The 44225-nt window shown below is 70.5% G+C and carries 39 protein-coding genes and 2 pseudogenes; 27 read left to right on the forward strand and 14 right to left on the reverse strand.

All coding sequences use genetic code 11. The features are described from left to right. Window positions 1-141 precede the first annotated feature (141 nt). Window positions 142-699 (reverse strand): hypothetical protein, encoded by a 558-nt coding sequence (locus MRBLMG1_RS27090; protein ID WP_367826741.1) that lies wholly within the window; start codon window positions 697-699, stop codon window positions 142-144. A 142-nt stretch (window positions 700-841) separates the two neighbouring features. Here MRBLMG1_RS27090 and MRBLMG1_RS27095 point away from each other — a divergent pair, with 142 nt between their 5' ends. The 7 genes from MRBLMG1_RS27095 (at window position 842) to MRBLMG1_RS27125 (ending at window position 13065) form a co-directional block, all read left to right on the forward strand. Then, the gene (locus MRBLMG1_RS27095) at window positions 842-2110 is read left to right on the forward strand and encodes a serine hydrolase domain-containing protein (protein ID WP_367826742.1); all 1269 of its coding nucleotides are present in this window, start codon (window positions 842-844) and stop codon (window positions 2108-2110) included. Window positions 2111-2319: 209 nt separating this feature from the next. Beyond that, a complete protein-coding gene (locus tag MRBLMG1_RS27100; protein ID WP_367826743.1) occupies window positions 2320-3183 on the forward strand; it encodes a hypothetical protein in 864 nt (287 codons plus the stop codon). Next, the gene (locus MRBLMG1_RS27105; RefSeq protein ID WP_367826744.1) at window positions 3180-7619 is read left to right on the forward strand and encodes a caspase family protein; all 4440 of its coding nucleotides are present in this window, start codon (window positions 3180-3182) and stop codon (window positions 7617-7619) included. The genes MRBLMG1_RS27100 and MRBLMG1_RS27105 overlap by 4 nt, the downstream gene beginning before the upstream one ends. Before the next feature lie 283 nt (window positions 7620-7902). Continuing rightward, on the forward strand, window positions 7903-9090 hold the full coding sequence (locus tag MRBLMG1_RS27110; protein WP_367826745.1) for a LeuA family protein: 1188 nt from the start codon (window positions 7903-7905) through the stop codon (window positions 9088-9090). Beyond that, window positions 9087-9953, forward strand: coding sequence for a prephenate dehydratase (gene pheA, locus MRBLMG1_RS27115; protein ID WP_367826746.1), 867 nt, complete (start codon window positions 9087-9089; stop codon window positions 9951-9953). Before MRBLMG1_RS27110 ends, pheA begins: the two co-directional genes overlap by 4 nt. After that, a complete protein-coding gene (locus MRBLMG1_RS27120; protein ID WP_367826747.1) occupies window positions 9950-11884 on the forward strand; it encodes an FAD/NAD(P)-binding protein in 1935 nt (644 codons plus the stop codon). The genes pheA and MRBLMG1_RS27120 overlap by 4 nt, the downstream gene beginning before the upstream one ends. Before the next feature lie 2 nt (window positions 11885-11886). Beyond that, entirely contained in the window at window positions 11887-13065 is a 1179-nt protein-coding gene (locus MRBLMG1_RS27125; protein ID WP_367826748.1) for a pyridoxal phosphate-dependent aminotransferase, read from the forward strand. A gap of 160 nt (window positions 13066-13225) precedes the next feature. On the opposite strand, the gene MRBLMG1_RS27130 is transcribed toward MRBLMG1_RS27125, so the two are convergent. Continuing rightward, window positions 13226-13957, reverse strand: a complete 732-nt coding sequence (locus MRBLMG1_RS27130; RefSeq protein ID WP_367826749.1) for a response regulator transcription factor — start codon at window positions 13955-13957, stop codon at window positions 13226-13228. 289 nt (window positions 13958-14246) lie between these two features. On the opposite strand from MRBLMG1_RS27130, the gene dhaL reads away from it, so the two are divergent. Further along, window positions 14247-14927, forward strand: coding sequence for a dihydroxyacetone kinase subunit DhaL (gene dhaL / locus MRBLMG1_RS27135; protein WP_367826750.1), 681 nt, complete (start codon window positions 14247-14249; stop codon window positions 14925-14927). Between the two features lie 94 nt (window positions 14928-15021). On the opposite strand, the gene MRBLMG1_RS27140 is transcribed toward dhaL, so the two are convergent. Continuing rightward, window positions 15022-15936: a 3-deoxy-7-phosphoheptulonate synthase gene (locus MRBLMG1_RS27140; protein ID WP_367826751.1), complete on the reverse strand. Its 915-nt coding sequence runs from the start codon at window positions 15934-15936 to the stop codon at window positions 15022-15024. Between the two features lie 56 nt (window positions 15937-15992). Next, window positions 15993-16439, reverse strand: a complete 447-nt coding sequence (gene aroH / locus MRBLMG1_RS27145; protein ID WP_367826752.1) for a chorismate mutase — start codon at window positions 16437-16439, stop codon at window positions 15993-15995. 230 nt (window positions 16440-16669) lie between these two features. Here aroH and leuC point away from each other — a divergent pair, with 230 nt between their 5' ends. From leuC to MRBLMG1_RS27165, 4 genes are read left to right on the forward strand one after another with little or no spacing between them, the layout of a single operon-like run. Then, the gene (gene leuC, locus MRBLMG1_RS27150; RefSeq protein ID WP_367826753.1) at window positions 16670-18073 is read left to right on the forward strand and encodes a 3-isopropylmalate dehydratase large subunit; all 1404 of its coding nucleotides are present in this window, start codon (window positions 16670-16672) and stop codon (window positions 18071-18073) included. 14 nt (window positions 18074-18087) lie between these two features. Further along, on the forward strand, window positions 18088-18687 hold the full coding sequence (leuD, locus tag MRBLMG1_RS27155) for a 3-isopropylmalate dehydratase small subunit (RefSeq protein ID WP_367826754.1): 600 nt from the start codon (window positions 18088-18090) through the stop codon (window positions 18685-18687). After that, window positions 18684-19304 carry a cysteine hydrolase family protein gene (locus MRBLMG1_RS27160; protein ID WP_367826755.1) on the forward strand — a complete coding sequence of 207 codons (621 nt, stop codon included), beginning with the start codon at window positions 18684-18686 and terminating at the stop codon, window positions 19302-19304. Before leuD ends, MRBLMG1_RS27160 begins: the two co-directional genes overlap by 4 nt. 5 nt (window positions 19305-19309) lie before the next feature. Continuing rightward, window positions 19310-20314, forward strand: coding sequence for a TauD/TfdA family dioxygenase (locus MRBLMG1_RS27165; RefSeq protein WP_367826756.1), 1005 nt, complete (start codon window positions 19310-19312; stop codon window positions 20312-20314). 148 nt (window positions 20315-20462) lie between these two features. Here the strand turns inward: MRBLMG1_RS27165 and MRBLMG1_RS27170 are convergent, their stop codons facing one another. Together MRBLMG1_RS27170 and MRBLMG1_RS27175 are read right to left on the reverse strand one after the other, a co-directional pair. Next, window positions 20463-21242, reverse strand: a complete 780-nt coding sequence (locus MRBLMG1_RS27170; RefSeq protein ID WP_367826757.1) for an IclR family transcriptional regulator — start codon at window positions 21240-21242, stop codon at window positions 20463-20465. Between the two features lie 370 nt (window positions 21243-21612). After that, window positions 21613-23076 (reverse strand): MFS transporter, encoded by a 1464-nt coding sequence (locus MRBLMG1_RS27175; protein ID WP_367826758.1) that lies wholly within the window; start codon window positions 23074-23076, stop codon window positions 21613-21615. Window positions 23077-23141: 65 nt separating this feature from the next. Here MRBLMG1_RS27175 and MRBLMG1_RS27180 point away from each other — a divergent pair, with 65 nt between their 5' ends. From MRBLMG1_RS27180 to MRBLMG1_RS27235, 12 genes are all read left to right on the forward strand, one after another. Further along, on the forward strand, window positions 23142-23930 hold the full coding sequence (locus MRBLMG1_RS27180; RefSeq protein WP_367826759.1) for an ArsR/SmtB family transcription factor: 789 nt from the start codon (window positions 23142-23144) through the stop codon (window positions 23928-23930). A 328-nt stretch (window positions 23931-24258) separates the two neighbouring features. Beyond that, complete coding sequence (locus MRBLMG1_RS27185; RefSeq protein WP_367826760.1) at window positions 24259-24648, forward strand: cupin domain-containing protein; 390 nt, start codon at window positions 24259-24261, stop codon at window positions 24646-24648. Window positions 24649-24659: 11 nt separating this feature from the next. Then, a complete protein-coding gene (locus tag MRBLMG1_RS27190; RefSeq protein WP_367826761.1) occupies window positions 24660-26009 on the forward strand; it encodes a class II 3-deoxy-7-phosphoheptulonate synthase in 1350 nt (449 codons plus the stop codon). 498 nt (window positions 26010-26507) lie between these two features. Further along, complete coding sequence (locus MRBLMG1_RS27195) at window positions 26508-27245, forward strand: VOC family protein (protein WP_367826762.1); 738 nt, start codon at window positions 26508-26510, stop codon at window positions 27243-27245. Window positions 27246-27318: 73 nt separating this feature from the next. Then, window positions 27319-28323, forward strand: coding sequence for a helix-turn-helix domain-containing protein (locus tag MRBLMG1_RS27200; RefSeq protein WP_367826763.1), 1005 nt, complete (start codon window positions 27319-27321; stop codon window positions 28321-28323). A gap of 274 nt (window positions 28324-28597) precedes the next feature. After that, the gene (locus MRBLMG1_RS27205) at window positions 28598-30145 is read left to right on the forward strand and encodes a recombinase family protein (RefSeq protein ID WP_367826764.1); all 1548 of its coding nucleotides are present in this window, start codon (window positions 28598-28600) and stop codon (window positions 30143-30145) included. A 912-nt stretch (window positions 30146-31057) separates the two neighbouring features. Then, window positions 31058-31537, forward strand: a complete 480-nt coding sequence (locus MRBLMG1_RS27210; RefSeq protein WP_367826765.1) for a hypothetical protein — start codon at window positions 31058-31060, stop codon at window positions 31535-31537. 10 nt (window positions 31538-31547) lie between these two features. Continuing rightward, window positions 31548-32018, forward strand: coding sequence for a tyrosine-type recombinase/integrase (locus MRBLMG1_RS27215; protein WP_367826766.1), 471 nt, complete (start codon window positions 31548-31550; stop codon window positions 32016-32018). A gap of 431 nt (window positions 32019-32449) precedes the next feature. Beyond that, window positions 32450-32710, forward strand: coding sequence for a DUF5133 domain-containing protein (locus MRBLMG1_RS27220; protein ID WP_367826767.1), 261 nt, complete (start codon window positions 32450-32452; stop codon window positions 32708-32710). Window positions 32711-32944: 234 nt separating this feature from the next. Continuing rightward, a complete protein-coding gene (locus MRBLMG1_RS27225) occupies window positions 32945-33160 on the forward strand; it encodes a hypothetical protein (RefSeq protein WP_367826768.1) in 216 nt (71 codons plus the stop codon). A gap of 187 nt (window positions 33161-33347) precedes the next feature. Then, window positions 33348-34286 (forward strand): hypothetical protein, encoded by a 939-nt coding sequence (locus MRBLMG1_RS27230; RefSeq protein ID WP_367826779.1) that lies wholly within the window; start codon window positions 33348-33350, stop codon window positions 34284-34286. Next, complete coding sequence (locus tag MRBLMG1_RS27235) at window positions 34271-34549, forward strand: peptide ligase PGM1-related protein (protein ID WP_367826769.1); 279 nt, start codon at window positions 34271-34273, stop codon at window positions 34547-34549. Before MRBLMG1_RS27230 ends, MRBLMG1_RS27235 begins: the two co-directional genes overlap by 16 nt. A gap of 65 nt (window positions 34550-34614) precedes the next feature. On the opposite strand, the gene MRBLMG1_RS27240 is transcribed toward MRBLMG1_RS27235, so the two are convergent. The 4 genes from MRBLMG1_RS27240 to MRBLMG1_RS27255 form a co-directional block, all read right to left on the reverse strand. After that, the gene (locus MRBLMG1_RS27240; RefSeq protein ID WP_367826770.1) at window positions 34615-34983 is read right to left on the reverse strand and encodes a PRC-barrel domain-containing protein; all 369 of its coding nucleotides are present in this window, start codon (window positions 34981-34983) and stop codon (window positions 34615-34617) included. 220 nt (window positions 34984-35203) lie between these two features. Then, the gene (locus MRBLMG1_RS27245) at window positions 35204-35365 is read right to left on the reverse strand and encodes a hydrophobic protein (RefSeq protein ID WP_367826771.1); all 162 of its coding nucleotides are present in this window, start codon (window positions 35363-35365) and stop codon (window positions 35204-35206) included. Window positions 35366-35631: 266 nt separating this feature from the next. Next, the gene (locus tag MRBLMG1_RS27250; protein ID WP_367826772.1) at window positions 35632-36912 is read right to left on the reverse strand and encodes an alcohol dehydrogenase catalytic domain-containing protein; all 1281 of its coding nucleotides are present in this window, start codon (window positions 36910-36912) and stop codon (window positions 35632-35634) included. Between the two features lie 212 nt (window positions 36913-37124). Beyond that, entirely contained in the window at window positions 37125-38279 is a 1155-nt protein-coding gene (locus MRBLMG1_RS27255) for an FUSC family protein (RefSeq protein WP_367826773.1), read from the reverse strand. A gap of 224 nt (window positions 38280-38503) precedes the next feature. Here MRBLMG1_RS27255 and MRBLMG1_RS27260 point away from each other — a divergent pair. Next, window positions 38504-39615, forward strand: a pseudogene (locus tag MRBLMG1_RS27260) (glutamate--cysteine ligase). 122 nt (window positions 39616-39737) lie between these two features. Further along, window positions 39738-39878 (forward strand): hypothetical protein, encoded by a 141-nt coding sequence (locus MRBLMG1_RS27265; RefSeq protein ID WP_367826774.1) that lies wholly within the window; start codon window positions 39738-39740, stop codon window positions 39876-39878. A gap of 138 nt (window positions 39879-40016) precedes the next feature. On the opposite strand, the gene MRBLMG1_RS27270 is transcribed toward MRBLMG1_RS27265, so the two are convergent. The 4 genes from MRBLMG1_RS27270 to MRBLMG1_RS27285 form a co-directional block, all read right to left on the reverse strand. Further along, window positions 40017-41273, reverse strand: coding sequence for a cytochrome P450 (locus tag MRBLMG1_RS27270; protein WP_367826775.1), 1257 nt, complete (start codon window positions 41271-41273; stop codon window positions 40017-40019). Window positions 41274-41356: 83 nt separating this feature from the next. Further along, entirely contained in the window at window positions 41357-42946 is a 1590-nt protein-coding gene (locus tag MRBLMG1_RS27275; protein ID WP_367826776.1) for a phytoene desaturase family protein, read from the reverse strand. Continuing rightward, window positions 42939-43391, reverse strand: a complete 453-nt coding sequence (locus MRBLMG1_RS27280) for an SRPBCC family protein (protein ID WP_367826777.1) — start codon at window positions 43389-43391, stop codon at window positions 42939-42941. Before MRBLMG1_RS27280 ends, MRBLMG1_RS27275 begins: the two co-directional genes overlap by 8 nt. Window positions 43392-43498: 107 nt before the next feature. Then, complete coding sequence (locus MRBLMG1_RS27285; protein ID WP_367826778.1) at window positions 43499-43825, reverse strand: plasmid stabilization protein; 327 nt, start codon at window positions 43823-43825, stop codon at window positions 43499-43501. Between the two features lie 97 nt (window positions 43826-43922). Here MRBLMG1_RS27285 and MRBLMG1_RS27290 point away from each other — a divergent pair. Next, window positions 43923-44101 (forward strand): annotated as a pseudogene (locus MRBLMG1_RS27290) (pyrimidine dimer DNA glycosylase/endonuclease V); the annotation flags it as partial. Window positions 44102-44225 lie beyond the last annotated feature (124 nt).

The following is a 44225-nucleotide window of genomic DNA, read 5'->3' on the forward strand; positions in this document are numbered from 1 at the left end:
GCCGCACCCATCCCTCGAGCGCAGCCCGTTCCTCGTCCGACAGGATCAACTCGGCCTTCGGCCGCCCCGTACGTGTCACAGGCCAAGCTTATATATCTGAACAGAATTCCTGACTCAGAAGACTAGGCAGTGTCCGCAATGTCATTGCGGACACTGCCTAGAGCTGGTCGCCGCGGTGCCGAGGGCGTGTTCCTTGAGAAATGCGCCCGCGTGGGCTGCTGCTTCCTCTGCGGTCGCGTAGCGCGTCCCGGCGGCGACTGTGCCGGATGCTCCATCAGCGCCCTGGCCTGCCCAACCCCAGTTGCCGGAAGGTGACTGCACCAGCTCGGCAGTCCCTCCGAAGAGTGCAAGCGTGCTTTTGCCCGCTGCCGCGGGTGCTGGGCGGCTGACGGCGTCGGGCCATTTCTTACGGGCACCCTGCCGGGTGATGCCCCAGACAGCCCCCAACTGCTCATAACTCGCACCGTAAGAGCCGGCGGTTGCTGCCGCCTGCCCCGTCAGCCGCCTGACCTGGACATCCATCACCTTCCAGGCGGCCAGGACGGACAGCGCCACTTCGACAGGATTCGCTTCCCACATGCGGTCCGCCGGCAGCCCGGTCTGGCGGGAGCGAATAGCCGAGGCCAGGGGATTCAAGGCGTCGTACAGGGCCTTGTCGAGCTCTGCCTGCTCTTCTGGGGTGATCTCAGAGGCCATCATGAGACAACTGTAGTTGTCGCGCCTGTGAATGTAAACCAAAGTTTACGTACTGCGTCGACTGCACCTCCTGTCCCACCACCCACTCGTACTCCCAGCGCCTCTCCCTGATGCGGAGTCAGGGTGGATTCAGGGTTGGGCCGGGGTGATCCCCGTGGTCGCGGGCTTGCCGGGCACACAGAATCGAAGCGAACCTGATCATTGCTACGAGACGTGGAGTCGTCCCATGCGCCGTTCCTCGGCCCTTGTCGTGACCGCCGCCCTGGCGCTCGGTGTCATCGCGCCCGCCCAGGCCGCGACTGCCGAGCCGGCCCCGGAGTTGGACGGGGCGAAGCTGCACGCGGCCATCGTCCCGCGTCCGGGCGACGGCGCCGCGGGGATCGTGGCGGAGGTGCACAAGCACGGGGAGGTGTGGCGGGGAGCGGCCGGGGACGTCGTCTCCGGGCGGGACGTCTCGTCGCGCGCGCACTTCAGGATCGGCAGTGTCAGCAAGCCCATGGAGGCGGTGATCCTTCTTCAGCTGTCCGCTGAGGGCCGTGTCGACCTGGACGAGAGCGTCCAGCACTACCTCCCTGGGTTGTTGCCCGAGGACCGGTTCAAGGAGCGGATCAGTGTCCGGCAGTTGCTCGACCACACCAGCGGGCTGCCGCACGATCTGGAGGGAGCGCCGGAGTCCACCCCGGACGCGGAGATCGAGGGTCGGCTGGACTACGTGACCTTCGACGAGGTGATCGGCGAGACGCTCCGTCCTGAGGGCCGGCCGGGCCCGGGGCCGCATTTCAGCCCCGGCACGCGGCAGGAGTACAACTCCTTTGGCTACCGCATCGCGGGGAAGCTCATCGAGGAGATCACCGGACACTCGTACCAGTACGAGCTGACCACCCGCATTCTGAAGCCGCTGAAGATGCGGGACACCCGGGCCGCGGTGCCGAATCGCAGCACGGCCGTGCCGCGGCCGTATCTGCCGGGCTACCTGGCGCGGAGCAGCGGCGAGCTGGTCGACGTCAATGTGCAGGGTGGGCTGCCCGCGAGCATGACGTCGACCACGGCGGATCTGGACCGGTTCATCACCGGGCTGTTCGACGGCCGACTGCTCCGCCCGGCGCAGGCCGCCGAACTGTTCGCGATACCGAAGGGTGCCGACGGCAAGCCGCTGCCGTACGTGGACGGCTCTCACTGCAACATTGGCCCGGGTAAAGGCACGGCCTGCTTCAGCGTGGGGCTGATGTCGACACCGCTGCCCGACGGGTCACTCCTGTGGGGCAAGACGGGATCGGATCCGGGGTACCGCAGCGGTGTCTTCGCCTCGCGGGACCTCAGCTTGCGCGCGGTCTACGCGGTGGGTACCTCCGGCCCCATCGACGGCGTCCCCGCGGTGGCCCAACGGCTGGCCCTCGCCGCTTTCGGCAGCTAACGGTCTCCCTTGGATGATCGCGGATCATCCAAGCGTGGTGGTGCGGTATCACCCGGGATGGGCCTCGCCGCAGTCCGGCCCTGCCAACCGCCCGCGTCCGCCGTAACACGCGGCCAGGCATGGGGAGGATCCAGGGTTCGACTTCCTCATCTGAGGGACGTATGAGGCGCTACAGTCGGAGCTTTCGACAGGGGACCGGGGGAGGGGACATGGCCGCGGTGGTCGTGGTGCACGGGATCGGCAAGCAGTTCTTAGGGGCGCGGTCGCTTCATGGGGGTGTCGCCGCAGCGCTGCTTGACGGGTTGAGTCTGGCCGGCGGGCAGGAGTTGGGGCCTGAGGACGTCGGGGTGGCGTTCTACGGACATCTGTTTCGCACGCGGGGTGCGGTCAAGGGCGAGCCCGCGTACACCTACCGGGATGTCTCTGATCCCGATGAGGTCGCGCTGCTGTACGCGTGGTGGCGGGAAGCGGCACGGCTGGAGCCGGACCGGGTGCCGCCGCCCGAGGCGGAGGGGATGAAAGCCGCCACGCCGAGGACCGTGCAGCGGGCGTTGTACGCGCTCAGCCGTTCGAGGTTCCTGGCCAGGACGACCGAGCGGTTCCTGATCGGCGTGCTGAAACAGGTGCGTCTCTACCTCGGCGACGCAGAGATTCGCGGGCGCGTGCAGGAGGAGGTCGCCGCGGCGATCGGACCCGACACCCGTGTGGTGGTGGGCCATTCGCTCGGGTCGGTCGCCGCCTACGAGACGCTGGCGGCGTGGGAAGACGGCCCGTCGCTCGACTTCGTCACCATCGGGTCGCCCTTGGGCATTCCGCACCTGGTGTTCGACCGGTTGCAGCCGACCCCGAGCAAGGGGCATGGGCACCGGCCCGGTTGTGTCCGGCACTGGACCAACGTGTGCGACCGCGGGGACGTGGTCGCCCTGGTCAAACGGCTGGCGCCCTCCTTCGGCGACGTGGACGACGTCCTCGTCGCCAACGGATGGCAAGCCCACGCCATCGAGCACCACCTCACCGCGGTCGAAACGGGACGGGCCATCGCGCGCGGGCTGCACAGCCCCGGTTCGGCATGACCAGCAGCACGACTGAGGGCCCGCTCGACGGCCCAAACGACGGCCCCAACGACGGCCCACTCGACGGCCTAACCGAAGGCCCGCCTGACGGCCCGCCCGACGGCCTGACCGAATGCCCGCCCGACGGCGTTGCGTCCCGCTGGGTCGTCGTAGCCGGCACCGGGAACTACGAACACCAGGAGCCACTGCCGTGCGTGGGCGAGGACCTGGATCTCGTCAGCGGTCTCTTCGGCGAGCTCGGATACGGTACGGCTGTTCCCGTGCTGGATCTCTCGACGGCCGAACTGCGCGAGGCGCTGACGCGGTGGGCGGTCCACGCCACGGATGAGGACGGGGCGCTCGTACTGTATTTCAGCGGGCACGGCGACGTGGGCACCGACAACCGCCACTACCTGCTGTGCCGTGACAGCCAGGCCGGCCTTCTGCGGGGAACGGCGCTGTCCACCGAGGACCTGGTCGGGATCGTCACCGAGTGCGGGCTGCGGCGGCTGCTGCTCATCATCGACACCTGTTACGCGGGACAGGGCGGCGTCGACGTCGTGCGTGGCCTCGCCGCCGGGCTGCTCGCCTCCCGAGAGGTGGACGAGCGGCAGCTCACCGCGTTCTCCGTCATCGCCGCCGCCCGGCCGCAGGAGATGGCGCGTGACGGGGCGTTCGCGCGCGCTCTGGCCGAAGCCGTCCGCGACCCGACCCTGGGCGGGCAGCGTCAGCCGAAGCTCTACATCGAGCAGGTCGTCGACCACGTCAACGCTTCGCTGTCGGTGATCAGTCCCTTCCAGCACGCCACATGGGGCACCTTGCCCGGCGGCGAGGGCTATCCCTTCATCCCCAATCCCCGCTATGTCGCGGACGCACCCGGCGAGGGTGTCCTCGACCTGGCCGAACAGCGGACGGCGCTGACCCCGGAAGGACGCCTGCGGCGCGAGGAGCTGCTGAACCACTTCGTGCCGCGGGGCCGGGGTGTGGAACGCGCGAGCGACCCGGGCTCGTTCTTCACCGGCCGGCGCGCCGCGCTCGAAGCGCTCTCCGGCTGGGCGGCGGGCGGCACTCGGGACTTCGGACGAGCCGTGGTGGTCACCGGTGGGCCTGGCACGGGGAAGTCCTCCCTCCTGGGCCGCCTCCTGCTGACGGTCGGCACCGCCGGCAGCGCGCCGATGGGGGCGGGCGAGCCGGTCGCCTCCCGACCGGTGGACGCCGCGATCCACGCCCGGCACAAGACCCTGGCCGAGGTGGCGCTCGGGATCGCCGAGGCGGCAGGCCTGTCCACCGCCGTCCCCGCCGAACCCGCCCAACTCGTCCAAGCGTTGGAGCGGCGCACCGAGCCGCTGGTGCTCGTCGTCGACGCGTTGGACGAGGCCGGCACATCCGGCTCCGTCCACGAGGCGAAGCGCATCGCGACCCTGCTCCTCGCACCCCTCGCGAAGCTGCCGTGCGTGTGGTTGGCCGTCGGTACGCGACGGCAGGTGGTGGACGACCTGGGGCCCGGCTTCGCGCCGCTCGACCTCGACGAACCGCAGTGGACGGACCACGACGACGTCACCGCGTACGCGGCCCAGCTCCTCCAGGCACCGGACGGTCCCGGCAGCGTCGGCCGGTACACCGCGCTGGAGGCCGATCCCGTCGCGCGTGCCATCGCCCGACAGGCCGGCTACAACTACCTCTTCACCCGGCTGGCGGCCCGTACGCTCGCCCGGCGCGACGAGTCCCTCGATACGGAACGGCCCGACTGGGCAGGTCAGTTGCCGGGTCCGCAGTCCTCCGCGTTCTTCTGGGCGCTCGCCGAGACCACCGGCGGCGACAACGAGCGGGCCCGAGCGCTCCTGCTTCCCCTCGCACTCGCCGAGGGATCGGGTCTGCCCGCCGGCTCGGTCTGGCCCGCGGTCGCGGGCGCCCTGTCCGACACCCCGGTCACCGCGGACGACGTCCGCTGGATCTTGGAAGTGGCCGACGCCCATGTCGTAGAGGTCCTCGACCGGGACCTGCGATCGGTTTACCGGCTCTACCACGAGTCCTTCGCCGAGGAGCTGCGCGAGCGCCCGGACCCGTCCGCCGACCAACGCGCCATGGTCGGAGCGCTGATCGGCCTGGTCCCCGCCGACCCCGACACCGGCATGCGCGACTGGCACGCCGCCGACCCCTACATCCGCACGCACCTCGCCACCCACGCGGCGGCCTGCGGACTGCTCGACGACCTCGTGCTTGACCCCGGCTACCTGATGGCCGCGGAACCCACCGTGCTGCTGACCGCCCTGGAAGCGGTCACCGCCCCCGCCGCCCGCGCCGCCGCGGCCACGTTCCAGCGCTGTGCGCCGCTGCTCGCGGCCGAACCCGATCCGGCACGCCAGGCGGCCCAGCTGCGCATGGTGGCCCTCCAGGAGGGGGCGACCGACCTGGCCGACGCGGTCACCCACGACGTACCAGGGCTGCCCTGGGAAACGCTGTGGGCGGACACCGCCCCGGGGCAGTACCGCTCGCTCGGCTCCTTCACCCCGGCCCCGCACAGCCTGGCCGTGCTCCACCCGAACGGGCGACCTGTCATCGTCACCGTGCAGCGGGACATAGGGGTCCAGTGGTGGGACGGCAGCACCGGTGAACGCCTCGGCCGGCTGTCCGGCGTCCCCGGCGACGTCGAAGCGGTGGCCGCCTGCCAGGAGAGCGGCGCGCCCTGGATCGTCGTCAGGTACACGGAGCGGGACCGGCCCTTCCTCGCGTTGTGGGACCTGGAGTCGGGCTCCCGACTCGGCCCGCCGGTGGCCGCCTCGATCCCGGTGGCCTCGCTGCCCCATGCCTGCGTGCGGGTACGCGACACCTGCATCGCCGCGGTGCCCGAAGGGAACACCGTCCGGCTGGTGGACCTGTGTACCGGCCGCCACGTGAAGCGGCTCCACGGGGCGCCGCCACCCCGCGAGGACGGGACGACGTGGACGGCGATCGGCGCACGGGACGGTCGGGTCACCGTCTCCGCCGCGAGCGGGGGCCAACGTTACGACACCTCGGCATTGCGGCCGCGCTTGGCACAGATGAGTATCTGGTCCTTCGACCCGAACAGCAGCCGGCCCGTGAAACAGACGTGGTCGGGGCGCCTGCGGGGGAATCAGGTGCTGGGCCTTGCGGTCGCGGACGGCCGGGTCGAGGTGGCCACGACCAACGGTTTCCGTTTCACCAAACGGCTCTACGACGACCGGAGCCGCAGCCGCGCTGCGATGCGCGAATGGGTCTTTGACGGCCCTTTCGACTCGCTCCTCCTGGTGTGCAGCAGCACCGACACGATGGCGCTCCGGATCAACGAAGGCCGATACGAGGTACTCGGCCCGGACTTCGAGCCCCGCTCGATCCAGATCGCCGCGGGGGCGACGCGCACGTGGACGGCGGCGAACAGTCCGGAGGGAAATATGGTGCTCGCGTCCGCCGACACGAGCAACTCGCTGAAACTGTGGCGGATGGGCGCCTCCGTCGATCCGGAGAGCCCGGGCGACGAGATCTCCCCGGCTCACCGCTGCGCAGTGGCCGAGCTCGAAGGCGGCACCGTACTGATCACCGCGAAACTGAGTTCCCCCTACGGCTCCAAGGACATCCGCGCCGTCGATCCGGTCTCGGGCAGAAGCAAGCCCCTGCCACTGCCGGCCGACCGTCCCGTCTTGGGCCTGGTCCCGGCACCAGGCGGCCCGGGACTTCCTCCCGTCCTCTACCAGCTATACCGCGCGAAACGGGAACCCAAGGCCTGGGTACTGGCGGCGGACGGCACGCGTTCCCTCCTGCTGCCCGAAGCGAGCGTCGGTGCCAGGATCCAGGTCGGTCGGCTGGAAGGGCGGCCGGTGGTCTTCAGCTCGGAAGCCAAGCAGGTGCATGTCTGGGACCTCGCCGGGAAACTCCTCCACACTCTGCCGAATGACCGCCACGAGCACGTGCGGCACCTAGAAGCGGAAGACGGAAGACTCTTCCTCCTCGTGCGGGACTTCAGGAGGCTGCGTGTGATCGACCTCCCGAGCGGCACGTCCCAGGCGTGGAACGCGTCCTCCCCGCTCCGGCTCGACGAGTCGGCCGACCTGGGCAGCTGGGAGGGCATCCCGGCCATCGCCTACCTCACCCGGTCCAGACCGGCCGCTTCGGCCTCGCGCACGCTCAGCGTCGAAGTGCGGGACCTCACCGCGCCACAACGCGAGCCGCTCTTCCGATGGGCCGTCCCCGCCGGCTGCGCCCTGTCGGACGTCCGCCTCCTACCCGGCACCACACGCGACGCCCTCCTCCTGACCACCCAGGACCACCGCCTGCTCCTCGTCGACCCGGCCACCCCCGAACACGCCCTCGACATCCCCGTCGGCAGCGACATCCTCTCCCTCGCCCCCGTCGACGACCGCGTCCTCGCCGCCGTCACCCCCAGCGGCGTCATCGCCCTCCGCCTCCCCCCGGCCGCGTCTCCGAACCACCTGGGGTGAGCGGCGGGACATCCCCGGGGACCCCCTGGTACCCCCGTGTCCCCCGGTGCGACTTCGCGATCACATCGGGTCCGGTGCGGGCATCGGCCCCGGGAGGAGGGCGCGTGCGGGGACACGGCCGTTGGTGGACCCGTGCTCCACCAAAGGCGCGGAGGCGATGCCGAGTGGGTGGTGGGGCTTTCGGTGTTCCTCCATCAGCGGATGACGGGGGGTCGGCCGTTCCCGAGGATCGGTGGTTGTTCGGCTGAGGAGGCCGAGTGCATCCCAGGCCCTTGGGGGAGAAGTGAACGAGTACGCAGCACCCCGTCGTATTTCCGTCTTCGACACCACGCTCCGCGACGGTGAACAAGCGCCGGGTAACGCGATGAACCCGGAGCAGAAGCTCGAACTGGCCCAGCTGATCGCGGGGTTGGGGGTGGACACCATCGAGGCGGGCTTTCCCGCCTCGTCGCCCAGTGACTTCGAGGCGACCCGGCTGATCGCGCGGCACCTGACCGGAACCAAGTTCGCCACGTTCTCGCGGACGACGCGCCGGGACGTCGAGATCGCCGTCGAGGCCGGCGGCGTCGACAACCACCAGGTGCAGATGGTGGCCACCGGCAGCCAGATCCACCTGTCCCACAAGCGGGGCATCACCCGGCACGCGGCGGTCCGGGAGGTGGTGGACACGGTGAGGTTCGCCGTGTCCCTGGGCGTCACCGACATCGCCGTCGGCATCGAGGACGCCAGCCGCGGCGAGGACGACCTGCTGCGCGCGCTGACCGAGGCGGCCGTGGACGCGGGAGCGACCTGCATCATCCTGGCCGACACGACGGGATGCCACACTCCCGACGAGTTCGGCACCCTGATCGGCAAGATCCGCCGATGGGCCCCGCAGCCCATCAAGGTCTCCACCCACTGCCACAACGACTTCGGCCTGGCGACGGCCAACACGCTGGCCGGCCTCGCGGCCGGGGCGGACGAGATCCAGGTCGCGCTCGGCGGCATCGGCGAGCGGGCCGGCAACACCTCGCTGGAGGAGGTCGCCGCCGTCCTCGCGTACAAGACCGGCCTGCTCGGGATGACCACCGGTGTCCGGCTGGACGCCATGTACGCGGCGTACAACCGGCTGCGCGAGATCATCCGCCTGGAGGAGCCCCGCAACAAGCCGATCTTCGGCAAGTACGTCTTCGGCACCGCCGCCGGGATCCACCAGCAGGGCATGCTGAGCGACCCGAGCACCTACGAGTACGTCGAGCCCGCGCGCTTCGGCCGTGAACGCTCGCTGCTCATCGGGCGCCACTCCGGGCGGACCGTGCTGCGCCACCTCATCGAGCAGCTCGACGTGGACGTCGACGAGGCCGAACTCGACGAGCTGTACCGCGTCCACATAGCCGAGCGGGAGCAGGGCGACTGCGAGGACCTGTCGGTCGTACGCGAGCGTCTCGCCGGGGAGCTCGGCACGCGCCTGGCGGTGGCAGCGGCGCGATGAAGTACGCCTATCTGGGCCCGGAGGGCACCTTCACGGAGTCCGCCGTCCGGCGGCTCGCGCCCTCCGCCCGGCACACTGTCCCCTTCCCCACCGTCCCGGCGGCGGTGGAGGCCCTGCGGTCCGGCAGGTTCGCCAGGGCGGTGGTCCCGCTGGAGAACTCCGTCAGCGGCGTGGTTCCGCCCACGCTCGGGGAACTCGTCGCGCACGCCGGGCAGCTCAGAATCGATGCCCAGGTGACGATCGGGGTCACCTTCGCCTTGATGGCGGCCGAGGGAACGAGGCTGTCCGACGTACGGCGGGTGGTGAGCCATCCGCACGCGCACGGCCAGTGCCGGCAGTGGGTGGACCGGTACCTGCCGCACGCGGAGACGGTCGTCGCCGACTCCACAGCGGCGGCCGCCGCGGCACTGGCGGCGGGCGGGGCGGCCACCGACGCCGCGATCGCCGCCCCCGAGACCGCCGCACGCTACGGGCTGACCGTGCTGGCCCACGACATCGGCACGCGCCGCGACGCCATGACACGTTTCGTGTCACTGCGCCCCAGCGGCCCCGACGGGCCGCCCACCGGACAGGACCGCACCGCGCTGCTGATCACCTCCGACCGCTCGGATCCCGGCGTGCTCACCGGCGTGCTCGGCGAGCTGAGCCGGCGGCAGGTGTCCATCGCCTGGATCCAGTCCTGGCCCCGGCAGACCGCGCGGGGGCGCTACCACTTCCTGGTCGAGGTCGACCGGCACATCGCGCATCCGGGAATGGCGGAGGCCGTCGAGGCCATGCGCCAGGGTGTCGACTCGCTGAGCCTGCTGGGGAGTTATCCGTACATCGTCGACCGTGAGGTCAAGGGGGAGAAGGCAGCCGCATGAGTGCGACGCGCATCGCTGTGATCGGCAGCGGGCCCAGAGGAATGATGGTGCTCGAACGGCTCGCGGCCCGTCTCGGGGAACACCCGGGCCCCCTGGACGTCCGCATCTTCCTGGTCGACGCGGTGGAGCCGGGGGCCGGACAGGTCTATCGGACCGACCAGCCCGACTGGTTCCTGATGAACACCGTGGCGGGCCAGTGCTCCGCGTACTCGGGCCTGCCGGACGGCGGCCCGGCACGAGCCGGGGCCGGCCCGTCGTTCGGCGAGTGGTGGGAGTCCGTCGGGGACTACCCCGGCCCGGACAGTTACGCGCCACGCGGGCAGTACGGGAGGTACCTGCGCTCGGTGCTCGATGCCGTGACGGAGACCCTGCCGGCCGGTGTCCGGCTGCGGAGCATCAAGGAACGCGTCGAGGAGGTCGTACGACTCGACGGTCGGTACCGGATCGCCCTGTCGGGCGGCGAGCGGCTGGACGTCGACCGGGTCGTTCTGGCGACCGGGCACTCCAGGCACCAGCTCACCGGCAGGGAGGGCGACCTCGCCGACCTCGCCCGGCAGCACCCGGAACTCCGCTACATCCAGGGCGAGTCGGCCGCCGACATGCCCCTGCACGAGATCGCCCCGGGCTCCGGCGTCGGCGTCATCGGTCTCGGTCTGTCCTTCTACGACGTGATGGCGGCGCTCACCATCGGCCGAGGCGGTCGGTTCGCCCCGGCCGAGGACGGCACGCTCGTCTACCACCCCAGCGGCCAGGAGCCGGTGATCGTGGCCGGATCCCGCAGCGGAATGCCACTGCCGGCCCGCGGCCGGAACCAGAAACCGCCCCAGTACTCCTACCGCCCGGTGCTGTTCACCCCGGCGCGCATCCGGTCCCACCAGCCGCGCGGCCCGCTCGACTTCACCCGGCACGTCCTCCCGTGGCTGACGGCCGAGATCGAGCTCGTGTACTACGGCACGGCCTTGCGGCGCGCCTTCGGCGGCGAGGCCGCCGACCGGTTCGTCGCCGCGGTGGAGCTCGCCGCCGAGCAGGGCGTGCCCTCCGTGGAGGCCATCGCCGCACGTCTGGGACCGCCGGGCGTGCCGCCGATCGACATCGACGCGCTCGCCCGGCCGTTCGCGGACCGTGCCTTCGCGGGCCCGGAGGACTTCGGTCGCGCGCTGCGCGAGGAGATCGAGCGGGATCTCGCGCGCGCCGAAGCGGGCAACGTCGACTCGCCGCTCAAGGCCGCGCTCGACGTCATGCGCGACACCCGCTGGGTCCTTCGCGAGCTGATCGACTTCTCCGGGCTGACCGGGCGCTCGCAGAAGGAGGACTTCCTCGGCTGGTACGTGCCCAGGGCCTCGTTCCTCGCGGCAGGGCCGCCGATGGAGCGCCTCCAGCAGGTCCTCGCCCTGCTCGACTGCGGGCTGCTGCGCATCGTCGGGCCGCGGACCCGCTTCGACAGCGATCCGGCCGAGGGCGTGTACGTGGTGTCCTCGGCCCAGGTCCCCGGCTCCGCCGTTCCGGTGACGACGGTGGTCGACGCGCGGATTCCCAGCCCCGACCTGCGCAGCGACCTCAGCCCGCTCACCACGAGGCTGCGTGAGTCCGGCGCGTGGACGAGCTACGTCAACCACAGCGGCGGCGCCGGTTACGACACCGGCGGCGTCGCCGTGACCAAGAGTCCGTTCCACCCCGTGGCCGCTGACGGCGGAATCGACGAGGACATGTACGTGCTCGGCATCCCCACCGAGCACACCAGGTGGTTCATGCAGGTCGGCAGCAGCAGGCCGGGCATGTGGAGCGACTTCGTCCATGACGCCGACGCGATAGCGGCGCACGCGCTGCGCCCCGTGTCCCGGGTCGAGGTGTCCCGGGCGCAGACGCCCGAGTTGGTCGGCTCGGGCGCGGAGAAGGCAGGCGAGCGATCGCCGGAGAGGAAGGTGGGTTGAGCATGCGTGTCGCACAGCGGTTCTCCCATGTGGAGCGGTCCGCGACCGTCGCCCTGCTGGAGACGGTCCAGCGACTCCGTCGGGAGGGGGTCGAGGTGCTCGACCTCAGCGGCGGCGAACCGGACTTCCCCACCCCGGCGCCGGTGGTCGAGGAGGCCGTGTCGGCGCTGCGGGTCGGAGACACCCACTACACCCCGAGCCGGGGCGTTCCCGAGCTGCTGCGGGCCGTGGCGGACAAGCTGGCCGTCGAGAACGGCGTCCAGGTGGATCCGGCCACCGGCGTCATCGTCACCCCCTCGGCCAAGCAGGCGCTGTTCACCGCGCTGATGACCGTGCTCGACCCGGGTGACGAGGTCATCGTGCCCACGCCTGCCTGGGTCAGCTATCCGGCGATGGCAGGTCTGCTCGGCGCCCGCGCGGTGGCGGCCGAACTCCGTGCGGAGGACGGGTTCAGGCTGTCGCGGCAGGTCCTTGAGGACCTGGTGACGGACCGGACCCGGGCCCTGGTCGTCAACACGCCGGCCAACCCGACGGGGCACGTACTCGATCGCGAGGAGGCCGAGGAGATCGTCGCGTTCGCGGTCGAGCACGACCTCGTCCTCGTCGTCGACGAGATCTACGAGAAGATCGTCTACGACGGCCGCGTCCACCTCAGCCTGGCGAGCCTGCCCGGCGCGGCGGAGCGGACGCTCACGGTCAACGGCTTCTCCAAGGCGTACGCGATGACGGGCTGGCGGCTCGGCTATCTGGCAGGGCCCGAACCGCTGATCTCGCAGGCGCTCAAGGTCCAGGAGCACACGGTGAGCTGCGCCGCGTCGTTCGTGCAGCGCGGGGGAGTGGCGGCGCTGACCCGGACGGCCGACGACGTCGCGGCGATGCTGAAGGAGTACACGGTGCGCCGGGACATGACGGTCTCGGCCCTGGCCGCGCTACCCGGCGTCACCTGCGCCCACCCCGAGGGCGCGTTCTACGCGTTCGCCGACATACGCGGGACGGGGCTGTCGTCGGCCGCTTTCGCGCAGCGGCTGCTCGACGAGGCCGCGGTCACCGTGGCCCCGGGCTCGGCCTTCGGCGCGGGCGGCGAGGGCTACGTCCGGCTGTCGTTCGCGGCGTCCCGCGAGGTCCTGCAAGGTGCGGGGGAGCGGCTGTCTCGGCTGGCCACCCAGTGGGCGGGGAACTGACGGGAACCGACACGGACGCCGGGAGGCCGGCAGCCCCGAGTGGGGCTGCCGGCCTCCCGGCACGTCTGCCGTGGCCCGGTCCGTGGGCGTGGTCGGCACTCTTCCGCTGGGTACGCGGGGTACGCGGGGTACGGGGAGTGCACGGGGTATGCCGCGGACTTCAGGCCACTTCGGCGGGCCGGGCCGGGGCGACGGGCAAGGATTCCCCCTCCGTGGTGCAGGACCGCTGGAACAGCAGTACCGCCTCCAGCCGGTTGCGGGCGCCGAGCTTGGTCAGCGCGTGGGAGATGTGACTCTTGACGGTGGCGGGCGAGACCCGGAGGCGGACAGCGGTCTCGGCCGTCGACATGCCCTCCGTGAGGTTGCGCAGCACCTCCTGCTCGCGCGAGGTGAGGGTGTGCAGGAGATCCTTGGAACCGGCGGAGGTGGGGGCCGGTGCCGCTCCGGTGGGACGGGCGTACAGGGTGCGCAGTTCGGGCGAGAGCACGGTGTGGCCGGAAGCCACCGCACGGATGGCCGTGGCGAGCTTGGCGACGTTGATGTTCTTCACGAGACAGCCGGTGGCGCCGGCCGCGAAGAAGGCGTCGAGGCGCCGCTGGGTCCAGCCGGTGCCGACGACCAGCACCCTCACCTGGCGCAGGTCCAGTTGGCGGATCAGGCCGGTGGCGTCCTCCCGGGGGGCGACCGCGAGGACGGCGACGTCGACGCGGTCGAGCGGCCACTGCCGCAGCGGCTGCTGGTTGTTCACGCTGCCCACCACGTCGAGGTGCGCCGAGGCGCCGAGGACGCGGGTCAGGACGTGACGGGAGATCGGGTCGTGATCCGCGACCAGCACGCGAGCTGTGTCGTCTTCGGCGTGCTCCGCGCCGAAGAGATCACGTTCCAGAGACATGAGGTGCGCCCTTCGTCAGATTGTTCGATGCCTGCCGAAGAAGCCTAAAATCGAGAACGCTGTTCAGCAATGATGAACAGCGTTATGGCTAATTTTGAACGCTCCGCACGCGACTCCGGGCACGGATGGGCGAAAACCCTCCATTTCCAAGGTGATCGCCTTGATCCTTCCTTGGTCTGGCGTTTGTTGACGCCCGACAGAGTCCCCACCTACGGTCGAGAGCCGGGGGCCGCCCGCCATCGCCGTCGGGTGCAGGGCTTCCGTGTGCCGCCGCAGCGGAGGGGGAAGCATGCAGGACGATGCGCTGGCCAGGGCGTGGCTCCGAGGGTTCGCACGGGCCGTCGAAGAGGGCGAGGAAAGGCTCACCGCTCTCGATTCCGCGATCGGGGACGGAGACCACGGCATCAACATGCGCCGGGGCGCGTCCCACGTCCGCCGCATGCTGCTGCGGGACCAGGCGCCGGGCACCGCGTGCGAACTCCTCGACGAGGCCGGGCTGTTGCTCCGTGACCACGTAGGAGGATCCGCGGGGGTGCTGTACGGCAGCGCCTTCCAGGCGATGGGCGGTGCGCTCCACGGCGACCGGGCCGGTGTGGCCCGACTCGGCGACGCGCTGCAGGCGGGACTCGACGCCGTCGTCAGACTGGGAGCGGCGGTCGCGGGCGACAAGACCATGGTCGACGCCTACGCCCCCGCCGTGACGGCGTTCCGCGCGGTATGCGCGCGGGGCGGCGACCTCGGCGAGGCCGCGACGGCCGCCGCCGCGGCCGCCAAGACGGGCGCCCGGTCCACCATCCCGATGCAGGCGCGCAAGGGCCGCGCCTCGTACCTCGGCTATCGCAGCGTCGGCCACCTGGACCCCGGTGCCGCCTCCACGGAGATGCTCTTCAGATCACTCGCCACGGAGGTGACGGCCGGCCCGGAACCGGAGTACTCCTATGTACGGATCGCGTGCATGCCCGGAGTGTGAACGCGGGTCCGCCCTCCCCGGCCGTGACGCGGCCCCGCGATCCGGGACCCGACGAGGCCCCGCCTCCCCGGTCCTCGACGCGGCCTCCTCCGTCTCACACCCCGGCGTCCCGCCGAGGAGGCCCCCACGCGCCCACCACGGTGAACGCCTGCTGGGCGTTCAGCCGCGGATCGCACGGCGAGGTCGCGCGCTCGGCCACCCGGTCCACGTCACCGAACCCCCAAGCGCATTCCGTCACCGGGTCCGGGGTGGTCAGCAGGCGCAACCCCGCGGCCACTCCGCCGGCCTCGACGACGGCCCGCTGGAAGGCCACGACCTCCTCGATCACCATCGACACCAACTGGGAGCGGTGGCCCGAGAGAGCGGTGAACGTGTTCCCGCCCATCGGGTCGCACAGCCACGCCGACGGATGGCCGGCCCGTCGCACCGCGCTCACGAGACGGGGCAGCTCCGACGCGACACGGGAGACGCCCATCCGAGAGACGAGCGTGAGGCGGCCGGGCGTCCGACCGGGATCCAGCACGCGACACAGGCGTACCAATGCGTCGGGAGTGGTGTCGGGTCCGACCTCGCAGGCGATCGGGTTCGCGACCCGGGCCAGTAGCCGGGCCCGGACCCCGTCCGGCCGGAGGGCATGTGCGCCGAGCCACGGCAGGTGCGTGGACGTCAGCAGGGGCCGACCCGTCGGTGTGCGCCGCAGGAAGGGCAGCTCGTCGTCGGGCACCAGAACCTCGTGGCTCGTCCACACGCGATCCCCGTCGGGCAGGGGGCCGCGGTTCGCCCGCTCCCGGCCGATCCGTAGCACCGGTCCGCCGCCGTTGACCCTCATGATCCCGGCCAGCGCGTCGAGGAGCCCCGTCTCGCGGGCGACGGCCCCAGGGTCGTCCCCGATGCGGGTCTTCTCGACGGGACCCCCGGCTTGGAGCACCTGGTACTCGCCGGCGGCGGCACTGGCCAGCAACCGCCGGAGGACCTCGGTCCCCTCCCGGGTGACCCGATCAGGCGGCACGGCCGGTTCCCCCCGTACCGTCGCCGCGTCCACCGGAGAATCGGGCGAGGGCACGGTCAGACCTCCGCCGACCCGGCGGAGGGCGCGGCCGCGACCAGGTCGGGGCGCAGCGAGGCCGCGCCGTGCAGGTAGACGTGCGCGGCCGCGGCCCGCGGCCGGGCGGAATGGGTGTGGATCAGCACGCGTACCGCGCGCGGACTGCCGCCCGGCACGTCGATCTCGCTCGCACACATCAGCGGCACGTCCACGAACCCCATCTCCCGGGCGGCGCGGGCCGGATACGCGGCGGTGAGGTCCGGGCTGGCGGTGAACCAGATGCTGATCAGGTCGGCCGGGTCGAGCGCGTTGCGCGTGACGAGTTCTCGGAGCAGCTCCGTCGTGGCCCGCACGATCTCGTGCGGATCGTTCGACGCCGCCTGGGTGGCACCGCGCAGAGCCAGCACCCGGGACGCGGGTGGCGCTGCCGTCGGGCCCACGGGCTCGACGTCGGGGTGTCCGTTCACTTCACGATGTCCGTTCACTTCTTCTCCGGAGATGCCGACGGGCGGATCGAACAGGCGCGGGACGCGGTGTCATCCTGATCGGACCCGTGCGCCCCCGTCATCCACCGACGGAGGACCCGACCGGCCGCCGCGGCCCGCGTGCGCGGAAGGAGGAGCGCCGTGCACCGGCGAAGGAGGCCTCCACCATCGGCCGATGCCCGGGCACGGCACGTGCCGGGAGCATGGCGGCCATGGGTTCAACGCTTGCGCAAAAGGTCTGGGCCGACCACACGGTCCTCAAGGGCGAAGCAGGGGGAGACGACCTGCTCTACGTCGATCTCCACCTGCTCCACGAGGTGAACACACCGGCGGCGTTCGACGGCCTGCGGGCGGCCGGACGCACCGTGCGGCGCCCCGAGCTGACGGTGAGCACCGAGGACCACAACGTGCCCACCACCTCCCCCCTCGACGGTTTCGACGACCCCGCGGGCCGCCGGCAGTCCGTCCAGCTCCGGGACAACTCCGACGCCTTCGGGATCCCGATGTACCGGCGAGGAGATGCGGAGCACGGCATCGTGCACGTCGTCGGTCCGGAGCAGGGCCTGGTCCGGCCCGGTATGACGGCCGTGTGCTGCGACTCGCACACCACCACCCTGGGCGCCTTCGGAGCCATCGCGTTCGGCATCGGCACCAGCCAGGTGGAGCACGTACTCGCCACGCAGACGCTGTGGACGCGTCGGCCCAAGGACATGGCCGTCAACGTCACGGGCGCGCTCCCGGCGGGCACGACGGCGAAGGACCTGGTGATGGCGCTGATCGCGGCCATCGGCACCGGCGGCGGCCAGGGGCACATCATCGAGTACCGGGGTCCGGCCGTCGAGGCGCTGTCGATGGAAGGGCGCATGACCCTGTGCAACATGTCGGTGGAGGCCGGGTCCAAGGCGGGGCTCGTCGCCCCCGACGAGACGACCTTCGCCTATCTGCGCACCCGTCCCGGAATGCCCCGGGGAGCGGAGTGGGACGCCGAGGTCGCGTACTGGACATCCCTGCGCACCGACCCGGACGCGCGGTTCGACAAGGAGGTGACCCTCGACGCCTCGGCGATCCGGCCGTACGTCTCCTGGGGAACCAATCCGTCACAGAGCCTGCCCCTCGACGGCCGCGTGCCGAGCCCGGCCGACTTCGACACCGCCACGCAGCGCGCCGCGGCCGAACGCGCCCTCGACTACATGGACCTGAAGCCCGGCAGCCGCCTGACCGACATCGGCATCGACACCGTGTTCGTGGGCTCCTGCACCAACGGCCGCATCGAGGACCTGCGCGCCGCGGCCGACGTGCTGCGTGGCCGCCAGGTCGCCGACGGGGTGCGCATGCTCGTCGTACCCGGCTCCGCCGCGGTGCACCGGCAGGCCGTGGACGAGGGGCTCGACCAGGTCTTCACCGGTGCCGGCGCGGACTTCCGCCCCATCGCCGGCTGCTCCATGTGCTGCGGTCTCAACGAGGACCGGCTGCGGTCCGGACAGCGCGCCGTGTCGACCAGCAACCGCAACTTCGAGGGCCGGCAGGGCAAGGGGTCGCGCACGCACATCGCCTCCCCGGCGGTGGCCGCGGCCAGCGCCGTCGCCGGCCGGATCACCGCCCCCACCGACCTGTGAGGCCACGCACCGCAATGGAACAGTTCACCGTGCACGTCGGTACGGCCCTGCCGCTCCGCCGCAGCAATGTCGACACCGACCAGATCATCCCCGCCCGCTTCGTCCCCTACTTCAGCCCGACCGGCCAGGGCAACGGCCTGTTCGGGGACTGGCGGGACGACCCGGCGTTCCCCTCGAACCTGCCCCAGTACCAGGGCGCGACCGTCCTCGTGGCGGGCAACGAGTTCGCCACCGGCTCCTCCCGGGAGTCCGCCGTCTGGGCTCTGCAGAAGTCCGGGATCCGGGTCGTGATCGCCGCGAGCTTCGGTGACATCTTCCGCGAGAACGCCCTCATGCGCGGCCTGCTGCCCGTCGTGCTGCCCCCGGACGCCGTGGAGCGGCTGTGGGAGCTGACCGAGGCGGACCCGACCACGCCGGTCACCGTGGACCTCGAGCAGCGCCAGGTCCGGTTCGCCGACCGGACCGAGACCTTCGAGATCCACGAAGGTGCTCGCGACCGGCTGCTGCGCGGCGCGGACACCATCAGCGACACCCTGCGCCACGAGGCGGAGATCAGCGCGCACGAGCGACGGCGCCGCCCGCTCCTGCCCACGACGACGAGGAGCGGCCGATGACCCGGCGCCCTGCCCTGCTGGTGCTCGACCTCATCAACGAGATCGCCCACCCCGACGGGAAGTACAACGACGTCTGCCTCGACCAGATCGAGAGCAGAGGCGTCCTCGGCCACGCCCGCCGCGCCATCGACCACGCCCGTGAACGAGGCATACCGGTCGTCTACGTGGTCGTCGGCTTCTCGCCGGGGCTCCCGGACTGGTCGCCGGTGTCGCCGCTGTTCACCGAGGCGGCCGACGGCGACCGGCTGATCCTGGGGACCTGGGGCACCGAGGTGCACGACTCCCTCAAGCCCGAGGCCCATGACCCGGTCATCGCCAAGCGCCGGATCAACCCGTTCCTCGGGACGCACCTCGAACTGACCCTGCGTTCCCTCGGCGTGGACACGCTGCTGCTGACCGGGGTGACCACCGACCTCGTCATCCTGTCCACCGCCCGCGAGGCCCACGACCTGGACTTCCACGTGGAGGTCCTGGAGGACGCCACCGCCACGTCGAGTCCGGAACTGCACGAGGCGGCGCTCACCCTGCTGCGCCGCACCGCCGAAGTCACCACGGTGGACGCGGCGTTGGGGCGGGTCCGGGCCGCCGACGACAACGTGACCGAAGAGAAGGAGTGACACCGATGCAGCCGTTCTACCTCATGACCGACCGGGAGAAGGACGAACTGTACGGGGTTCTCGAGACCATCGACACCAACCCGTACGACGACTACCACGCCTTCTCCGCCGCCGTACGGCGGGCGACGGCGGGCAACGTCCCCGACTCGCTGCTCCAGGCCGCCGAGCAGATCCGGACGGAGCGGGCGGCGGGCGTCTCCGACACGCACGTGCTCCGCAACTGCCCCGTGGACAAGGACCTTCCCGAGCTCGGGCACGACGACCCGCAGGCGGACAAGTACGCCCACAAGCTGACCTTCGTCGGCGAGGGCTTCCTCGAGCTCGTGGCGCAGCTGACCCGCACCCCGGTGATGGCGTACGCGACCCGCTTCAACGGCGACTTCTTCACCGACGTGTACTCCATCAGCAAGTACCACGGGAAGCAGACCGGATACAGCGACGGCGAGCTCGTCTACCACAACGACCGCACCGCCCACCCCGTGCGCGCCGACTACATCAGCCTGCTGGGCATGCGCTGCCCGGTGCAGGAATACACCTGCACGAGCCTCGTCGAGGCCCGCACACTGCGCGCCGGACTCTCCGAGGACACCCTTCGCGTCCTGGGAGAGGCGCACTTCGTCACCCCCTTCGACGTGGTTTCCCGGGACAACAACAGCAGCCTGACCCTCTCGGAGAAGCACGCGATCTTCCAGGGCGACTACGGCATCCGCTACCTGGACACGCACACCACGGTCGCGCCGGACGCTCCGGGCGAGGCCAAGGACGCCCTGATCGAGCTGAAGAACGCGCTCACCCGCGCGGAGAAGAAGCGGCACCGCATCCTCGAGGGCGACCTGCTGGTCTTCGCCAACCAGAACGGGCTGCACAGCCGCGAGCTGATCGAGGTCAACGACCCCGAACGGTCGCGCTCGCGCTGGCTCCTGAAGACGTACACCCTGCGCAGCCAGGCCGTCGCGGACGGCTTCGCGGACCGCTGGGTGGAGGGTGTGGCCGGCCGGGTCGGCGACTGACCACCGGGCGGACCGCAGGATCCGAGGGGCAGGTGCGCGGGAGGTGTTCCCGCGCACCTGCCCCTCGCGTGTACGGGGCCGCTGTCAGCCGGTCAGCCGGTCAGTAGGCTGGTACGTCGATAGGCCAGTCGGCCAGTCGGCCAGTGGGTCAGTCGGTCACGCGCCAGGCGACGCCCCGGCCCGCCCCGAGCTCGCGGGAGAGCAGGGTCGCCACATCGCGTACGGCGATGGCGTGACGCTGCCGGTTCGCTTTGGACAGGAGCCGCTCGACGGGGCCGAGGATGCCGATCGCGCCCGCCGGTTCGCCGGAGCGGTCGAACACCGGCGAGGCGATGCAGGCCTCGCCGAGGGTGCTCTCCTGGTCCTCCAGCGCGTAACCGGTCTGCCGGATCGCCTCCAACTGGTCTGCCAGCACCACCGGGTCCACCACGCTGTGCCCGGTCAGCCGGGCGAGATCGCCGTCCAGCAGTTCGCGCTGTCGTTGCGACGGAAGGAAGGACACGAGCGACTTGCCGAGTGCGGAGGTGTTCCACGGAACGCTGGCGCCGACGTCCGGGATCTGCACCCCGCTGCGGGGCCGGAAGGCGTGGTGCACGACGAGTACGTGCCGGTCGTCGTCGAGCACCGCCACCCACACCGCCTCGCTGGTGCGCTCGGCCAGGGTGTTCGCCCACGCGACCGAGTGGGACCGCAGTTCCTGCGTCTCCAGATACGAGTTGCCGAGGCGAAGCAGTGCCATCCCCAGGAGGTACTTGCTCGTCCCCTTCTCCTGCCTGACCAGCCCTTCGGCCTCCAGGGTCTGCAGCAGGGCGTGCACGGTCGGCTTGGAGACTCCGATCCGCTCGGCGAGCTCGGTGACACCCAGGCGGGGACCGTGTGTCGCCAGTTCCCTCAGGATGCGTGCGGCACGCTGAACGGACTGCACCATGCTTCAACTCGCAATCAGTATGGCGGAACGCCGTTCAGAATAGTGTCGCGCCGTGACGCACCTGCTGACCGATCGACGGGCGAAGTTTACGCCCTGAAGGCGCGGAAGGGGAGATTACGGCCGAGGGATGATCAACCGCGGAGTACCAACCGCGGACTGCCGGACGGAGTGCTCGGGCCGGGGCCTCGACCGGCAGACGCGGGCGGACGGCGATGCGGGCGGCGAAGCGCGTGGCGCGCCCCTCCACCGCGGACGAGTGCGCGGACGGCGCTGCGGGCGGCGCGCCCCTCGGCCGCCGGACCATGGCCGGAAGCTTCGGAGCCCGCCGCCCGCGGCGACCGGAAGGGCTGTCGATCGGATGTCGGCGACGTCACCCGGCCCGGACGGCGTCGGCACGGCGCCCGGTGACCGCGGCCAGCACGGATGCCGACAGGAACGCCACCGCGGCGATGACCGCCGACACGTGCAGCCCGCCGATCATCCCGTCCGTCGTGCCGACGAGCGTGCCGAAGAGGGCGACGCCCATCGCGCTGCCCACCTGACGGGACACGTTGAACACCGCCGACGCGGTGCCGGCCTTCTCCGCGGGGCTCGCCTCCATGACGGCCACGGTCGCCGCCACCACGGTGACCGGTGTCGCGAGGCCCGTCGCCATGAGCGCGAAGAGGAGTACGGGGTACGGGGTGTCGGGGCCGGCCGCCAACCAGCCCAGGAAACCGACGCTCCCGAGCAGCAGCGCCCCCGCCATCGGGACGTACGGACCGAAGCGGGCGGTCAGGCGGCTCGACAGCGGCGCCGCGAGGAAGCCCATGCAGACCGACGGCAGCAGGGCGAACCCGGTGCTCAGCGCGCTGAGTTCACGCTCCTGCTGGAAGTACAGCGTGGCGACGAAGAGCAGCCCGTAGTAACCGAAGCTGAGCAGCAGGCCGATGATGTTCGTGGCCGTGAGCCTGACCTCGCGGAAGAGCGACGGCGGCAGCAGCGGCCGCCTGCCCTCCGGCCTCACCGCCGCGTGCGCCTCCAGGCGCAGTTCGACGAAGACGAAGGCCGTCAGGCACACGACGCCACCCGCGAACATCGCCAGCACCTCAGGCGACGACCAGCCCGCGGACCCCGCCTCGTTGAGCGCACCGGCCACGCCGAGCAGCCCGAGCACCCCCAGCAGCAGACCGGCCGGATCCATCCGGCCGGGCCGGTCCTTGCGGCCCGGGGCCGGCACGTGGCGCAGGGTGAGCAGCACCGCCACCGCGGCCACGGGCAGGTTCACCCAGAACACCGCGCGCCAGTCGAACCCCGCGACCAGCATCCCGCCGACCGCGGGTCCGGCGCCGAAGGCGACCGCGGACACGAGCCCCCAGTAGCCGACCGCCCGGGCACGCTGGGCCCGGTCGGGGTAGGCCGCCTGCAACAGGGCGAACGACGCGGGAACCAGCAGAGCGGCCCCGGCACCCTGGGCCAGCCGGGCGGCGATGAGGACGCCCGCCGAGGGCGCCAGCGCGCAGCCCACGGACGCGGCGGCGAAGACCCCCAGTCCGGAGAGGAACAGCGTCCGGTGTCCGAAGCGGTCACCGAGCCCGCCGCCGACCAGGAGCAGCCCGGCGAAGAAGGCGCTGTACCCGTCGACGATCCACTGCAGGTCCGACGCGCCGGCGTCGAGCGAGTCCTGGATGGCGGGCACGGCCACGTTCACGACCGTGACGTCGAGCATCACCAGGAAGTAGCCGAGGCTCAGCGCGATGAGCGGCGGAAGGGAAAGGGAAGGGCGCTCGGCCGGCGGTCCGGCGGGCGCACCGGGTGCGAGCGCGGGGGAGGGCGAGGGATCAGTGGACGTCATGCGATCCAGTCTCGGGTCGCAACATTTAGTCGCCCGTCAAAGTGTGATCGGACTACGCTTGCCGCATGGCAAGGACGACGACCGGTCGACGCCGGAACCAGGACCAGGTACACCACCAGCCCGACATCGCCCGGGCCGCCCATCTGATCGCCGACCCCTCCCGCGCCCGCATGCTGAAGGCGCTCAGCGACGGCCGCGCCCTGGCCGCCGGACTGCTCGCCACCGAGGCGGGGGTGAGCGCCGCGACGGCGAGCGTCCACCTGGGCAAGCTCGTGGAGGCGCGGCTGGTCGTCATGGAAAGCGCCGGCCGGTGCCGCTACTACCGCTTGGCCAACCCCGACGTCAGCGTCGCCCTGGAGGCGCTGGCCGTCATCGCACCGCCCCTTCCGGTCACGTCGCTGCGCGAGAGCAGCACCGCCGGCGCCCTGCGCCGCTCCCGCACCTGCTACGACCACCTCGCCGGCCGACTCGGCGTGAGCCTCCTGGAGTGCCTGCTCAGGGACGGCCTGCTCGCCGGGCACGACGGCAGCCACCGCCCCGAGAAGGCGGTGCGCGACGGCGTGTCCGGATACGGGCACGACATCGACTACCACCTCACGGGCACCGGCCGGGACACCCTGGCCCGGTTCGGAGTCGACCTCGACCGGCTGCCGGCCCGCCGCCCCCCGATCCGGTACTGCGTGGACTGGAGCGAGCAGCGACACCACCTCGCGGGCGCGGTCGGCGCCGCGCTCACCGCGCGGCTCTTCGAGCTCCGCTGGCTGCGCTACGGCTCCAGCCCCCGCGTCGTCCACGTCACCGAGGACGGCACCGACGGCCTGGCCCGCACCTTCGGCCTGCGGCCCGCGGACTGACGGGCACGCCGACTGACCGGCACATCGCGACCGCCGGGACATGGACCGCCCCGGAAATGGACCGCCCCGGGAAATGGACCGCCCCGGACATGGGCCGACCGTCAGATCCACCGACCGGGAACGGGCACCGCCCCGGAACGTGGACCGCCCCGGAACGTGGTTCTCGACCGATCGGTGTACTCCTCCGGAGGAGCGGACCCCGGAGCTTCCTCTGATGAGCGATGACGTGCGGCCTCCTTGCGCCGAGCCTGGGTCGGGCCGAAGAACCACCGCACGACGCCGGCCCGCGGAACACGCACACCGGCAGAACCAGAGGGAGAACACCGACGTGCCCACTACGCCGAACCGCACGGACCGCAGAGTCACGGTGCTGCGCGACCTGCTGTCCCCCGAGGCGCTGGACTCCGTCGAGTGGCGGCGCTGGCACGAGCCGGGCCGTACCGGCACGGCGATCCACGCCCTGTACGAGACCGACGACGACCGCCCGGCGACGGCCCAGCTCATCCGGTTCGATCCCGGAGCCCATGGAGACCTCCACGAGCACCTGGGGTACGAGCTGATGTTCGTCCTTCAGGGGGAGTTGGTCAACGACAACGGCGACCGGTACGGAGTCGGCGACCTCGTCATCGAGGAGCCGGGTAGCGTCCACCGCATCAGCACGGAGACCGGGTGCACCCTGCTCGGCATCCGTGAGGCCCCGGTCGTACCGACGAACTGAAGAGGACCGGCGTGAACCTCCACAGGCCCAGCGGATCCTGGCAGTCCCTGCCCGCGGCACAGCAGCCCGAGTACCCCGACCCGGACGCCTTGCGTGAGGTCATCGCCGACCTCCGGTCGTATCCCCCGCTCGTCTTCGCCGGCGAGGCCGACCAGCTGCGCGCCCGCATGGCGGCCGTCGCCAAGGGGGAGGCGTTCCTCCTCCAAGGCGGCGACTGCGCGGAAGCCTTCGACGCCGTGTCGGCCGACGACATCCGCGACAAGCTCAAGACCCTCCTCCAGATGGGCGTCGTGCTCACCTACGCGGCCTCGGTGCCGGTGGTGAAGGTCGGCCGGATCGCCGGCCAGTACTCCAAGCCACGCTCCAGCCCGACCGAGACCCGCGACGGGGTGACCTTGCCCAGCTACCGGGGCGACTCGGTCAACGGCCAGGCCTTCACCGAGGCGGCCCGGACGCCCGATCCGGAGCGCCTGAAGCGGATGTACCACGCCTCCGCCTCGACGCTGAACCTGGTGCGCGCCTTCACCACCGGCGGCTACGCCGACCTGCGCCAGGTCCACGCCTGGAACCAGGACTTCGTGAAGTCGTCCCCCTCGGGCCGGCGCTACGAGGCGCTCGCCCGCGAGATCGACAACGCGCTGACCTTCATGCAGGCCTGCGGTGCCGACCCGGAAGAGTTCAGGACGGTCGAGTTCTTCTCCTCCCACGAGGCACTGCTGCTCGACTACGAGTCCGCCCTCACCCGCGTGGACTCCCGCACCGGGCGCCTGTACGACGTGTCGGCCCACATGGTCTGGATCGGTGAACGCACACGCCAACTGGACGGCGCACATGTGGAGTTCGCCTCGAAGATCAGCAACCCGATCGGGGTGAAGCTCGGCCCGACCACCACGGCCGACGAGGCACTGACCCTGCTCGACCGCCTCGACCCGGACCGCGAGCCGGGCCGGCTGACCTTCGTCGTCCGCTTGGGCGCCGACAAGGTCCGCGACAAACTCCCCGAGCTGGTCGAGAAGGTCACCGCATCGGGTGCGGTCGTCGCCTGGGTCACCGACCCGATGCACGGCAACACCTACGAGGCCGCCTCCGGCCACAAGACACGCCGCTTCGACGACGTCCTCGACGAGGTCAAGGGCTTCTTCGAGGTCCACAACGAGCTCGGCACCCACCCGGGCGGCATCCACGTCGAACTCACCGGCGACGACGTCACCGAGTGCGTCGGCGGCGGCGACGAGATCCTCGTCGACCACCTCCACCAGCGCTACGAGACGGCCTGCGACCCGCGCCTCAACCGCAGCCAGTCCCTTGACCTCGCCTTCCTCGTCGCCCAGATGTACCGGGAACACGCACGAGGCTTCTGAACCCCGCGTGGCCGCACCGACGCGACATCGGTGCGGCCACGCGCGCGCGTATCGACGACGGTATCGACGACGGCACGGGCGCCGTACGGCGACCTGACCGTTTCCCCATGGCCTGCCGCGAGTACGCGAGCCAGTGCCGAGTACGGACGTGAGCGCCGGTGCGGTGCACGCGGCCGCCTCGATGTCGTTGCTTCAGCAGATGCCGTACGGCGAGCGAGGCACCATGGCGGAGACGCCACGACGCACCGGTCCAGCGGCTTCACCGACACCCAGTGGCTACAAGTCGGCCTCGGCACTTTCACGTCCATCAGCCAGATCACCCTCGGCTGGGAGGCCGTTACGCCAAGGCCTTCCGGATCGAGGTGTCGAACGACGCACCCGGCTCGGTCCGGCGCACGGGCACACGCGGCTGCCGCAGCCGCAGCGGCGATAGAGGCCTCATGACCTCCCCTGATTTCCTACGGCGCGTACGGGACCGGTCTGATTAGGATCTTCGGCATGGCAACAAGACTCGTGCAGATCAACATGAAGGCCCAGGACGACGCGGCGCTCGGACAGTTCTGGGCAGACGCGCTCGGGTGGGGTGTCGACAGCGAGGGGCCCGGTGTGACCAACCTCGAACCCGTCGGCTTCTCCTACCCCGACCCGGCGGCCGTCTGCATCGACATCGTGGCCGGCCCGGAACCGAAAACGGTGAAGAACCGGGTGCACCTCGATCTGGCCACCACCTCGACCACCCATCAGGCGGAGCTGGTCGCGCGCTTGAAGGACCTGGGTGCCACGCTCGCCGACGTGGGGCAGGGTGACGCCCCCTGGACGGTCATGGCCGATCCGGAGGGCAACGAGTTCTGCGTCCTGGAGCCCCGCCCGATCTACCAGGACACCGGGCCGATCGCCGCGGTGGTGGTCGACTGCGCCGACCCCCGAGCGATGGCCCGGTTCTGGGGTGAGGCGATGGACTGGACGCGGCACGAGGTCACCGACGACCACGCGACCATGCGATCCGCCCAAGGCGTCGGCCCGTACCTCGAGTTCATCCGCACCCCCGACACGAAGACCGTGTGGAACCGCGTCCACCTCGACGTCAGGCCCTACCCCGGCGACGACCTGGCAGCAGAAGCAGACCGACTGCGCGCCCTGGGCGCCACCGACCCCGGCATCGACCAGTCCGAGATCCCGTGGACGGTCCTGGCCGACCCGGAAGGCAACGAGTTCTGCATTCTCACTCCTCGCTGACCTCGATCCTGGCGCGGAGCGTTCGTTCCTTGACACGAGTGGCCGGAACGACGTGGCCCGTACACTTCCGGACGTGACCACTGTTGCCCTGGCCATCACCGACGGCATGCTGCATCTCGAACTGTCCTTGGCGATAGAGGTATTCGGCGCCGACCTCACCCACATAGTCGACCCCTGGTACGACTTCGCGCTCTGCGGTCCGAGCGCCGTCCAGGTCGGCCGATTCAGGGTGGACCCCGACCACGGGCTCGACTACCTCCGGCGAGCCGACACGGTGATCGTCCCCGGCTGGGCCGACGTCGACCAGGACCCGCCGGTCGAGCTGGTCGACGCCGTACGGGCGGCCCACGAGGCGGGGGCCCGCGTGGCCTCCCTGTGCACGGGGGCCTTCGTCCTCGCGGCCGCCGGCCTCCTGGACGGCCGACGTGCGACCACGCACTGGGCGCACACCGACGAGCTGAGCAGACGCCACCCCCAGGTCACCGTGGATCCCGACATCCTCTACGTCGACAACGGCAGCGTGCTCACCTCCGCGGGCAAGGCCGCCGCCATGGACCTCTGCCTCCACCTGGTGCGCCTCGACCACGGCTCGGCCATCGCCAACACCATCGCCCGTCGCCTGGTCGTCCCTCCGCACCGCGAAGGAGGCCAGGCCCAGTTCGTCACCACCCCCGTGCCCGCCCCCGGCAACCATCCGCTGGCCGACCTGTTCCCCTGGGTCCTGCAGCGCCTCGACCGAGCCCTCACCGTGGAGGACCTGGCCCGTCAGGCCGGCATGAGCTCCCGCCACCTCGCCCGCCACTTCAAGTCGGTCACCGGCACCACCCCTCTCCAGTGGCTGCTCACCCAACGCATCCGTCACGCGCAGGAACTCCTCGAAACCAGCGACGACACCGTCGACACCATCGCCACATCCACCGGCATGGGCACCGCCACCACCCTGCGCCGCCACTTCGCCCGCACCGTCGGCGTGCCCCCGGACGCCTACCGCCGCACCTTCCGCCCTCGAACCCGGCCCGCCCTCCCGGCGTCGGCGAACAGTCGGTCGCTCCCGCCGAGGACGACGGGGGCGAGGTGATTCCGGCGGTCGTCCCTCACGACTGACCTCCCGCAGCGATGAACTCCGTCAGTGCCGGGGCGAGCAGCTGGGGGTCGTGTGGTCCGGGTTCGCGGCCCCGCCGGCGAGGGTCGCGCACAGGTAGCTCACCCACGACGACACCAACATCTCTAATCCCAACCGTCACGTGCGGTTGAGTTTCCTGAGCTGATCGGGGCGATCAAGATCGTCCTGGGTGTAGCCGCCGAATCTCCTTACGCTCCGGCGAAACGGGAGAAAGATGCGCGGTACCACCATGAACGAAGTCGAGCGGCCGTACGACGGCTGCGGAAAGTGCCTGCTCGGAGTCCGCCGGCTGTCGCGGGTCAAGGCTGCCACGACCTCGCCCGAGCGGCAGCGGGAAGATGTGCTGACGGCTGCCGCGGCCGTCGGCGGTCACGTCATCGACTGGGCGGACGACTGGGAGGTGTCCGGTGCCACCGACCCGATGACCCGCCCGAAGCTCGGTCCGTGGCTCCGCGATGAGCGAGGCAAGTACGACGGGCTCGTCGTCGCAGCCGTCGACCGGCTCGGCCGCAACGTGGTCGACTGCTTGAACACCGTCTACAAGATGCGCGACGAAGGCAAGCTCCTCGTCTCCTACGGACACGAGGGCGTGTGGAACCTCGACGACCCGAACGACGAGAACCGCTTCACGATGGAGGCCTGGGGCGCGCAGATGGAGTTGCGTGCCATCCAGCGGCGCAACCGTGACGCCACCAAGAAGGTACGCGCGGCCGGCCGGCCCAAGGGCAAGCCTTCCTACGGCTTCCGGTATGTCCGCACCGTGCCCAACGGCCGGGTCGAGCGTGTGGAGCTGCATCCTCACGCGGCCGAGGTCCTGCGAACCGTCGCCAGCCGCATCCTGGCCGACCCTGAGAACGTGTCGTCCAGCAGCGAGGCCGCTCGCCTCAACCGGCTCGGGGAGCTGGCGCCGGTCGACCACCTCGCCGTCATGTACGGCAAGCCGGCGGGTGGCCGACCCTGGTATCCCACGAGTCTGCGCAACATGCTGCTGTCCGAGGCGGCCATGGGCTACCTCGTCCACCAGGGCAAGCCTGTCATCGACCGGTCAGGGAAACCGGTGCGTCTGTGCGCGGGGCTGTGGAACCGCACCACGCACAACGCAGTGAAGGAGGTCCTCCGCGCTCGTGACACCCCGTTCCGGGGCCGCAAGTCCAACCGGTCGTACCTTCTGACGGAAGTGGCCGTGTGCGGCCAGTGCCACAACCGTCTCTCCACCCAGACATCCGCCGATGCCCCACCTCGCTACGCCTGCACCGCCCGGAACAAGGGCTGGAAGAACGCACAGCACTGCCGCCCGGCTCCCAACATGCGTGTCGCCAACTTGGACGCCCTGGTCGAGGCATGGCTCCTGGAGAAGTTCGGGCACGGCGCGATCATGGAGACGGTCTACGACTCCGGCAACGGCGTCGCCGACCGCATCGCCGAGGTCGAGGCCAGCCGACAGCGGCTGCGCAGCGACCGCGAGGCCGGCCTCTACGACACTCCCGACGATGCTCAGTGGTATCGCGAGCGATACAGCGAGCTCTCCCGCGAGTTCCGGGAGCTGGAGAACGAACCCCAGCGCCCGCCCGGCATGGTTCAGTGCCCCACCGGAGAGACCGTGGCGGACCGGTGGACGAACGCTCCCGACGTCCAGGCCCGCAAAGAGATACTCCTGGACTTCCGTGTCAGGGTGACCGTATACCCCGCCTCGGCTCCTGTCCGATGGGTCCCCGGACTCCTGCACGGCCCGGACCGAGATCCACAGCAACACGGCGACCGGACACCCAAGCTCTGAGGACTCCGATACCAGAGGATCACGGCGCCGCCAAGACGGGCCCGTTGGTGCCCGCTCGGCCTGAAAGCCAGGCGAACTCCAGGAGCAACTCATGGCACATGCCACACCTTCTCCCTCAGGCTCTCTCATGGCGCCTGCAGGCCTGGGGCCATGGGACGGTAGTCGGACCGGCTGGGCCGTCGTCATGAACGACGGCCCAGCCGCCGAGGACTTGGCGACGCATCTGGGGGAAAGGTCGCGGCTCAGCCCCGGGCCGGTGCAGCGGGCTTCGAAGTTCTGCTGGACACGGATTCCATTGAGGTGGAGCTGTGCGAACCCGTACCGAAGAGGGGGCTGAAGCCGACCGGCACACTTCCGCTGCGGCTCGCTCACGCCAGGAACCTCGGGGCGTTCGAGCTAGCCTCGACCCACTGGGAGGTTGGCAAGGGGGTGCGCAGGTTGATGGAGGAGGGATCGGATCGACCCCTGCCGGCGCGTTTCGTCCTGAACATTGCCACCAGGGTGATCACTACGCGGTCGGGCACGATGATCAGGTATGTGCAACCGCAGCTCGCGCTTCAATGCGGTGATCGTGGCTGGCATGATCGCGGCGCTGGGGAGCGGGCAGGGGCACCTGACGGGTACCCCTACTCTTCGAACGGTAGTGGGGCGGAGACCGGATCGGCCGTGTCGGGCGTGGTGAGCCAGGCTCCGCCCCCCACCGCTCAGGGGACGAGTACGAGGCGGACCGGGTCTCCGATCTTCAAGTCCAAGATCTGACTATTTGGCGTCGCCGCAGGTCAGGGGCATCATGCGCCCCCCTCAGGTCAGCAAACGGTCAGCATGCGTCCGCATGCTGTCCCGGCTTGCTGACCTTCGACCCGCAGCAGGCGCCTGAGCATGATTCTTGGGCTGGATCGGATGGTTCGCGACATGGCCCGACAGCTCGCCCGAGGCATGGGTTCCTTCCTCAAGGACTGCGACTGCACCAAGCCCACCCGCTGCCCTCACCCGTACTCGATCCGTTTCCGCGACGCGCTCGGCAAGCAGCGCGAGGAGTCCGGATACGACACGCAGGACGATGCGATCGAGCGTCTCACGCAGTTGTATGCGGAGAAGAAGGCCACGGCGCCGTCGGTGGCGGCCGCCCGCCGTGAGCTGGGCCAGCTGACGGTCGAGGAGTACGCGAAGCAGTGGCGGCCCCGGCAGCGCAGGATGACGGACTACTCCACGGGGGAGCACGTCGACAGCTCGATCAACGTCCACATCGTCCCGCGCCTGGGAGCGCGGAAGCTGAACTCGGTCACCCCGATGGTGGTCGAACGCTTCCTGGATGCGATGGAGAACGACGGAGTCGGAGGACCTGGCGCTGGAGATCGTGATGATGGCGGGGTGCGGCCTTCGGAATGGTGAGGCGCGGGCGGTGAACGCCAACAACGTCGTGGCGCAGGACGTCTACCGGGTACGGGAGCAGATCCACTCCAACACGCTGAAGCCGGCGAAGCTGAAGCACCGCAAGGCGGGGGAATTCCGGGAGGTGCCTCTGCCGCGGTCGGTGCGGGAGGCGATCGAGCGGTACGTGGAGAAGCACGGCACCACGAAGGACGGTTACCTCCTACGTGGCCCGGGCGGCTACTTCACTGAAGGCATGGAACGGCGGCGAGTGAGGAAGCTCTTCACGGACCTCCCGTCGGAGCAGGGCATCGGGATGTATGGCTTCCGGTACTACTTCGCCTCGAACGCCCTCGGCAACGGCATCCCCATCACGGACGTCGCGGAGTGGATGGGGCACAAGCCCATCGAGGAGACGTACCGCACGTACCGGCACCTGATGCCGGGCAGCATCACCAAGGCCGCCCGGACCCTGGACGCCGGCCTCTGGGAAGCCGCTTGATTTTCCCGTTCTCAGGGAACAGCAGGTTCTTTGTTTGCTGGTGGTACGCGCCTCGTGCGGCTGCTGGCCAGCGGAAACGGCTGCGATTCGGCCAGGCTGCAGGCGGCTGGTCCGTGTATGGCCCGGATCTTGGTCGGCCTCGTCCCTGGCCCCGAAGAGCGACCGCCATGCGGGAGTAGTTCGCACCGATGGACGACAGCCGCTCAGCCTCGCCCCCGTGGCGGACACCGTCCTGGCACTGGCCGACAACGGAGCCGACCCCCGTGGTTGCGTACCCGTATCGTGGGCGAGCACAGCAGCCCGTTCCGTGCCTGACGCCCACTCAGAAGTGCTGGAGGGGAAGGAGTTCGGACGCCCACGGCCGGGTTCGACGCGTGGATACCGGAAGCTGCCGCCTGGGGGTGAGGTGCTTCCGGAGCGGGCCCCGCCGCATGCCGCCCTTCCCCCGGCGCCATGCGGCAGGCACGCCCGCACACAACGCCGTGTTCCCCGGCCTCGTCGACCGCGACTGGGCGCTGTCCGTACTGGACGCCGCGGATGGCGAATCGGCCCTGCGGAAGGAGATCGAGGACGTCGAGCGAGCGCTCTGCGTGTCCACCGCCATCACGGACGTGCACGCCGCCCTCATCGCCGCCCGCCATCACCTGCCCGGCACGGGTACCCTCGACGACTCTGTGTTCGTCTCCGGCTGAACGGTTCGGCCGCAAGTAGGCGCTACCGGCTTCAAGCAGGCAGAGGCGAGGGGATGCGTGTGGTTCGGGGGCACGCTCCGGCCCGAGGACGGTCGGTACGGCGTGGACCGACCGCGGACGGTCGGTACGGCGTGGACCGACCGCGGACGGCGCCCCGGCGACAGCTGCCCGGTGACGTCACCCGTTTGGACGGGAAGGGGTGCCGATGCGCTTGGTGCGGCAGAGGCTGGGCCCATGGCCGCCAAGCTGATCATCTACCCGCCCGACCAGCAGGGATGGCGCCGTGTCCGCTACGACGGCGTCGCCATCGGAGTGGCCCACCGCCCGGCCGATGTCCGAGCTTTCCTCGTGGCTGCCGGGATGGAGAACGCCGAGGACGTCGACCTCACCGACCCCGACTTCGTGGAGTGGCGCGGGGCCGGCCCCGAGGCGTGGGAACCGTTTCCCTGACCTGCCTCCCCGTTCAGGTGGAGGCTTCTCGCGGGCTGCCGCACCCGAGGCTGAGCAGGTGATCCCAGGCCGACCGTGGACGGCCGTGCGGCGACCGGAGGAGTAGAGCGGTGACTGAGACGGTACCGATGGTCGTGTTCGCGAACTTCCTCTCGGACTTGGCGGTGGTCTCCACGAGGGGCAGGTCCTGGCGACGTGGGCCCAGCAGGCGCCTCGGAAGGCGTGGCAGCTTCGGCCGGGGGACGTGTTCGTCACGCCGGTGCCGTTGAGCCGGGAGTTCTTGCGGTACGTGTACGACCTGACGGCGGTGCCCCCGGAATCGGTGGCCGTCGTCGAGGTGCCTCCCGCCGGAGCCGTTCCGTTGGGGCGGGCGGTGCGCGAGGCCGGCCTCGAAGAGCACGTCCGGGCGCTCGCCGGTGACAGGGGTGCGGCGCTGCTGCCGACGGCGTTGGACGCGTCGGCGATCGCGTTTGCCCGGGACATCGGCATCGCGGTGCACGCTTACCTGACGGTCGGGGCCGCCGAGGTGGCGCTGCGGATGACCACGCTGCTCAACACAAAGACCGGCTTCCGCGCGATGGCCGGGCAACTGGGCATGCGGCTGCCCGCGGGGCGGACGTGCCGGCGCCCAGAGGCCGAAAGTGTGGCGCACGATCTCCTGGAGCACCACGAGCGTGTCGTCCTGAAGCCCGACCGTTCGGCCGGAGGACACGGGATGCGCTTCGTGTCCCGCGAGGATCTGAGGGGCGAGGCGAACCTGCTGCTCGATACGGTCGGCGGGCCCGAAGGCCTGTGGGTGGTGGAGGAGTGCCTTGAGGTGGCAGAGTCGGTGAGTATCCAGATGGAGGTGGCTGCCTCCGGGGCACGCGCGCTCTTCAGCGGTGCGATGCGCACGGTTCGGGCTCCTTCACGGGATACTCCTCTCCGCTGCCGCCGTCCTGCGCGCACGTGGCCGGCGAGTTGGAGGAGTGGGGGACGGGCCTCGGCCGCCACCTGGCCGACCACGGCTACGCCGGGCCTTTCGGACTCGGCGCGCTGGTGGACACGGCCGGCGTCGCGTACGCGAGTGAGAGCAACATCCGCCGTACGGCCACCACCACACCGCACGCAATGGTCACCCGGCTGACCGAGGGATCCGCCACCGCACACCCGGCGTGGTCGGTGGCGAAGCGCTGGACCCGCAGCCCCCTGGACTTCGAAGGAGCCCTTGCCCTGCTGCGTGCGTCCCACCTCGCGTTCGACCCGGATCGCGGCGAGGGCGTGGTGCTGTACGCGGACGCCCCGGCCGACGGCCGTTCCTGGCGGTACGCGGTGATTGCCAGGAGCGCCGGGGACGTCGAGGAGCAGGAAACCGCCTTGGCCGAGGTCCTCGAATTCGAGGACGGCTGACCCCACCAAGAGGCCGGTCCCGGCACCCAGAGGGGTGCCGGGACCGGCCTCGTACCGGAGCGGGATCAGGCGGGGCGGCCGCCGAAGGGAGCGCCGCTGCCGTAGTACGTGCTCAGCTCCTCCCGGTATCCGGCGTCGCCGAGGTGCTTGTCCCGGTGGAACTCGGGGGCGTTCTTGATCTGTTCCTTGGTGCGGTCGACGAAGACCTTCTGGTCCTCCGTGTCGACCTTGACGACCGTGCCGGCCGGTAGCAGGACCTCCTTGCCGAAGATCCATACGCCGGTGTCCACCACGAGATAGGCGTCACCGACCTCGTCGGAGTGCTTGTCGACCTTGCCGATGCTGCCGTCGGTCGCCTCGACCTTGTAGGCGGTCAGATCGGTACCGGCCAGACGGCCCGCGGTCGGCTGGTAGCTCCACACATGCTCAGTCACGCGAAAAACAACTCCTCCGGTCAACGGGAGACGGTGGAATAGCGAACTCTCCACCGATCATCCTTGTTCCGTACGTCGTGTGAGGCGGTTGTGCTGCGTTCCGCCTGCACTCCGCCTTCCCGGCCATTGCGGCTTCACGCACCCGGATCGAAATGTGGGGCCGAGTGGCCGTCGATCATGAGAATCGAGCAGGTGCCCGCTACGGCGCTTCGTGATACGGCTACCAGCGATACCAGCGGCCGCTACCGTCCTTGGGGCGGGCGACGAAACCGATCAGCCACAGGATCAGGATTGCGATAGCCACCCACCAAAGAATCTTCACCGCGAAACCCGCGCCGAAGAGGAGAAGGACCAGCAGAAGAACGAGAAGCAGGGGAACCATAGTTATCAACCTCCAAGGCGCCGTGTGCCCCGACACGATCAGGGCATGTCTGCGATTCCCGCTTGTTTCTTGTTCTGCTGGCTGGGGAGGAGATTCTGCCTGCATTCCGCGGCGAAGCCGTGTGGGGCCGATGTGAGGATGTCGCAGCCCAGGATCGGGTCCCGGATCTCCGGCGTCCATGATGTCCAGCGACCCGCACCTCCCGCTTCGATTTCCCGGGCGTCTCTCTTTTGCCTTGGCTGATCCGGCTCACCGGCCTGCGGTGCTCAACGCTTGAGTGCCCGTTCCAGCTGCTGCTTGTTCATGTGGGAGCGGCCTTCGATGCCCTGCGCCCTCGCTTCCTGGCGCAGTTCCTGCAGTGTGTGTCGGGAGGATCCATTCGTGCTCCGACTATTGCCGTTCGGGTGGAGGACGACCTTGGTCCAGCCGTCGTCGCGGTTGTCGAAGTGCTCGTACGCCGATGAGGCCTCGTCGAGACCGAGTTCGTGGGAGACGAGGAAGCTCGGCTCGGCCCTGCCGCCGGCGATCAGGTCGCGCAGGGCCCGGTTGTAGCGCTTGACCGGCGCCTGGCCGGTGCCGATCCTCTGTCCCTTGAACCAGAGCATGCCGAAGTCCAGCGGTACCTTCCCCTGGGCTTCGAGCTCGCCCTGTGCCTCGGCTCCGCCCGGGTCCTCGGGCAGGAACACACCGACCACGCCGATGCCACCGGTGAACCGGACCGAGTCGATGAGCCCGTTCATGGTCAGGGTCGCGTCCTCCTCGCCCTGTGAGTCGTGGGCCTGGTAGCCGACGCATTCGCAGCCGTTGTCCGCGCCCAGTCCCAGGGTCGCGTCCTTGACGACCTCAGCCGGGTCCTGCTCGGCGGTGTTGATGGCGATGGCGCCGATCTCCTCGGCAAGACGGAGCCGATCGGGCTGGTGGTCGGCGACCCATACGCGGCCGGCGCCCTTGAGGATGGCGGAGTAGGCGGCCATGAGGCCGACGGGACCCGCTCCGTAGACGACCGTCTGGTCTCCGGGCTCGACGCCCGCCATTTCGGTGGCGTGGTAGCCGGTGGGGAAGATGTCGGCCAGCATCACGTAGTCGAGCTGCCGCTCGGCGGCGTCCTCACCCAGGCGCAGGGCGTTGAAGTCGCCGTACGGAACGCGCAGCAGTTCCGCCTGGCCGCCTTGGTACGGGCCCATCTCGGCGAAGCCGTAGGCGGCGCCGGCCATGTCCGGCTTGGGCTGCATGGTCAGGCAGTAGTTGGTCAGACCCTGTTCGCACTGCTTGCAGAAGCCGCAGGCGATGTTGAAGGGCAGAACCACCCAGTCGCCGACCTGGACCTTGCTGACGGCCTTGCCGACATCGACGACCTGTCCGAGGTTCTCGTGGCCGAAGGTCCGGCCCGTTTCGAAGGAGGTTCGGCCCTCGTACATGTGCAGGTCTGAGCCGCATATGTTGGTGGTGGTGATCTTCACCAGGATGTCGCACGGGTGCTCGATCTTCGCGTCGGGGACGTCCTTGACCGTCACCGTCCGCGGTCCTTCGTACACTGCCGCTTTCATGGCTCATCCTTGTCGGCGCCACCCTTCGCCGGGCCGTCCGCGGCGGGTGGGGCCTCTTCGTGAGTGTTGGCGCGGCCGGCTCTGTAGACGAGCACTCGACCGTGGCGCGACGCCCGGCTGCGGACGGCCGGCGTCTCTCCTGCGGCCTCTACCCCGCTCGTGCTCGTACACCACGGCGGGCCACGTGCGGATCGAGAAACCATCGAGGAACCTCACGTACTGGCGACGCTTGGCAGGCCCGGCCGGAGGTCGGTCAGGAGGCGGCCGGCATCCGTGAGGAGCGTGCCCTGTAAGGCGTGTGCGGTCGGGGAGGGCTTTGGGGTGGCCCGTTCCTGCTGTTGCGCACGGTCGAGTTCAGTGGCCGCTTGGTCGATCCGCGCGTCGAGAAGATCCGGATCGGTCGGGGACGCCTGGCCGATCATTTCCATCGCGGTGGCAGCGGCGCGCAGGACAGCACTGAAACGGGTCCGGAAAGCGGCCGGTAGATCCCCGAGCTCCCCGGTGTCGAGAGCGTAGTCCAGGGTTCGGGTCATGGAGCGCAGGTGGTCCATGCCGCGTTCGGCGACAGTGAGCGCCTCCCGGGCGCGGGGGAGGGCCTCGCGGGCACCACCGCCGACGGTCCGGCGGGGGTTCATGCGGCCGTTTTCGATCTCGGTGTCGATGGCGTGGCGGATGTGATCACATTGGGCGGACAGTCCGTGCCAGTCGCGTCGCCATGGGCGCAGGCGGTCCGGGGCGGGGTCGCTTGCTTCGAGGGTGTCGGCGAGGTCGTTCAGGCGCTGGGCCAAGGTGGTGTAGAGGTCGGTGACGGCTTGCTGCCGATGGCGGGTGTGGCGGGCGGGAGCGAGAACGAGATGGGCCGCGAGTCCGCAGAAGGCGCCGATACCCACGGCCGCGACCAGGTGGCCGATGTAGGCGATCTGGCCCTGTCCGGAGGAGAACGCGAAGAAGCCGACGATGGCGACCTGAGTGCCCTGCTGCCCCAGACGCCGGACCTTGCCGACGCAGAGGGCGACCAGCGTGAGGATGCCGAACGTCCACCCGTGGACGCCGGCCGACGCCGCCAGGGCTGCGGCGAGAGTGGCTCCCGCCGTCATGGCCAGGACGTATTGGAGGCAGTCGCGCACCGAGCGGTACACGGTGGCCTGTAGCGCCACCAGTGCGGTGAACGGCGCGAACGTCGAAACCGACGGCGGCAGCAGGTGACGCGCCAGGACCCACGCCGCCATCGCCGCGGTCACGGTCTTGGCGCCGAGCAGGACCTCGTCCCGCTCGGCCCCGGCTCCCTGCGCCGCGCGACGCAGGTAGTCGGCCTGCCGCGTGACCGCCAACCAGGTCCTTCGCGCCGCATCCACCGCTCCGGGCACTATGACCACCTCCGATGCACGCCTGCCCCGCCGACTGCGCTCGACGCTCGGATCCCGGGACGACGCGCCTTCAAGGGAGCCGCAAAGCGAGGCTCGGTCTCCTTGCCCCGAACTTTCTGGCGCTGAGGGCCTTCCCACGGAGCCGTCGCGCAGGGCTGCGGCATGGTGGGGCGGAAGCCAGGGCAGGTGCGGGGCAACTGACGGTGCGATCCACAGGCGGCGACATGCGAAGCGTAGGCGTGGAAGAGGAGCTGCTCCTCGTGGACGCGCACAGCGGCGCACCGCTCGCCGTCTCGGGGGCGGTGCTGGCGGCCGCTGAGCGTTCGGCCTGGCAGCAGCTGGGTACGAGCGGTCGGCGGGAGCACGAGTTCGAGAAGGAACTGCAGAAGGAGCAACTGGAGTCGCCACGAAACCGGTCACCGAGATGGGGGAGCTCCAGGCGGAGATCGTCCGCATCCGCCGCGAGGCATCCCGCCACGCGGCGAGTGCCGGCGCCGTGGTGGCGGCGGTCGCCACATCCCCGCTGCCCGTCCAGCCGTCGCTGAACGCCGGACGACGCTACCGGTGGATGGAGCAGTTCGGACTGACCGCGCAGGAACAGCTGACATGCGGCTGCCACGTCCACGTGTCGGTTGCATCGGACGAAGAGGGCGTCGCCGTCCTGGACCGCATCAGGCCCTGGCTGGCCGTCCTGACCGCGATGAGCGCGAACTCGCCCTTCTGGCAGGGCGAGGACAGCGGATACGGAAGCTACCGCAGCCGCGTGTGGAACCGGTGGCCCTCCGCCGGACCGGTGGACATCTTCGGCTCCGCCGACCGCTACCACGAGCAGGTCCGCGCGATGGTCGACACCGGAGCGCTGCGCGACGAAGACATGATCTACTTCGACGCCCGCCTCTCAGCCACTTACCCCACCGTAGAGGTCCGCGTCGCCGACGTATGCCTGGACGCCTCCACACCGGTCCTGCTCGCCGCCCTCATCCGCGGCCTGGTCGAGACGGCTGCCCGCGCCTGGCAGGACGGACGGCCTCCGGCCAGGATCGGTACGAGTCTGCTGCGCCTGGCCTCCTGGCGGGCCGGACGCTCCGGCCTGGACAGACCCCTGCTGCACCCCGAAACCATGCGGGAGACGTCTGCAGAGGACGCCGTCGAGGCTCTGTACCAGCACGTGCGCGAGGCACTGAAAGACCATGGCGACGACGACCGGGTCCGGGAAGGCATCGCGCACTTGCACGAACGGGGGAACGGCGCTCGCATCCAGCGCGGGCTGCGCGCCGACGGGCCGGAACTCGCGTCCGTCGTCACCCCGTGTGCGGAACTGACCCTCCGGTCGTGAAGCGCTGCGGCGGCTCGGTGGGGCTTTCGGACTTGGTCCCGGCCGATGTGAGAGGGGGCTCCCGGAGAGGGTAGACGGGGGCGTACCGAGGTGAATGTGAAGAGCGAGGAACGGAGTGCGCGATGAGCAAGGCCAGGAAGAACGACCCGGCGCCCACCTCTCCGTCGCAGGCTCCCGGCGAGAGCGGCGACCCGGAGGCCCGCGAGGAAGCGGAGGAAGCGGTGCTCCCGACACGCACGAAGGTGAGGCCGGCGACGCCTTGACGCCGAGGAGCGACGCGCAGCGTCGGGCCGGCAAGAAGGCGAAGACCGGCGGTCGCAACAGCTGACCGACGTCCGTACGACCACCCGTGCAGGTTGCCCCCGCCGTCGCGCGGGGGCAACCTGCACCAGTTCGGCCGATCACCTCAGGCGGAGTCGGAAGCCGCTTCGGGGGAGCGTGGGCATGCGGGACAGAGGAATCCCCAGATCCTGGTCGGGGACCTCGTAGTCGAGCCGCGCCAGTTCCGTCGCGATGGCCGCGAGCGCGGTGACGGTGATGTCCTCTCCGGGGCAGCGGTGGCCGCGCGCCGGGTTCCCGCCGCCTTGGGGGACGAGGTTGTCCAGCGGGTCCTGCGGCCCCTGGGGGCTCGAGAACCGGCGCGGGTCGAACCGGTACGGATCCTCCCACAGGGCCGGATCGTGGTTCTGGCCGTACAGGTCGAGCAAGACCAAGGCGTCCTTGGGAACGTGTTCCCCGCGCCAGGTCAGGTCCTGCGCGGCGAGGCCCGCCACGAAGGGGGCGAACGGGTAGAAGCGCCGTACCTCGTGGGCGAACGCCTCGGCGTACAAGCCCGCGGTGTCGGTGCGCAAGAGGTCGCGATGTTCGGGCCATCGGTGCAGCGCGTGGGCGGCGAAGGTGGCGAACCAGGCGATGGCGACCGTGGGGCGGATGATGTTCAGCAGCTCGACCGCGGCGGTACGGGGGTCCAAGAGGGCTCCGTTCAGGTCGCGGTGCCAGGCCACCGCCTCCAGTGCCGAACCCGGTGAGTCCGCCTCCGGGGCGGTGCGCACATCGGTGATCAGGCCGGCGAGGGCGTCCTCCTGGCGCCGCCGTGCCCGGCGGGCGCGCAGGTGGCGGGGGCCGGGGGTGGCGAAGCCGTCGACCATGGACGTGCAGTCGCGAGCCAGGTCGGCGGCCGCCGCATCGGACAGGGGGACGTCCGCCCAGTCGCGGACGGCGAGTGCGAGGACCTTGGCGGCCTCGTCGAAGAGCACCATGCGGTCTGACTGCCGATCGGCCATTGCTTCGCGCCACCGCCGGGTGACGCACTCGCCCAGCGCGGCGACTCCGGCGCCGTCTTTGAGGAGGGCGAGGAACATCGCCTTGCGCACCCGGTGCGCGTCGCCGTCGAGGGTATGGACGGCGCCCTGACCGAAGAGGGTGTCCAGGACCGGATCCGGCAGGGCCGCGGTGCGTACGACGTGCTTCTCGTCGTAGAAGAAGGCGACCGCGTCCGGGCCACGCAGGGCGACTGCGGGCCGACCCATCAGACGGGTCCGGACCGTGCCGTCAAGACTGCGGCGCATCCGGTTGGGCAGCCACGCGTAACCGTGCACCAGGAGCGCGAGCGCGCTGTCGTTCCAAGGGGCGGCGTCGGCTTTCTCGGAGGTAGACATGGAAGGCGCGTACCCGGCACCGCCCCAGGCACGCGCGCCACAGCCCGGTGTCACTCCTGCGTGGCCGTAGGTGGGCGTACGCGTTACACGCGCTGGGCGCGGTGGAGGTAGGCGTGGAGACCGTGGGCGCGCAGGGCGGCCCGTGCGGCGTTCGCACCGGGGGCGCCGTGGACGCCGCCGCCGGGGTGGGCGGCCGCGGAGGCGAGGTAGAGACCCTTGACGGGGGTTTCGGGGCGGCCGGTGCCGGGGGTGGGACGGAAGACCGCCTGTTGGTGGAGGGCGGTGGTGCCGTTGTTGATGGCGCCGTTGCGGAGGTTTTCGTCCATGGCCTGCAGTGTGGTGGGGGACAGGATGCGGCGGGCGCCGACGAGCCCGCGGAAGCCGGGCGCGAAGCGTTCTACCTGGGCCTCGATGCGGTCGGCCATGGCCTCCTGCTCGCGGGTGTCCCAGCGGCCGGTGATGCGGTCGGGGCCCGCGTCGGAGGTGATGCGCTGTGGAAGATGGGTGTAGGCCCAGGCCGATTCCGTGCCGGCCGGCGAACGGGTGGGGTCCGCGGTGGTCATCTGGCCGAAGAGCGCGAACGGTTCGTCGGGGACCCGCCCCATGGCGATCTGGGCGGCGAACCGGGTCAGGCCGTCGACACCGTCGGCCACGTGGACGGTACCCGCCCCGGTGGCCTGCGGCGCCGTCCACGGCACCGGGCCGGTCAGTGCCCAGTCCACCTTGAACGTCGCGAAGTCCCAGTGGAAGCGTTCCAGGTCCCGCAGGAGGCGGGACGGGAGGTGTTCTTCACCCACGAGGTCCCTGTACAGGGTCGGCGCCGATGTATCGGCGAGCACGGCCCGCCGCGCGCCCACGGTCTCCCCGGACGCGGTCCGAACCCCGGCCGCCCTGCCCCCGCGCACGATGACGGACACGACACGCTCCCCGCAGCGCAGGACACCGCCGGGGCGCCGCAGGCGACTCACGAGCGCCGCGGTCAGGGCACCTGAACCCCCGACGGGGACCGGGAAGCCATGGCTCTGCCCGAGCATCGACATCAGCCAGCCGAAACCACCGCTGCCCGCCGCCTCCGGGGCCAGATCGGCGTGCAGTGCGTTACCGGCCAGGAGGAGTCGGCCCCCCTCCCCGGCGAACTCCTCCTCGCCCAGACGGCGCACCGGCAGGGCCAGCTTTCGGGCCAGCCGCAGCCCCCCGGCGGTGCGGAGTTTCGCGGCCAGCCGGAGCCCGGAGCGGATCGGGGGGAAGGGCGTGAACAGGGCTTGCACGAGATCCGGCCCCACCCGGCTCCACGTCCTGTACAAGTTCTCCCAGGCCTCGGCGTCGGCAGCCGCGAAGCCGGCCAGGCCTGCGCACGTGTCCTGAACCCGGCGCTCCAGCACCGCGCACCGCCCATCGAGGAGCGGGTGCGCCAGTACGGACGGGGCGTGGCTCCATCGCAGCCCCTCGGCGGCGAGGTCGAGCCGGGCGAGGACCGGGGAGGCGGCGGCCAGCGGATAGAAGGCGCTGAAGACATCCGAGACGTAGTCCGGGTGCACCCCGCGGTCACTGCGTACGGCTCCTCCGGGCTCCGGCTGTGCCTCCAGGACCTCCACGCTCCACCCGGCGTCGAGCAGCAGGTTCGCGGCCACCAATCCGTTGGGGCCGGCGCCGATCACCACCGCGTCAGGCACGGAGCACCTCGCCGGGCTGCTGTTCCACGACTCTGGCCAGGCGGGCCAGCATGCCCCGGTGCCGGAGCTGGAGGGCCGTTTCGCTTACGGAGTTGTGCAGGGACCCGCCGAGGCCGCGCAGGGGATGCTCGTCGCAGACCACGAGAGTCTCCTCGCCCCACGGCCTGAGCTGGAGGAAGATCCTCGCGGTGCCCAGGGACTTGAACGACGCCTCCAGTTCCAGCTCCCGGCCGGGCTCCCGGTGTCGGACCGTGGTGACTCCTTCGGGTGACCAAGGGCCCAGCCGCACGGTGTACCGGAGCCGGGATCCGACCTCTGGCCAGAGCTGATCGAGCGGTGTGGACTCGGAGGGACCCACCACCCATTTCCCGTACAGGGTCGCGTCGGCGAGTACGGCCCACACATCGCGAGGGGGGCGCCGGATGAGCTGATGACGGACGGCCACGGGAGGTCCTCCTGCTACCGGAACGGCATGGACGGGGTGCATCGCGCGAGAAGTACTCGAGCCGGGCGTGGGCGGAGCGGCCCCGCCCCCGAGGGTGTGTTCCGCGGTTAGTGGCCGAGGGCGTTCTTGAGCTGCTGCTTGGTCATCGTGGAGCGGCCGTCGATGCCGCGCTTCTTCGCCTCCTGGTAGAGGTCGTCCTTGGTGCGTTCGGACGAGCCGCCGCCGCGGGACTTTTCGCCGCCGCGTTGTGAGGCGGACTTGCCCTGGGTGGAGCTGCGGCTCGCGGTCTTGCTCTCCCCCGAACGGGCGCGTTCCTTGTTCACCGTGCGGGAGGCCATCTCCTTCGCGCGGCCCTCCGACATGCCGCGCTTCTCGCCCGACTCCTTGATGTGTTCGTACTGACGCTCGCGCTTGGGGCTGGAACCTCGGGGCATGACGGAACCCTTCATCGACGGTGTGATGTCACGGTCATGGTGCGCGTACCCCGATCACGCCGCATCTCACGCAATTCGGACCAGCAGCTGTCGCGTTGTGTGGACGCTCCTTCCGTTTCCTTCGTTCGACGCCTCGGCGGCCGTGCTGGGGACGTACGAAAGCTCGGCAGGCAGCGGGTCGAGGCGGCGCAGGTGCTGCGTGGACTGGTCGTTCGGGGTTACGGATGGCCCAGGCACCCGGCGGTGCGGATGTGGGCGGGGTACGAGGAGGCACTAGGGCCTGTGTGATGTCGTGATCATTCGGCGGTCTTCAGGAGATCGTCGATCCAGATCATTGCGGCGCGGAGGTGGAGGCCGGCGAGGTAGCTGTCGGGCGACTTGTCGTAGCGTGTGGCGATGC

Source organism: Streptomyces sp. LMG1-1-1.1 (genome assembly GCF_040815545.1).
GTDB lineage: Bacteria > Actinomycetota > Actinomycetes > Streptomycetales > Streptomycetaceae > Streptomyces.

Bases quoted from the DNA above. Each gene is read 5' to 3' on its own strand.
- MRBLMG1_RS27090 (WP_367826741.1), bottom strand. From the start codon at position 699: ATGATGGCCTCTGAGATCACCCCAGAAGAGCAGGCAGAGCTCGACAAG.
- MRBLMG1_RS27100 (WP_367826743.1), top strand. From the start codon at position 2,320: ATGGCCGCGGTGGTCGTGGTGCACGGGATCGGCAAGCAGTTCTTAGGG.
- MRBLMG1_RS27105 (WP_367826744.1), top strand. From the start codon at position 3,180: ATGACCAGCAGCACGACTGAGGGCCCGCTCGACGGCCCAAACGACGGC.
- pheA (WP_367826746.1), top strand. From the start codon at position 9,087: ATGAAGTACGCCTATCTGGGCCCGGAGGGCACCTTCACGGAGTCCGCC.
- MRBLMG1_RS27120 (WP_367826747.1), top strand. From the start codon at position 9,950: ATGAGTGCGACGCGCATCGCTGTGATCGGCAGCGGGCCCAGAGGAATG.
- MRBLMG1_RS27125 (WP_367826748.1), top strand. From the start codon at position 11,887: ATGCGTGTCGCACAGCGGTTCTCCCATGTGGAGCGGTCCGCGACCGTC.
- MRBLMG1_RS27130 (WP_367826749.1), bottom strand. From the start codon at position 13,957: ATGTCTCTGGAACGTGATCTCTTCGGCGCGGAGCACGCCGAAGACGAC.
- dhaL (WP_367826750.1), top strand. From the start codon at position 14,247: ATGCAGGACGATGCGCTGGCCAGGGCGTGGCTCCGAGGGTTCGCACGG.
- leuC (WP_367826753.1), top strand. From the start codon at position 16,670: ATGGGTTCAACGCTTGCGCAAAAGGTCTGGGCCGACCACACGGTCCTC.
- leuD (WP_367826754.1), top strand. From the start codon at position 18,088: ATGGAACAGTTCACCGTGCACGTCGGTACGGCCCTGCCGCTCCGCCGC.
- MRBLMG1_RS27160 (WP_367826755.1), top strand. From the start codon at position 18,684: ATGACCCGGCGCCCTGCCCTGCTGGTGCTCGACCTCATCAACGAGATC.
- MRBLMG1_RS27165 (WP_367826756.1), top strand. From the start codon at position 19,310: ATGCAGCCGTTCTACCTCATGACCGACCGGGAGAAGGACGAACTGTAC.
- MRBLMG1_RS27170 (WP_367826757.1), bottom strand. From the start codon at position 21,242: ATGGTGCAGTCCGTTCAGCGTGCCGCACGCATCCTGAGGGAACTGGCG.
- MRBLMG1_RS27175 (WP_367826758.1), bottom strand. From the start codon at position 23,076: ATGACGTCCACTGATCCCTCGCCCTCCCCCGCGCTCGCACCCGGTGCG.
- MRBLMG1_RS27180 (WP_367826759.1), top strand. From the start codon at position 23,142: ATGGCAAGGACGACGACCGGTCGACGCCGGAACCAGGACCAGGTACAC.
- MRBLMG1_RS27195 (WP_367826762.1), top strand. From the start codon at position 26,508: ATGGCAACAAGACTCGTGCAGATCAACATGAAGGCCCAGGACGACGCG.
- MRBLMG1_RS27205 (WP_367826764.1), top strand. From the start codon at position 28,598: ATGAACGAAGTCGAGCGGCCGTACGACGGCTGCGGAAAGTGCCTGCTC.
- MRBLMG1_RS27210 (WP_367826765.1), top strand. From the start codon at position 31,058: ATGGCCCGACAGCTCGCCCGAGGCATGGGTTCCTTCCTCAAGGACTGC.
- MRBLMG1_RS27220 (WP_367826767.1), top strand. From the start codon at position 32,450: ATGCCGCCCTTCCCCCGGCGCCATGCGGCAGGCACGCCCGCACACAAC.
- MRBLMG1_RS27225 (WP_367826768.1), top strand. From the start codon at position 32,945: ATGGCCGCCAAGCTGATCATCTACCCGCCCGACCAGCAGGGATGGCGC.
- MRBLMG1_RS27235 (WP_367826769.1), top strand. From the start codon at position 34,271: ATGGTCACCCGGCTGACCGAGGGATCCGCCACCGCACACCCGGCGTGG.
- MRBLMG1_RS27245 (WP_367826771.1), bottom strand. From the start codon at position 35,365: ATGGTTCCCCTGCTTCTCGTTCTTCTGCTGGTCCTTCTCCTCTTCGGC.
- MRBLMG1_RS27250 (WP_367826772.1), bottom strand. From the start codon at position 36,912: ATGAAAGCGGCAGTGTACGAAGGACCGCGGACGGTGACGGTCAAGGAC.
- MRBLMG1_RS27265 (WP_367826774.1), top strand. From the start codon at position 39,738: ATGAGCAAGGCCAGGAAGAACGACCCGGCGCCCACCTCTCCGTCGCAG.
- MRBLMG1_RS27270 (WP_367826775.1), bottom strand. From the start codon at position 41,273: ATGTCTACCTCCGAGAAAGCCGACGCCGCCCCTTGGAACGACAGCGCG.
- MRBLMG1_RS27285 (WP_367826778.1), bottom strand. From the start codon at position 43,825: ATGCCCCGAGGTTCCAGCCCCAAGCGCGAGCGTCAGTACGAACACATC.